The 57,671-nt window shown below is 50.2% G+C and carries 42 protein-coding genes, 1 tRNA gene and 2 CRISPR repeat arrays (2 of these 45 cut by a window edge); of the genes, 17 read left to right on the top strand and 26 right to left on the bottom strand.

Annotation, left to right across the window (positions count from 1 at the left end; genetic code table 11):
* Positions 1-689 carry the 3' portion of a pyruvate formate lyase 1-activating protein gene (gene pflA, locus D9734_RS03060; protein ID WP_000067979.1) on the top strand. Its footprint begins 109 nt before the window's first position, so 689 of the gene's 798 nt are visible here — the last part of the coding sequence; the start codon falls outside the window, past its left edge; its stop codon occupies positions 687-689.
* A 78-nt stretch (positions 690-767) separates the two neighbouring features.
* Here the strand turns inward: pflA and D9734_RS03055 are convergent, their stop codons facing one another.
* Together D9734_RS03055 and D9734_RS03050 are read right to left on the bottom strand one after the other, a co-directional pair.
* Positions 768-2,198, bottom strand: coding sequence for an amino acid permease (locus tag D9734_RS03055; protein WP_130205295.1), 1,431 nt, complete (start codon positions 2,196-2,198; stop codon positions 768-770).
* Positions 2,199-2,408: 210 nt separating this feature from the next.
* The gene (locus D9734_RS03050; protein ID WP_130205293.1) at positions 2,409-3,557 is read right to left on the bottom strand and encodes an MFS transporter; all 1,149 of its coding nucleotides are present in this window, start codon (positions 3,555-3,557) and stop codon (positions 2,409-2,411) included.
* 314 nt (positions 3,558-3,871) lie between these two features.
* Between D9734_RS03050 and ycaC the strand changes: the two genes are divergently transcribed.
* Positions 3,872-4,498: an isochorismate family cysteine hydrolase YcaC gene (ycaC, locus tag D9734_RS03045; protein ID WP_012133028.1), complete on the top strand. Its 627-nt coding sequence runs from the start codon at positions 3,872-3,874 to the stop codon at positions 4,496-4,498.
* Positions 4,499-4,533: 35 nt separating this feature from the next.
* Here ycaC and dmsC read toward each other — a convergent pair whose 3' ends face one another.
* The 8 genes from dmsC to lrp form a co-directional block, all read right to left on the bottom strand.
* Positions 4,534-5,397: a dimethyl sulfoxide reductase anchor subunit DmsC gene (dmsC, locus tag D9734_RS03040; protein WP_130205291.1), complete on the bottom strand. Its 864-nt coding sequence runs from the start codon at positions 5,395-5,397 to the stop codon at positions 4,534-4,536.
* 1 nt (position 5,398) lies between these two features.
* The gene (dmsB, locus tag D9734_RS03035; RefSeq protein ID WP_000213094.1) at positions 5,399-6,016 is read right to left on the bottom strand and encodes a dimethylsulfoxide reductase iron-sulfur subunit DmsB; all 618 of its coding nucleotides are present in this window, start codon (positions 6,014-6,016) and stop codon (positions 5,399-5,401) included.
* Between the two features lie 10 nt (positions 6,017-6,026).
* The gene (gene dmsA, locus D9734_RS03030; RefSeq protein ID WP_130205289.1) at positions 6,027-8,471 is read right to left on the bottom strand and encodes a dimethylsulfoxide reductase subunit A; all 2,445 of its coding nucleotides are present in this window, start codon (positions 8,469-8,471) and stop codon (positions 6,027-6,029) included.
* A gap of 238 nt (positions 8,472-8,709) precedes the next feature.
* Positions 8,710-10,002 (bottom strand): serine--tRNA ligase, encoded by a 1,293-nt coding sequence (serS, locus tag D9734_RS03025; protein WP_000886683.1) that lies wholly within the window; start codon positions 10,000-10,002, stop codon positions 8,710-8,712.
* 90 nt (positions 10,003-10,092) lie between these two features.
* Positions 10,093-11,436, bottom strand: coding sequence for a replication-associated recombination protein RarA (rarA, locus tag D9734_RS03020; RefSeq protein WP_130205287.1), 1,344 nt, complete (start codon positions 11,434-11,436; stop codon positions 10,093-10,095).
* 10 nt (positions 11,437-11,446) lie between these two features.
* Positions 11,447-12,058, bottom strand: coding sequence for an outer membrane lipoprotein chaperone LolA (lolA, locus tag D9734_RS03015; RefSeq protein WP_089623815.1), 612 nt, complete (start codon positions 12,056-12,058; stop codon positions 11,447-11,449).
* 158 nt (positions 12,059-12,216) lie between these two features.
* Entirely contained in the window at positions 12,217-16,281 is a 4,065-nt protein-coding gene (ftsK, locus tag D9734_RS03010; RefSeq protein WP_130205285.1) for a DNA translocase FtsK, read from the bottom strand.
* Between the two features lie 134 nt (positions 16,282-16,415).
* On the bottom strand, positions 16,416-16,910 hold the full coding sequence (gene lrp / locus D9734_RS03005; protein ID WP_000228473.1) for a leucine-responsive transcriptional regulator Lrp: 495 nt from the start codon (positions 16,908-16,910) through the stop codon (positions 16,416-16,418).
* Between the two features lie 555 nt (positions 16,911-17,465).
* Between lrp and trxB the strand changes: the two genes are divergently transcribed.
* From trxB to D9734_RS02975, 6 genes are all read left to right on the top strand, one after another.
* Positions 17,466-18,431 carry a thioredoxin-disulfide reductase gene (trxB, locus tag D9734_RS03000; protein WP_130205283.1) on the top strand — a complete coding sequence of 322 codons (966 nt, stop codon included), beginning with the start codon at positions 17,466-17,468 and terminating at the stop codon, positions 18,429-18,431.
* A 122-nt stretch (positions 18,432-18,553) separates the two neighbouring features.
* On the top strand, positions 18,554-20,320 hold the full coding sequence (gene cydD / locus D9734_RS02995) for a cysteine/glutathione ABC transporter permease/ATP-binding protein CydD (RefSeq protein ID WP_130205281.1): 1,767 nt from the start codon (positions 18,554-18,556) through the stop codon (positions 20,318-20,320).
* Positions 20,321-22,042, top strand: a complete 1,722-nt coding sequence (cydC, locus tag D9734_RS02990; RefSeq protein ID WP_130205279.1) for a cysteine/glutathione ABC transporter ATP-binding protein/permease CydC — start codon at positions 20,321-20,323, stop codon at positions 22,040-22,042.
* Positions 22,043-22,086: 44 nt separating this feature from the next.
* Positions 22,087-22,791: a leucyl/phenylalanyl-tRNA--protein transferase gene (aat, locus tag D9734_RS02985; protein ID WP_130205277.1), complete on the top strand. Its 705-nt coding sequence runs from the start codon at positions 22,087-22,089 to the stop codon at positions 22,789-22,791.
* Positions 22,792-23,075: 284 nt separating this feature from the next.
* On the top strand, positions 23,076-23,294 hold the full coding sequence (infA, locus tag D9734_RS02980; protein WP_001040187.1) for a translation initiation factor IF-1: 219 nt from the start codon (positions 23,076-23,078) through the stop codon (positions 23,292-23,294).
* A gap of 111 nt (positions 23,295-23,405) precedes the next feature.
* Positions 23,406-24,093: a CRISPR direct-repeat array (repeat unit 28 nt; unit sequence TTTCTAAGCTGCCTGTACGGCAGTGAAC).
* Positions 24,094-24,436: 343 nt separating this feature from the next.
* Positions 24,437-24,524: transfer RNA gene (locus tag D9734_RS02975), tRNA-Ser, on the top strand.
* A gap of 302 nt (positions 24,525-24,826) precedes the next feature.
* Here the strand turns inward: D9734_RS02975 and D9734_RS02970 are convergent.
* From D9734_RS02970 to D9734_RS23465, 13 genes are all read right to left on the bottom strand, one after another.
* The gene (locus tag D9734_RS02970; RefSeq protein ID WP_130205275.1) at positions 24,827-25,840 is read right to left on the bottom strand and encodes a fimbrial protein; all 1,014 of its coding nucleotides are present in this window, start codon (positions 25,838-25,840) and stop codon (positions 24,827-24,829) included.
* Between the two features lie 11 nt (positions 25,841-25,851).
* Positions 25,852-28,338 carry a fimbrial biogenesis outer membrane usher protein gene (locus D9734_RS02965; protein ID WP_130205273.1) on the bottom strand — a complete coding sequence of 829 codons (2,487 nt, stop codon included), beginning with the start codon at positions 28,336-28,338 and terminating at the stop codon, positions 25,852-25,854.
* Between the two features lie 14 nt (positions 28,339-28,352).
* Positions 28,353-29,033 (bottom strand): fimbrial assembly chaperone, encoded by a 681-nt coding sequence (locus D9734_RS02960; protein ID WP_130205271.1) that lies wholly within the window; start codon positions 29,031-29,033, stop codon positions 28,353-28,355.
* A 55-nt stretch (positions 29,034-29,088) separates the two neighbouring features.
* Entirely contained in the window at positions 29,089-29,631 is a 543-nt protein-coding gene (gene yehD / locus D9734_RS02955) for a fimbrial protein YehD (protein WP_130205269.1), read from the bottom strand.
* Between the two features lie 380 nt (positions 29,632-30,011).
* Positions 30,012-30,566 (bottom strand): type I-F CRISPR-associated endoribonuclease Cas6/Csy4, encoded by a 555-nt coding sequence (cas6f, locus tag D9734_RS02950; protein ID WP_130205267.1) that lies wholly within the window; start codon positions 30,564-30,566, stop codon positions 30,012-30,014.
* A 10-nt stretch (positions 30,567-30,576) separates the two neighbouring features.
* Complete coding sequence (gene csy3 / locus D9734_RS02945) at positions 30,577-31,578, bottom strand: type I-F CRISPR-associated protein Csy3 (protein ID WP_130205265.1); 1,002 nt, start codon at positions 31,576-31,578, stop codon at positions 30,577-30,579.
* Positions 31,579-31,588: 10 nt separating this feature from the next.
* Positions 31,589-32,512, bottom strand: coding sequence for a type I-F CRISPR-associated protein Csy2 (gene csy2 / locus D9734_RS02940; protein ID WP_130205263.1), 924 nt, complete (start codon positions 32,510-32,512; stop codon positions 31,589-31,591).
* On the bottom strand, positions 32,509-33,816 hold the full coding sequence (gene csy1, locus D9734_RS02935) for a type I-F CRISPR-associated protein Csy1 (protein ID WP_130205261.1): 1,308 nt from the start codon (positions 33,814-33,816) through the stop codon (positions 32,509-32,511). Before csy1 ends, csy2 begins: the two co-directional genes overlap by 4 nt.
* A gap of 329 nt (positions 33,817-34,145) precedes the next feature.
* A complete protein-coding gene (cas3f, locus tag D9734_RS02925; RefSeq protein ID WP_130205259.1) occupies positions 34,146-37,379 on the bottom strand; it encodes a type I-F CRISPR-associated helicase Cas3f in 3,234 nt (1,077 codons plus the stop codon).
* Positions 37,376-38,359: a type I-F CRISPR-associated endonuclease Cas1f gene (gene cas1f / locus D9734_RS02920; protein ID WP_130205257.1), complete on the bottom strand. Its 984-nt coding sequence runs from the start codon at positions 38,357-38,359 to the stop codon at positions 37,376-37,378. The genes cas3f and cas1f overlap by 4 nt, the downstream gene beginning before the upstream one ends.
* A gap of 171 nt (positions 38,360-38,530) precedes the next feature.
* Positions 38,531-39,939: a CRISPR direct-repeat array (repeat unit 28 nt; unit sequence TTTCTAAGCTGCCTGTACGGCAGTGAAC).
* Between the two features lie 213 nt (positions 39,940-40,152).
* Entirely contained in the window at positions 40,153-42,429 is a 2,277-nt protein-coding gene (gene clpA / locus D9734_RS02915; protein ID WP_130205255.1) for an ATP-dependent Clp protease ATP-binding subunit ClpA, read from the bottom strand.
* Between the two features lie 30 nt (positions 42,430-42,459).
* Positions 42,460-42,780: an ATP-dependent Clp protease adapter ClpS gene (clpS, locus tag D9734_RS02910; protein WP_000520781.1), complete on the bottom strand. Its 321-nt coding sequence runs from the start codon at positions 42,778-42,780 to the stop codon at positions 42,460-42,462.
* A 98-nt stretch (positions 42,781-42,878) separates the two neighbouring features.
* Positions 42,879-42,953, bottom strand: a complete 75-nt coding sequence (locus D9734_RS23465; protein ID WP_214251107.1) for a hypothetical protein — start codon at positions 42,951-42,953, stop codon at positions 42,879-42,881.
* A gap of 149 nt (positions 42,954-43,102) precedes the next feature.
* Between D9734_RS23465 and cspD the strand changes: the two genes are divergently transcribed.
* On the top strand, positions 43,103-43,327 hold the full coding sequence (cspD, locus tag D9734_RS02905; RefSeq protein ID WP_064530179.1) for a cold shock-like protein CspD: 225 nt from the start codon (positions 43,103-43,105) through the stop codon (positions 43,325-43,327).
* A 72-nt stretch (positions 43,328-43,399) separates the two neighbouring features.
* On the opposite strand, the gene macB is transcribed toward cspD, so the two are convergent.
* Both macB and macA read right to left on the bottom strand, forming a co-directional pair.
* Positions 43,400-45,346, bottom strand: a complete 1,947-nt coding sequence (macB, locus tag D9734_RS02900) for a macrolide ABC transporter ATP-binding protein/permease MacB (protein WP_130205253.1) — start codon at positions 45,344-45,346, stop codon at positions 43,400-43,402.
* On the bottom strand, positions 45,343-46,458 hold the full coding sequence (gene macA / locus D9734_RS02895; protein ID WP_130205251.1) for a macrolide transporter subunit MacA: 1,116 nt from the start codon (positions 46,456-46,458) through the stop codon (positions 45,343-45,345). Before macA ends, macB begins: the two co-directional genes overlap by 4 nt.
* A 151-nt stretch (positions 46,459-46,609) precedes the next feature.
* Here macA and D9734_RS02890 point away from each other — a divergent pair, with 151 nt between their 5' ends.
* A complete protein-coding gene (locus tag D9734_RS02890) occupies positions 46,610-47,566 on the top strand; it encodes a VirK/YbjX family protein (RefSeq protein WP_130205721.1) in 957 nt (318 codons plus the stop codon).
* On the opposite strand, the gene D9734_RS02885 is transcribed toward D9734_RS02890, so the two are convergent.
* Positions 47,563-49,221: an ATP-dependent endonuclease gene (locus D9734_RS02885; protein ID WP_130205249.1), complete on the bottom strand. Its 1,659-nt coding sequence runs from the start codon at positions 49,219-49,221 to the stop codon at positions 47,563-47,565. The two genes, D9734_RS02890 and D9734_RS02885, sit on opposite strands and share 4 nt — an antisense overlap.
* Positions 49,222-49,646: 425 nt before the next feature.
* On the opposite strand from D9734_RS02885, the gene aqpZ reads away from it, so the two are divergent.
* From aqpZ to D9734_RS02845, 7 genes are all read left to right on the top strand, one after another.
* The gene (aqpZ, locus tag D9734_RS02880) at positions 49,647-50,342 is read left to right on the top strand and encodes an aquaporin Z (protein WP_130205247.1); all 696 of its coding nucleotides are present in this window, start codon (positions 49,647-49,649) and stop codon (positions 50,340-50,342) included.
* Between the two features lie 457 nt (positions 50,343-50,799).
* Positions 50,800-51,699 carry an L-lysine exporter LysO gene (gene lysO, locus D9734_RS02870; protein ID WP_130205245.1) on the top strand — a complete coding sequence of 300 codons (900 nt, stop codon included), beginning with the start codon at positions 50,800-50,802 and terminating at the stop codon, positions 51,697-51,699.
* 143 nt (positions 51,700-51,842) lie between these two features.
* Positions 51,843-53,495: a hydroxylamine reductase gene (gene hcp / locus D9734_RS02865; RefSeq protein ID WP_130205243.1), complete on the top strand. Its 1,653-nt coding sequence runs from the start codon at positions 51,843-51,845 to the stop codon at positions 53,493-53,495.
* Positions 53,496-53,506: 11 nt separating this feature from the next.
* Positions 53,507-54,475, top strand: a complete 969-nt coding sequence (hcr, locus tag D9734_RS02860; protein WP_130205241.1) for an NADH oxidoreductase — start codon at positions 53,507-53,509, stop codon at positions 54,473-54,475.
* Between the two features lie 132 nt (positions 54,476-54,607).
* Entirely contained in the window at positions 54,608-56,326 is a 1,719-nt protein-coding gene (gene poxB, locus D9734_RS02855) for a ubiquinone-dependent pyruvate dehydrogenase (protein WP_130205239.1), read from the top strand.
* A gap of 36 nt (positions 56,327-56,362) precedes the next feature.
* On the top strand, positions 56,363-57,364 hold the full coding sequence (ltaE, locus tag D9734_RS02850; protein ID WP_130205237.1) for a low-specificity L-threonine aldolase: 1,002 nt from the start codon (positions 56,363-56,365) through the stop codon (positions 57,362-57,364).
* A 10-nt stretch (positions 57,365-57,374) separates the two neighbouring features.
* Positions 57,375-57,671 carry the start of an SDR family oxidoreductase gene (locus D9734_RS02845; protein WP_130205235.1) on the top strand. It continues 1,134 nt past the right edge of the window, so the window shows 297 of its 1,431 coding nt (coding positions 1-297); the start codon lies at positions 57,375-57,377; its stop codon lies beyond the right edge, outside the window.

Below are 57,671 nucleotides of genomic sequence, written 5' to 3'. Positions count from 1 at the left end.
GCCCGGGTATTCGCTTTATCACCTTTTTCCAGGGCTGCCTGATGCGCTGCCTGTATTGCCATAACCGCGACACCTGGGACACGCATGGCGGCAAAGAAGTTACCGTTGAAGATTTAATGAAAGAGGTGGTGACCTATCGCCACTTTATGAATGCTTCAGGCGGTGGCGTTACCGCATCCGGCGGTGAAGCAATCCTGCAAGCTGAATTTGTTCGTGACTGGTTCCGCGCCTGCAAAAAAGAAGGCATTCATACCTGTCTGGATACCAACGGCTTTGTTCGTCGTTACGATCCAGTGATTGATGAACTGCTGGAAGTGACCGATCTGGTAATGCTCGATCTCAAACAGATGAACGACGAGATCCACCAGAATCTGGTCGGCGTTTCCAATCATCGTACGCTGGAGTTCGCCAAATATCTGGCGAACAAAAATGTGAAGGTCTGGATCCGCTACGTTGTTGTCCCAGGCTGGTCTGACGATGACGATTCAGCGCATCGCCTCGGTGAATTTACCCGTGATATGGGCAACGTTGAGAAAATCGAGCTTCTCCCCTACCACGAGCTGGGCAAACACAAATGGGTGGCGATGGGTGAAGAATACAAACTTGATGGTGTTAAACCACCGAAGAAAGAGACCATGGAACGCGTGAAAGGTATTCTTGAGCAATATGGTCATAAAGTAATGTTCTAATTTCCCCGTAAAGCGGCAACTTTATTGAGTTGCCGCTTTGTTATTCCGCGCTTCATTCTGCAGAACTAACCACAATGATTAGTTCTTATTCGCTTTACGAGTCAATAGCGGGAATATCAACCCCATCCCCACCAGCACAAATGGTGTAGCGATATTCAGCGCTAGCTGGAAGGTCCACTCTGCAGTGAAGGCTTCCATTTTCGGGAAGATCCCCGTCAAACAGGCAAAAGCAGTAAAGGCAAAACACCAAATCCCGACAGTCATCGCCAGAGACTTATTACGAATAAAGACATATTCCGGCTTATATTTCTGCGCCAGGCGAACTACTGCAATAAACGCCACGAACACCCACAAATAACGCAGTGGCATCACGACTGAGTTCAAATTGAGCAGCCATTTGTAGAGATTATTCATGTCACCAATACCCAGTGTTGGCAGCATAATCAGAATCGCCACCAGCACCAGGGTCAGTAGATAACCATTAACCGGTGTACCTGAATCATTGGTCCGGCACAATCTGGCAGGAATATATTTACTATCCGCATCACCTAATAACACTTTCAGAGGAGCATCGATGGAGAACACCAGAGCAGCGACTTGTCCCAGGGTATTTGCAATGGCGTAAATCACCATTAGGGTATTCCCCATGTTGTAATACTCGCCCAGCTTCTGAAAAGCGTAATACTGACCGTTAGTCATTAAGTCATCAGGAATATTACGCGAGTCAAACATCATCCCCATTGCGAGAGAGCCCAGAATGGCACAAACTGCAACCATCATCGCCAGGCATAGCATCCCTTTTGGAAATTCTTTTCCTGGGTTGCGCGTCTGATTAACGTAGGGAGAAATTTTCTCTGCACCACCAACCGCGAAAACCAGCATTGAAATAGTGGTAATGTAGGTAAAATCGATATGGGGAATGAACGTTTCCCAGGTAATGTTCGTGGTCGCAATATGCACTTCAGTAATCGCAGGCGCGGTTACTGCCATCGCCACATACAGGAGCGACATGATAAACATCGCAATCCCTGCCACAGAACCGACGATTTTCAGCGATTTCATACCACGTGAAGCGATCCACATAAAGAAGACAAACAGCACCAGCGTTAACCCCTGTAACGCTACGACTGAATATTCTTTGATTAACGAACCGTCACCTTTCATCGCCCAGCCGAGCGCAATCAGAATGGCCTGTGGTTTTTGTGCCAGATAGGGTATATGCACCACCCAATAGGTCCACGCGGCAAGATAAGCCAATCCGGGGCCCATTGTGTGTTTAATCCAGGTACTGACTCCGCCTTTCCCATCTTTAAAAGTCGACCCCAACTGACCGACAATCAATGCATATGGTGTAAAATAGAGCGCAAATATAAACAGCCATGAAAACACAACGACCAACCCCTGGTTGGCATAATTATTAACAACATTGCCAAATCCCCAAACCGTAATAAAAGACATCAGTGCAATGTTGTACCAGCGCAACTGTTTTTCCTGAACGTTCCCAGCCATAGTTCGATCCTTCGCTATTTTTTTAATAGATATCTGTAAAACGAGGGATTATGCGCGGCTAATAAGAAGTACGAAAATAGCGGAATGAAAAATTATAACCTGCTGCACAATTTATTTTTCCATAAATGAAATTTGGTAAAAGCAAGTTGTATAGAGGAAACAAAAAAAACAGAGTGCGATACAGTATGTTCACACTCTGCACTAATTCATTTACACATGAGCGACAGGTTTTGGTGTATGTCCGGCGTTACGCAGCAGCATCAACAAGTAGATAAATGACACACTGGCAATCATAATAAATAACAGTTTATCGGAAAAATTCTGCATCAGTATGGCGGTAAAAGACGGACCAAGCAGACTACCGACTGTATAACTCAACAGTAAAGCCTGATTCATCGCCACCAGTTGATGATGTTCAACCTTCTCACAAGCCCAAGCCATCGCTACTGGATACAGCGTGAACCCCGCAGCACCGAGAATAAACAATGAAGGCGCCATCGCAGCCTGGCTTAACATTGCAATACTACCAAGAATGACAACAAAAACCTGAACGCGCAGTACCAGTAGACGACCAAATTTATCCGCCAGACGCCCAATAGGCCACTGCCCAAGGATTCCTGCGCTGACCAGTACAGCCATCCAGAAACCGATGCTAGCGTTATTGATCCCCTGATGGTTAAGATATAATGGCATCAGACCATACAGAGAGCCCAGGACAATCCCGGAGATAATGCAGCCATTGACCCCAAGCCGTGCCTGGCGGAGTTTAAGCATTGATGTAATCGGCGTAGCCGGATGTTTTTCCGTTTGCTGATTCAGAATACGAGTAAACAACAACGGTAAGATGCCTGCCAGTATCAAACCCGTTGCCCACGGTAACACGGCCATCAGCTCAGTCGACACTTTGCTGACCAGCAACTGGCCCAGAAACGTCCCCACGTAATAGACCATCATATAAGCGGCAAGTAGTCGTCCACGATTACGTGAGGTCCCGCTGCACATCAGCGCACTTTCGACCACAACCCAAATCATGGCGCAACCAACGCCTGCGACAAAACGCCAGGTTAACCAGCTCCAGAAACCAATCATCAGGCCAAGCCCGGCACAGCCCGCCGCAAAAATAAACGAGGCCATGTAATAGCTACGATTAAATCCAAAACGTTTAATGACATACCCTGTCAGTAAAGTCCCCACCAGATTGCCGGTAAAATAGGACGAACTGACGACGCCGACCTGCCATGTGGGCAAGTGCTCCTGGGCGAGCCATAGCGGCACGAGTGTATTTAACACTGCGATCGCTAAGGTCAACAAAAGCAGGCCAGACAGCAAAAGCATGACAGGCCGGGTATACGTGGACATGGATAAAAACCGTGAGGAAGTTCAAATTTTATGCGCATCATGCCACCGCTAAAAACATTGTCAATGGGGTAAAATACCCCCATAACGCAGCGGCTGTATTATCGATTGATATTACTCATTCATAACACTAATAATAAAAAGACAATTAATCTCATCTACTTGTTTTTATTGATCTAACACAAACATCATGCGCTTCGTTCAGTCGAAAAATTTCATGGTCACAGCAAACTAAGATTTCCCGTCTATGCTTTCAAGGCAACGCATCGCGCCTGAACGCTTTCAGGCGTATCACTGACTCTCGAAAGGAGAAGAGAATGACCAAACCGTATGTTCGTCTCGATAAAAATGATGCTGCTGTTTTGTTAGTTGATCACCAGGCTGGTTTGCTTTCCCTTGTGCGGGATATTGACCCCGACAAATTCAAAAATAACGTGCTGGCGCTGGGTGACTTAGCAAAATATTTCAATCTCCCCACCATTCTCACCACCAGTTTTGAAACCGGCCCAAACGGCCCATTAGTCCCCGAGCTGAAAGCACAGTTTCCGGATGCGCCTTATATTGCGCGTCCTGGAAATATTAACGCCTGGGATAACGAAGATTTTGTCAAAGCAGTTAAAGCGACAGGTAAAAAACAACTGATTATTGCAGGGGTGGTAACCGAGGTTTGCGTAGCATTCCCGGCGCTTTCGGCTATTGAAGAAGGGTTTGATGTCTTTGTGGTAACCGACGCTTCTGGAACCTTTAACGAGATTACCCGGCATTCAGCGTGGGATCGTATGTCACAAGCTGGCGCTCAATTGATGACATGGTTCGGCGTGGCTTGTGAGCTGCACCGCGACTGGCGTAACGATATTGAGGGGCTGGCGACGTTGTTCTCTAACCACATTCCTGATTATCGTAATTTGATGACCAGTTATGACACGTTAACGAAACAGAAATAAGAGATAACCGGGGCCGAAACCCCGGTTATTACACCTTAACTGGCAACGGCCATGCCAACGGTCATATGCAAACCGTAGAATACCCCGCGGCCGATTAATTCCCCTGCAAGAAGCAGGATGAATGATACGGAAAGCAGAGGCACCGCAGGCTGAAAGCCTTTCACCTGCGGTGCAATCCACAAGCACAGTGCCACGGCCAAAAGCACAATCCGCCAGGACATCAGCGCACCGTAGTCAGGCACCAGTGCGGCAGCCTGTTGCACTGAACTATGAATGGTAGCCAGTTCTGCGCCCTGCATTACTGACATCACACCACTCACCACCAGTGCCAACACGGAAATTGCAGGCAACAGACGCATCGCCCATCCATCGACGCCTGCCAGGCTCAGCAACAGGTAACCCAGCAACGGTCCGCCCATAAACATGGTCAGGAAGAAGCCCATCGGCGTCCAGATGCTGTACCAGGTCGGTACGGTATCGATGCTGTTATAGACACGCACCATCATCCAGACAAAGACCACGCCGAGAACCATCGTCACCACCAGCCAAAGCGTGCGTAATGCCGGTGACAATTTTTTCAGCATCGCCAACAACCAGCCGATTCCGCCTACGGCAAAAAAGATCGAACCGCTGGCGATTTCGTTACTCAGAGCTGAAGCCCCTACCCGGTTAAGCGAGTTAAAGGCGCGCATTGGTGAGCCAAGATGGAGCATAGAGGCGATAAACCCAATGCCCATCAGAACCCATAAGCCAAACATGCAGGCGATAACACGCTGCTGGGCTTCTGCTCGCAGGTCACCTTTGAGCAGTGCCAAAGCCAGAACGATAAAACCGCCCGCCACACATTGCCCGAAGACCGTGAAGATCATCAGCGGCCATTCATGCCATCCACTTCCCATCTCACACCTCCTTCGGGTTTGCCAGATAGCCAGTGGTATCCCCGGTTGGGCGGCTATTGGCGTTAGGTTTAATCACAATATTCGGTTTGGTGAAGTGCGCACGCGGCAACGGCGCAACAGCCGCCAGATCGCCGTGTTTTTTACGCAGCTCGTCGATAGGTCCGAAATCCAGCGCCCGTAGCGGGCAAGATTCGACGCAGATCGGTTTTTTACCTTCTGCGACGCGGTCATAGCAACCATCACATTTGGTCATATGACCTTTGGTTGCGTTGTACTGCGGTGCACCATACGGGCAGGCCATATGGCAGTAACGACAGCCAATACACACATCTTCATCGACAACGACAAAACCATCTTCACGTTTATGCATCGCACCGCTTGGGCAGACTTTGGTACAAGCCGGATCTTCGCAGTGGTTGCATGAAATCGACAAATAGTAGGCAAATACGTTTTGATGCCAGACGCCGTTATCTTCCTGCCAGTCTCCACCAGCGTATTCATAAATGCGGCGGAAACTAACTTCCGGCGTCAGATCTTTGTAGTCTTTACAGGCCAGCTCGCAGGTTTTGCAACCGGTGCAACGGCTGGAATCAATAAAAAATCCATACTGGGTTGTCATCGGTTACTCCTTACACCTTTTCAACCTGAACAAGGTTCGTATGTGATGGATTCCCCTTGGCAAGAGGAGACGGACGTTGAGTGGTCAGTACGTTAATACAACCGCCCTTATCGACACGTTTCGCATCCGGGTCATACCAGGCACCTTCGCCCAATGCGACCACGCCCGGCATCATTCGTGGCGTCACTTTCGCCTCAATATGGACTTCACCACGATCGTTAAAGATCCGCACCTTATCGCCGTTGCTGATACCACGTTTTTGCGCATCAAGTGGGTTGATCCACATTTCCTGACGGCAAGCTGCTTTCAGCACGTCTACGTTACCGTAAGTCGAGTGAACACGAGATTTGTAATGGAACCCCGTAAGCTGCAGCGGATACTGTTTGTTGAGCGGATCCTGATAACTTTCAAAGCCCGGTGTATAGATCGGCAGCGGATCGATCACATCGCCTTCCGGCAATTCCCAGGTGGCGGCAATGTCAGCCAGCGCCTGTGAATAGATCTCAATTTTGCCCGATGGCGTGGTCAGTGGATTTGCCTGCGGATCTTCACGGAAGGCTTTGTAAGCGACGTGATGCCCTTGCGGATCGCGCTTTTTAAAGATCCCTTGTTTGCGGAACTCTTCAAAGGTTGGCAGTTCCGGAATCGCTTCGCGCGACTGGGCATACAGGTGACGCATCCACTCTTCCTGGGTACGACCTTCAGTAAACTGCTGCTCGACGCCAAGACGTTTTGCCAGTTCGCTGGTCATCTCGTAGATAGTCTTACATTCAAAGCGCGGTTTAATCACCTGATCGTTAAAAATCACGTAAGACATATTCCCGCAGGATGCATCCAGCGCAAAGTCCATCTGTTCGGAGGCAGTGCAGTCCGGCAGCAGGATGTCAGCATATTTCGCCGATGAGGTCATGTGGCAGTCGATAACCACAATCAGCTCACACTTCTTATCATCCTGGAGGATTTCATGGGTACGGTTGATTTCCGAATGCTGGTTAATCAGGCAGTTACCGGCATAGTTCCAGATCATCTTGATCGGAACATCCAGCTTATCTTTCCCGCGCACACCGTCACGCAGTGCCGTCATTTCCGGGCCACGTTCAATGGCATCGGTCCACATAAACATGGAAATGCTGGTCTGAATCGGGTTTTCCAGGGTAGGCATCCGCACAAACGGTAAGCTGTATGAACCTTCTCGCGCACCGCTGTTACCACCGTTAATACCGACGTTCCCGGTGAGGATTGCCAGCATCGAAATGGCACGCGTGGCGATTTCACCGTTGGCATGGCGCTGCGGCCCCCACCCCTGGCTGATAAATGCCGGTTTGGTGCTACCGATTTCACGAGCAAGTTTGATGATTTTATCTGCCGGGATACCGGTAATTTGCGAGGCCCATTCCGGTGTTTTGGCAACACCGTCTGGCCCATCACCCAGAATATACGCTTTGTAGTGACCATTTTTCGGCGCGCTGGCAGGCAACGTTTTTTCGTCGTAGCCGACACAATATTTGTCGAGGAATTCCTGATCAACCAGGTTTTCGGTGATCATGACATACGCCAGACCGTTAACCAGTGCCGCATCTGTTCCCGGACGAATCGGGATCCATTCATCTTCGCGTCCGGCGCCCGTATCGGTATAGCGCGGATCGATAATGATCATACGTGCATTTGATTTTTGCCGCGCCTGCTCCAGGTAATAAGTCACCCCGCCGCCGCTCATACGCGTCTCGCCAGGGTTGTTACCAAACAGCACCACCAGTTTACTGTTTTCGATATCTGACGGACTGTTGCCATCGGCCCAGCCGCCATAGGTATAGTTCAAACCTTCGGCTATTTGCGCCGAGGAGTAGTCACCATAATGGTTCAGATAACCGCCGCAGCAGTTCATCAAACGCGCTACCAGAGTATTTCCCGGCGGCCAGGAACGGGTCATGGTGCCGCCCAGCGTACCGGTACCATAGTTCAGATAGATGGATTCGTTACCGTACTCTTTTATCAGGCGCTGCATATTCATGGCGATGATATCGTAGGCTTCTTCCCAACTAATACGCTCAAACTTACCTTCGCCACGAGCACCTACTCGTTTCATCGGATATTTCAGGCGGTCGGGATTGTAAACGCGGCGACGCATAGAACGCCCACGCAGGCACGCGCGCACCTGGTGCAGTCCTTCGTAATTGTCATCCCCGGTATTATCCGTTTCGACATATTTGATTTCGCCGTCCACTACATGCATACGCAGTGGACAGCGGCTGCCACAGTTAACAGTACAGGCGCTCCATATCACCTTTTCGTCTGAATTTGCCGGAGCGACACTATTAGCAGCGTGCGCAATCCGGCTAAAGGGTAATGTTAACGCGCTGCTGGCCATCGCCAGGCCGCCGATCGCTGTCGTTTTTACCAAACCACGGCGACTCACCTCAGCAGCCAATACCGCATCAGGAATTTTCGTTTTCATAATGGCTCACTCAAGCTTGCTTACGATTGATTCCAGTAACAAACCGTCTTGTGTAATTATTTTCATAGCGGCGCGCTATATAGGTTTGTATACATCGAATAATTTGAAAATCAACGGGATAGGTAGATTTTCACTCGAAAGTAGTATTGCGCTTAAGTCAGCTATAATTATTGTTTGGTATCAAAGGGAGATAAAAAAAGCGCCCGCAGGCGCTTTTTAGATTCAGAATAGTTGGATATTAGCCGATATATTCCAGTCCGTTCATATACGGGCGCAGAACTTCTGGTACTTCAATACGACCATCAGCCTGCTGATAGTTTTCCATTACCGCAACCAGCGTACGACCAACAGCCAGACCAGAACCGTTCAGGGTATGAACCAGACGGGTTTTCTTGTCAGACTTACTGCGGCAACGTGCCTGCATACGACGCGCCTGGAAATCCCAGACGTTGGAGCAGGAAGAGATCTCGCGGTAGGTATTCTGCGCCGGGATCCATACTTCCAGGTCGTAAGTTTTGCAAGCGCCAAAGCCCATGTCGCCAGTGCAAAGGATGATTTTGCGGTACGGCAGGCCCAGCAGTTGCAGGACTTTTTCCGCATGACCAGTCATCTCTTCAAGTGCCGCCATTGAATCTTCCGGACGCACGATCTGAACCATTTCAACTTTGTCGAACTGGTGCATACGAATCAGACCACGGGTATCACGACCATAAGAACCGGCTTCAGAACGGAAGCATGGGGTATGAGCGGTCATTTTGATCGGCAGATCATCTTCATCGATGATTTCACCGCGAACCAGGTTGGTCAGCGGAACTTCTGCAGTTGGGATCAGCGCGTAGTTACTGGTATCAGCTTCTTCTTCCAGCGGACGAGTATGGAACAGATCGCCAGCAAACTTCGGCAACTGACCCGTACCGTACAGCGTATCCTGGTTAACCAGGTACGGGACATAGTTTTCGCTATAGCCATGCTGCTCGGTGTGCAGGTCCAGCATAAACTGCGACAGTGCGCGGTGCATGCGAGCGATCTGCCCTTTCATCACCACAAAGCGCGAACCTGTCAGCTTAACCGCTGCCGCAAAGTCGAGGCCGGAGTGCATTTCACCCAGCGTCACGTGGTCACGAACTTCGAAGTCAAATTCACGCGGGGTACCCCAGCGGCTGACTTCAACGTTGTCATTTTCATCTTTACCAACCGGCACTTCATCTGCAGGCAGGTTAGGGATTGTCAGCGCGATATCGCGAATTTCAGCCTGTAAAGCATCCAGCTCGGCTTTTGCTGCATCCAGCTCTTCGCCCAGTTTGTTCACTTCCAGACGTAAAGGCTCGATATCTTCCCCGCGCGCTTTCGCCTGGCCGATGGATTTCGATCGAGAGTTACGCTCTGCTTGCAGGTTTTCCGTTTTGACCTGCAATACTTTACGACGCTCTTCAAGAGCGCCCAGCTTATCTACATCCAGCTTAAAGCCCCGGCGTGCCAGTTTTTCAGCGACTGCGTCTGGCTCATTACGCAGCAGATTGGGATCGAGCATGCTTATCCTGTGCTTATCGAATTAAATGGGAGATGTGGCCACAGCCTGCGACCACAGGGATACAGTAACAACATTACCGCAACGATAACATTAACGGTAGCGTTTTATGGGGCTATTTTGATCCTGTTCAGCCAGCCAGGCGAGCTTTTCGCCAATCTTGCCTTCAAGGCCTCTGTTTGTCGGGAAATAATAGCGCGTTTGTGCTATTTCCGGCGGGAAGTAAACCTCACCGGCAGCATAAGCGTTTGCTTCATCGTGGGCGTAACGATATTCCTGCCCGTAGCCCATTTCCTTCATCAGTTTGGTTGGCGCATTACGCAGGTGTACCGGCACGTCATAATCCGGACGTTCACGGGCATCAGCTAACGCGGCTTTAAACGCGGTGTAGACAGCGTTACTTTTTGGCGCACACGCGAGATAAACAATCGCCTGGGCAATGGCGCGTTCACCTTCTGCCGGACCTACGCGGGTAAAGCAATCCCAGGCAGCAATCGCCACCTGCATTGCCCGCGGATCGGCATTACCGATATCTTCTGAAGCAATCGCCAGGCAGCGACGTGCGACATATAACGGATCACCGCCCGCAGTAATAATCCGCGCATACCAGTACAGCGCCGCATCAGGTGCGCTACCGCGTACCGATTTATGCAGCGCGGAAATCAGATCGTAAAAGCGATCACCTTTGTTATCAAAACGAGCGCTACGCTCACCAGCAATTTCGGTGAGTAACTCAGGCTTCAGGACACGTTTGCCGCTGTCATCGACTTCGGCCATATCCGCCATCATTTCCAGCGTATTTAACGCCCGGCGCGCGTCGCCATTCACCAGTTCAGCAATCGCGCGGCGTGTTTCATCTGGCAGAACAATATCCTGCCCACCGTAGCCGCGGGTTTTGTCTTCCATCGCCTGAGTCAGTACTTGCTCTATATCCTCGGTGGTCAGGGATTTGAGCAAATAGACACGAGCACGGGAAAGCAGCGCCGAATTAAGCTCAAACGACGGGTTTTCAGTGGTTGCACCAATAAACGTGATGGTGCCATCTTCAATGTGTGGCAGAAACGCATCCTGTTGGCTTTTATTAAAGCGATGCACTTCATCGACAAACAAAATGGTACGGCGACCGGCATTGCGGTTTTGCCGCGCGCGCTCTATCGCTTCGCGAATTTCTTTCACGCCAGAAGTGACAGCAGAAATACGTTCCACATCAGCATTTGCATAGCGGGCGATCACTTCGGCAAGGGTAGTTTTACCGGTACCTGGCGGCCCCCAGAGGATCATGGAATGCAGATGTCCGGCTTCGATAGCGCGCGGCAACGGCTTCCCCGCAGCCAGCAAATGTTGCTGGCCAATATACTGTGCTAAATTTTCTGGCCGCATACGTGCGGCCAGAGGTTGAAAAGTATTATCCGAAAAATCGAGCGACAGATTGCTCACTCAGGTGCCTCTACTTACGTTGATCATCTACCGTTACGCCTTGCGGCGGGGTAAAGGTAAATTTCGCTGCATCCACAGCACCGTTTTGCTGGGATTTCAGCTGATAACTGCTGCGTTGATTGTCCTGTTCCACCGCGCTGAATTGATGGATGGTGCCATCACGGCCCACGTTAATAGTGAACTGCTTCAGATTGCCATTGCTGGCTTTCGGCGTCAGGACAAAATCATCGCCGTTCTGTTTGATGTTGTACTGCTGCCAGTCGCTGGACTGGTTACGTGCGATCAGCATAAATGGCGTATTCCCGGTGGCATCTTTCAGCCAGGTTGCCGTAGCTTGCTCAACGAACGGGTTATAGAACCACAGTGTTTTACCATCAGAAACCAGAATGCTTTCATCAGGTTGCGTCATATGCCAGTTGAATAAGTTTGGACGTTTCACCCACAGATCGCCCTGACCTTCCTGCACCGCTGCGCCGCTACCGTCAGTCACTTTTTGTGTGAAGCTGGCGTGGAAGCTGCTGACTTTATCCAGACGGCTTTTCAGATCGCTTGCGGCATCAGCCCAAACACTGGACGCCACTAAACTTGAGAGTAATGCACAGGTGATGGCAATTTTTTTCATCATTGTTCCTCAAATTACGTCACTCCCGATCGGGAGTTCCCTCTACTCTCTATTCCAGGCTAATAATCAGCTTGAGGAAAGAAGAAAATACTGAATTTTCAGTTGATAGAGTGCCGGATGCGACGCTATCGCGTCTTATCCGGCCTACGATGCACTAATTAGTCAAACGGTGGCGGAGCCAGTACTTCACGATTACCGTTGTGACCCTGTTCGCTGACGATCCCTTGCGCTTCCATCTGTTCAACAATGCGTGCAGCACGGTTGTAACCAATGCGGAACTGACGCTGAACACCAGAAATAGACGCTTTGCGTTTTTCAGTGACAAACGCCACCGCCTGATCGAACAGCGGATCCAGTTCTTCAGCACCGTCGAAACCACCAGCTCCGCCTTCGCTTTCGCTGTCGGAGGTGATGCCATCTACATACTGCGGACGACCACGCGCTTTCCAGTCCTGCACCACGGCATGAACTTCCTGATCGCGAACAAAAGCACCATGGACACGTACCGGCATGGTTGAGTTCGGCCCGGAGTAAAGCATATCCCCCATACCAAGCAGTGATTCCGCGCCAGCCTGATCAAGAATGGTACGTGAGTCGATCTTGCTGGATACGGTAAAGGCGATACGGGTTGGAATGTTCGCTTTAATCAGCCCCGTAATAACATCCACCGAAGGGCGCTGCGTTGCCAGCACGAGGTGAATACCTGCGGCACGGGCTTTTTGCGCCAGACGCGCAATCAACTCTTCCACTTTTTTACCTACCGTCATCATCAGGTCGGCAAATTCATCCACCAGCACTACAATGTACGGCTCTTTTTTCAGCACTGGATGCTGGGCATCCATACTGTCACCTGGCTTCCAGTACGGGTCTGGAATCGGACGCATCATTCGGTCCGCTTCAGCAATTTTTTCGTTATACCCCGCAAGATTACGCACTCCCAGTGCCGACATCAGCTTATAACGGCGTTCCATTTCATTTACGCACCAGCGCAGAGCGTTGGCAGCATCTTTCATGTCTGTTACGACTTCCGTTAACAGATGCGGGATGCCTTCATAAACCGAAAGCTCCAGCATTTTCGGGTCGATCATAATGAAACGAACATCTTCCGGCTGCGCTTTATAGAGCATGCTCAGGATCATGGCGTTTACACCCACCGACTTACCGGAACCAGTGGTCCCCGCAACCAGCAAGTGAGGCATTTTAGCCAGATCGGCTACGACCGGATCGCCTGCGATATCTTTACCTAAAACAATCGTCAGCGGCGATGGGTTATCACGGAACTTCGCGTTATCCAGCACTTCGCGCAGATAAACGGTTTGTCGTTTTTTGTTCGGCAACTCCAGACCTACGTAAGGTTTACCAGGAATGACTTCAACCACACGCACCGCCACGGTCGACAATGAACGGGCAAGGTCGCGTGACAGGTTAGAAATACGTGCGGCTTTTACGCCCGGCGCCAGGTTCAACTCAAAACGGGTGATTACAGGTCCTGGTGAATAATTGACCACATCAGCTTTAATGCGGAAATCGGCCAGCCGTGCTTCTACCAGACGCGCCATTTGCTCAAGCGCAAAGGTATCTACTGGCTCAACTTCGCTTGGCGGTGGTGTCAGCAAATCCAGCGAGGGTAGTGGCGTCGTTGGTTTATGCAACGGACGGCTATCACCGTTGCGCATTAACAACGGATGAAGCAGGGTATCCTGCGGCTGTGGTGCTACCGGTTGCTGCGGCTGCTGATATTGCGGCTGTGGCGCTACCGGTTGCTGCGGCTGCTGATATTGCGGCTGCGGCGCTACCGGTTGCTGCGGCTGCTGATATTGCGGCTGCGGCGCTACTGGCTGCTGCGGCTGTTGATACTGCGGCTGCGGTGCCACCGGTCGTTGCGGCTGCTGATACTGCTGCTGCGGCGCTACCGGTTGCTGTGGCTGCTGATACTGCTGCTGCGGCGCTACCGGTTGCTGTGGTTCAACAATGGGCGTAAACAGTGGCTCGTGTGGGCCATCATCCACCAACGCTTTCATCGGTGAAAATTCAAAATCATTCAGCGAGAATGGATTTGCTCCCGCAGGTTGTTCACCGGAATAACGTTGCTGCTGAGTCTGGGCAAACTGACGAGCCAGTTCAGCCTCCGCCGCTGCATCTTCATCTTCAGGGTTAACTGGCGCATCATGCTGATACTGTTCACCATAGCGTTGCTGCTGTGCCTGGGCAAACTGACGTGCCAACTCATCTTGCTGCATCGCATCGATTTCATCATCGTTATACTGATCGCCAGAATCGTATTGATTGCGCTGCGCTTCGCGAGCTTTCTCTTCGGCGGCTCGTTGTGAAGGTAGTTTAATGCCATACGATGCCAGTTCACGACGAGTCGGAACACGAATACGCTTTGGTCGTGGCAACTGCGGGCCTATCCCCTCTTTCACTTGTGGTCGAGGTCCACCGCTATTTGCCAGGCTAAAAACAGGTGCAGCAACCGTTGCTGCGGCCCCCGTCGCCAGAGTCGCTTTCTTCACGCCCGATGCCAGCGGCGAAACACCAGCCACGGCTTCTACCGGAGGGACTGCGGCAGCAGTCGGCGATGACTGAACAGATTTAGCTGACTGAACAGGTCTAACAGGCTCAGGTTCTTTAACTGGTTCAGGAATAGGCTGATACCAAGCGGCGAGCTGCTCACGTTCGCGCGCACGCTTCTCTTCAACTTCTTCAAAGTAGTAAAGCGGCGGACGCGCAGGTTTTGTTTCTTCAACAACCGGTTCAGGTTCTACAACAGGCGGCTGTTCAACCGGTTGCGGCTGTTGACGCAACGTCTCCTGAACGGCTGGCTGCTGGTAGGTTTGCTCAGGCTGGTATGTAGACTGCGCCGCAAAAGTGGATTGTGTCCCCTCGGCTTGCCACGCGTTATCAGCCACTGGTTGTTCAGGCACTGGTGCATAATATGGTTGTTGAACAGGTTGATCCGCAACAGGCGCATAATACGGCTGCTGAACCGGCTGTTCAGGCACTGGTGCGTAATATGGTTGTTGAACAGGTTGTTCCGCAGCAGGCGCATAATATGGCTGCTGTGACTGCACAGGTTGTTGCGGATAACCTTCCGGCGCTGGGGCAATGACCGAATCGCCCGTTTGCGGCCTTGGCGCAGGCTGCCAGGCAACAGCAGGTTGAGCAGGTGGAACATCAACCGACGCAACAGGCGGCGTCTGAGTAACAGGTTTAACCGGAGCTGTCCAGCTTTGCGTCGCCGTGGTAGCAGCAGCTGCCGCAGCAACAGGTTCGGTAATTGGTGCACCGTTTAATAATGGATCGTATTCGTCATATTCTGGCTGCGTTGCACGGTTGCCCGAAAAGAGGACATCATCAGGATCAGCGGCTACGCCGCGCGCAGTGTAGGTAATGTCGTCTTCATCATCCATCCGCTTACCGGAGAACAATGCAGCGTCTGTTTGCCGCCCCATCGGATTGATGAATTTTTCCGCCAGACGTTTACGACGCGCTAACGCGCCACGAAGAATACGAGCACGGCGCGATTCATGCTGTTTGCCGTTTTTTTCGTCTTCATACTCTTCGTCGTCTTCATACTCTTCTTCATCAACCCAGGTATCATCACGACGAGTGCGGTTACTGGCGAAAGTGAGGATGTTTAAAATCCAGCCCCCCAGTTTTTCGGCAATGGTCACCCAGGACCAGCCGGTAAACAGCGTCAGGCCAGCCGCCCAAACACAGAGCAGCGCAATGGTCCCACCACTGCTGTGCAACAGCGGCTGCAGCGTAGTGCTTAATAAACTACCGATTACACCACCGGAGGCAAAATACCAGATGTCGTCCGCGTTGATTGCCGCAAGGCCACAGGACGTAAGGATAAGCGCCAGCACGCCAATAATTCTTAGCGAAACGGCGAAATAGTCAACGTACTCATCGCTGGACTGATGACGCCAGGCAAACCAACAGCCGCCAACAATAATGACCGGGATGGTGTAAGCCATCACGCCAAAAATGAAGAACAGCGTATCTGCCAGCCACGCGCCAGGCGTCCCGCCTAAATTATGGATAGGCTCATGCCAGGCCGTTTGCGACCAGCTGGGGTCCGAAGGGTTAAAGCTTAATAAGGCTGCCATCAACCAGACGGCAAACAGGACAATAAGAATCAGCAACGCCTCCAGAAGTCGGCGCCCGCTGCTTAACTTTGTCAATGTGACTTCTTTGTCTTCAGTGTATTCCTGGCTCAAGAAAGGCTCTCCAGGTTACAGGCTTTTCCTGCCCGATGCTAAAACGGACAACAGCACCAGGTTACCCCAGTACTGTTGCTGTATGGATTAACAGGAGTGTAATCAAAATACGCCTATTTTGCACCTGTTCCGTGTTAGCGCGTCTTAATAACCAGACGATTACTCTGCTTGACTTCTTCCATAACAACGTATGTCCGTGTGTCATTGACGCCAGGCAGACGCAGCAGGGTTTCCCCTAGCAGCTTACGATAAGCTGACATATCCGGCACGCGTGTTTTCAACAGGTAGTCGAAATCACCGGATACTAAATGACACTCCTGAATTTCTTCAAGTTTTTGCACAGCAGTATTGAATTGTTCAAACACATCCGGAGCGCCACGATTCAGAGTAATCTCAACGAATACCAGAAGTGATGCATCCAGATAATGCGGGTTCAACAGCGCCGTATAGCCCTGAATAAACCCTTGTCTTTCCAGCCGACGCACACGCTCAAGGCACGGCGTTGGGGAAAGTCCCACACGTTTAGAAAGCTCGACGTTAGAAATACGCCCATCCTTTTGCAACTCATTAAGAATGTTACGATCGATACGGTCGAGATCTTTGCCAGGGCGCTTCTTGCTATCTACCATTATTATTGTCTCTCTGTATTCCTTCCCTACTCCTGTCTGACCCTGAAGACATCACTGTTCAGAGTCGCTACCTGTCACGATAGACCGAAATCATTAAGATTCACGGCTCGCAATGCCTGGGTCTACGGTGAGAAGACCGTTGCCTTGAGGCAGCTATCGACATCACGAATGGCGTCTGTCCACGCCATGCGTAGATTTCACTAGCACGGTAAACATGGTATTTACATGCATGATTATGCGCACATAACAATACTGTTTTTTTCTTCCTCGAATGTTTTCGCAAAACACCAGGTGATTGTCAAAGCAAAACATCGTTTTTTAGTACAACATGCCAGTTATTCATTAACAGTGACGTTTAATCATCATTTAATCGGCTTATAAACCGGAAAAATTAAGTAGCAGACGTGATAATGACGGGAGAATGACAGGAGAATTTGACACGATTATCGCTTTTGACGATTGCACATATCGTTAACAAAATCGTCATACTCTTTTTTTACGTCTGTAAATTCCCTACAATCCTGCCCATTGTCTGCCAACAACTATGGGGATCTCATGGGCACGACCAAACACAGTAAACTGCTTATCCTGGGCTCAGGCCCGGCGGGATATACCGCTGCTGTCTACGCGGCACGCGCCAACCTGCAACCGGTGCTGATTACCGGCATGGAAAAAGGCGGCCAGCTGACGACGACCACTGAAGTAGAAAACTGGCCAGGAGATCCAAATGATCTGACCGGCCCGTTGCTCATGGAACGCATGCATGAACATGCTACCAAGTTTGAAACTGAAATTATTTTTGACCACATCAATAAAGTGGATTTGCAGAATCGTCCGTTCCGCCTGACTGGCGATAACGGCGAATATACCTGCGATGCGCTGATTATTGCCACCGGGGCTTCTGCACGCTATCTCGGCCTGCCCTCTGAAGAGGCTTTTAAAGGCCGTGGGGTTTCTGCCTGTGCAACCTGCGATGGATTTTTCTATCGCAATCAGAAAGTGGCGGTCATCGGCGGTGGCAATACCGCAGTTGAAGAGGCGCTGTATCTGTCTAACATCGCTTCCGAAGTACATTTGATCCACCGCCGCGATGGTTTCCGTGCGGAAAAAATCCTCATTAAGCGTCTCATGGACAAAGTGGAGAACGGCAACATCATTCTGCACACCAACCGTACGCTGGAAGAAGTGATCGGCGATCAGATGGGCGTCACTGGCGTTCGTCTGCGCGATACGCAAAACAGCGATAATATCGAGTCTCTCGACGTTGCTGGTCTGTTTGTTGCTATCGGTCACAGTCCGAACACGGCTATTTTTGAAGGACAACTGGAACTGGAAAACGGCTACATCAAAGTGCAGTCGGGTATTCATGGTAATGCCACCCAGACCAGCATTCCGGGCGTCTTTGCCGCAGGTGACGTGATGGATCATATTTATCGCCAGGCCATTACTTCTGCCGGTACAGGCTGCATGGCAGCACTTGATGCGGAACGCTACCTCGACGGTTTAGCTGACGCAAAATAATTTTACAAATCAGTAACAAAAGTAAAGAAGGCGACACCATGCGACTATGGGTCGCCTTTATTTTTTCCCCGTTGTAACATTGCTCTGCAAATAATTCTGATAACTCACCTGCTAAGCGTGCAATGAATAAATCCCGTCAAAAAGAGTTAACCCGCTGGTTAAAACAGCAAAGCGTCATCTCCCAACGTTGGCTGAATATTTCTCGTCTGCTGGGTTTTGTGAGCGGCATATTAATAATTGCCCAGGCCTGGTTTATGGCGCGAATTCTGCAACATATGATTATGGAGAACATCCCCCGAGAAGCCTTGCTGCTTCCCTTTACCTTGCTGGTGATGACCTTTGTGCTGCGTGCATGGGTGGTCTGGTTACGCGAACGGGTGGGCTATCACGCCGGGCAACATATTCGTTTTGCCATCCGCCGCCAGGTTCTTGACCGTTTGCAGCAGGCGGGGCCGGCTTGGATTCAGGGCAAACCGGCGGGGAGCTGGGCGACGCTGGTGCTTGAGCAAATTGACGATATGCATGATTACTACGCTCGCTACCTACCGCAAATGGCGCTGGCAGTCTCAGTGCCACTACTGATTGTCGTCGCAATTTTCCCTTCTAACTGGGCCGCGGCACTTATTTTACTTGGCACTGCACCGTTAATTCCGTTATTTATGGCTTTAGTTGGGATGGGGGCTGCCGATGCTAACCGACGCAACTTTCTCGCGCTTGCTCGCTTAAGTGGGCATTTTCTCGATCGTCTGCGCGGCATGGAAACCCTGCGTATTTTTGGTCGTGGCGAGGCTGAAATTGAAAGTATCCGTTCGGCTTCGGAAGATTTTCGCCAACGGACCATGGAAGTATTACGCCTGGCGTTTTTATCCTCCGGTATTCTTGAATTCTTTACCTCGCTGTCGATTGCCCTGGTCGCGGTGTACTTTGGTTTCTCTTATCTTGGTGAGCTGGATTTCGGCCACTACAGCACGGGCGTGACGTTGGCTGCGGGCTTCCTTGCGTTGATCCTCGCCCCCGAGTTTTTCCAGCCGTTACGTGATCTCGGCACGTTTTATCATGCCAAAGCCCAGGCTGTTGGCGCGGCTGACAGCCTGAAAACATTTATGGAAACACCGCTCGCCCATCCACAGCGTGGTGACGTTGAGTTAACGTCTACCGAACCAGTGACCATTGAAGCCAAAGATCTGTTCATCACATCGCCTGAAGGTAAAACACTGGCTGGCCCGCTGAACTTTACACTACCTGCAGGCAAACGTGCGGTACTGGTGGGACGAAGCGGATCCGGGAAAAGTTCACTATTAAATGCGCTTTCCGGTTTTCTCTCTTATCAAGGCTCGCTGCAAATCAACGGCATTGAATTGCGGGATTTATCTCCGGAATCATGGCGAAAACATCTCTCATGGGTTGGCCAGAATCCGCAATTACCCGCGGCAACAGTACGAGACAATGTGCTGCTGGCACGACCGGATGCCAGCGAGCAAGAGTTACAAACGGCCCTGGATAACGCCTGGGTCAGTGAGTTTCTGCCGCTCCTGCCGCAAGGTATCGATACTCCCGTGGGCGATCAGGCAGCTCGCCTTTCCGTAGGTCAGGCACAACGTGTGGCCGTAGCGCGTGCATTACTTCATCCCTGCTCACTGTTATTACTGGATGAACCTGCAGCCAGCCTCGATGCACACAGCGAGCAGCGTGTGATGCAGGCGCTAAACGCAGCCTCGCAGCGCCAGACAACGCTGATGGTCACCCACCAATTAGAAGATCTCGCTGACTGGGACGTCATTTGGGTGATGCAGGATGGCCAAATTATCGAGCAAGGTTGTTACGCTGATTTAAGCGTGGCTAACGGTCCATTCGCCACGTTGCTGGCCCACCGTCAGGAGGAGATTTAAATGCACGCGTTACTTCCTTATCTGGCTCTATATAAGCGTCATAAGTGGATGTTAAGTCTTGGTATTGTGCTGGCAATTGTCACACTGCTCGCCAGTATCGGCTTGTTGACGCTTTCTGGTTGGTTCCTCTCCGCTTCGGCAGTGGCGGGAGTTGCAGGACTGTACAGCTTTAACTACATGCTACCTGCCGCAGGTGTACGTGGCGCGGCAATCACCCGCACCGCCGGGCGCTATTTTGAACGTCTGGTGAGTCACGATGCGACTTTCCGCGTGTTGCAGCATTTGCGCATTTACACCTTCAGCAAGCTGTTGCCTCTCTCCCCTGCCGGGCTGGCCCGCTATCGCCAGGGCGAATTGCTCAACCGCGTCGTCGCCGATGTTGATACTCTCGATCATCTTTACTTGCGCGTTATCTCACCGCTGGTAGGGGCTTTTGTGGTAATTATGGTGGTGACTGTCGGGTTAAGTTTTCTTGATTTCACCCTCGCCTTCACGCTGGGCGGCATTATGTTGCTGACGCTTTTCCTGATGCCGCCGCTGTTTTATCGAGCGGGGAAAAGCACCGGGCAAAATCTTACCCATCTTCGCGGTCAGTATCGCCAACAGTTAACCGCCTGGCTGCAAGGGCAAGCTGAACTGACCATTTTTGGTGCCAGCGATCGTTATCGTACGCAGTTAGAGAACACCGAAATTCAGTGGCTGGAAGCGCAGCGTCGTCAGTCCGAACTGACTGCGCTCTCGCAGGCAATTATGCTGTTGATTGGCGCGCTGGCGGTGATTCTGATGCTATGGATGGCCTCCGGCGGCGTTGGCGGTAATAGCCAGCCGGGGGCGTTAATTGCGCTGTTTGTCTTCTGTGCATTGGCTGCATTCGAAGCCCTGGCTCCGGTGACAGGTGCATTTCAGCATCTGGGGCAAGTTATTGCTTCTGCCGTGCGTATCACTGACTTAACTGACCAAAAACCAGAAGTGACCTTCCCGGATACTCAGTCCGCCGTTCCTGAGCAGGTTTCCCTGACATTACGGGATGTTGTGTTCACTTATCCGGAACAATCCCAACAAGCGCTCAAAGGGGTTTCTCTTCAGGCAAACGCCGGAGAACATATTGCGATTCTCGGGCGAACCGGATGCGGAAAATCAACGTTGTTACAACTTCTAACCCGTGCATGGGACCCGCAACAGGGTGGGATTTTGCTCAACGGCAGCCCGATCTCTGACCTGAATGAATCGACATTGCGCCAGACCATCAGCGTTGTGCCGCAGCGAGTGCATCTGTTTAGCGCCACACTGCGCGATAATCTGTTACTCGCCGCACCTGGCGCTACTGATGAGACTCTTGCTGAAATTCTCCGTCGCGTCGGTCTGGAGAAACTACTCGAAGACACAGGGCTCAACAGTTGGTTGGGAGAAGGCGGACGTCAGCTTTCCGGCGGCGAACTGCGTCGTCTGGCTATCGCCCGTGCGCTATTGCACGATGCGCCGTTAGTATTACTGGATGAACCAACCGAAGGCTTAGATGCCACGACTGAAAGTCAGATCCTCGAATTACTGACTGAAATGATGCGTGAGAAAACGCTATTGATGGTTACACATCGGCTGCGTGGACTTTCACATTTTCAGCAAATAATAGTGATGGACAACGGGCAAATTATTGAACAAGGTACCCATGCAGAACTGCTTGCCAGACAGGGGCGTTATTACCAGTTTAAGCAGGGTTTGTAAGCTATTATTGAACGATCCGACTTGCGTAGTGGAGTTTTGCAGTCATGCGCCTGGTTCAGCTTTCTCGCCATTCAATAGCCTTCCCTTCCCCGGAAGGCGCATTACGTGAGCCTAACGGTCTGCTGGCACTGGGAGGCGATCTTAGCCCTGCGCGGCTGCTCATGGCTTATCAGCGTGGTATTTTCCCGTGGTTTTCTCCGGGCGATCCTATTCTCTGGTGGTCGCCTGATCCACGTGCGGTTTTATGGCCAGAATCACTGCATATCAGCCGCAGCATGAAACGTTTTCATAAGCGCTCTCCCTATCGCGTCACGCTGAATTACGCGTTTGGTCAGGTCATTGAAGGCTGCGCCAGCGATCGCGAAGAAGGGACCTGGATTACGCGTGACGTCGTCGAAGCCTACCATCGTCTTCATGAGTTGGGCCATGCCCATTCCATAGAAGTGTGGCGTGAAGGCGAAATTGTCGGCGGCATGTACGGCGTAGCGCAGGGAACACTGTTTTGTGGCGAGTCGATGTTCAGCCGCATGGAGAATGCCTCGAAAACAGCGCTCCTGGTTTTTTGTGACGAATTTATCCGCCACGGCGGCAAGCTTATCGACTGCCAGGTATTAAATGACCATACGGCCTCGCTTGGTGCCTGCGAAATTCCTCGCCGGGATTACCTCAATTATCTCAATCAACTGCGCCCCGAACGGTTACCAAATAATTTCTGGGTACCACGGCGATTGTTTTCACCACAAGAATGAATGTTTTCGGCACATTTCTCCCCAGAGTGTTATAATTGCGGTCGCAGAGTTGGTTATGCTCATTACTCCGCTGCCGATAAGGAATTTTTCGCGTCAGGTAACGCCCACCGTTTATCTCACCGCTCCCTTATACGTTGCGCTTATAGTGCGGCTTAGCCGTGTGTTTTCGGAGTTATGTGCCAAACCTGTTTGTTGCGAATTAGCGCACAAATCTTTACTTATTTACAGAACTTCGGCATTATCTTGCCGGTTCAAATTACGGTAGTGATACCCCAGAGGATTAGATGGCCAAAGAAGACAATATTGAAATGCAAGGTACCGTTCTTGAAACGTTGCCTAATACCATGTTCCGCGTAGAGTTAGAAAACGGTCACGTGGTTACTGCACACATCTCCGGTAAAATGCGCAAAAACTACATCCGCATCCTGACGGGCGACAAAGTGACTGTTGAACTGACCCCGTACGACCTGAGCAAAGGCCGCATTGTCTTCCGTAGTCGCTGATTGTTTTACCGCCTGATGGGCGAAGAGAAAGAACGAGTAAAAGGTCGGTTTAACCGGCCTTTTTTGCGTTTGGAGTTACGGGGAATAAATATTGGAGGATGGAGTGTTGTGTTTGAAAACTGCCTGTACGGCAGTGAACGAATCCTCCGAGGCCAATGTAGGTTATGTATCTTTCTAAGCTGCCTGTACGGCAGTGAACTGTTCAGCTATCAAGGGCGTATTTGCATAGCTTTTCTAAGCTGCCCGTACGGCATTGAACAAGTGGCCCAACTTTACTACGACACAATAAAGTTTCTAAGCTGCCTGTACGGCAGTGAACGTTGGTCCTGGCCTCACGCGTAGGCGCTTCCGTTTCTAAGCTGCCTGTACGGCAGTGAACGATGTGATTTTCGTAATAATGGTTTCATATGATTTCTAAGCTGCCTGTACGGCAGTGAACTTTCCACTCAGGTTTCCAGTGGAAACTTTTTTTTTCTAAGCTGCCTGTACGGCAGTGAACGTCGATCGGTGCATCCTTAGAGTCCATAATCCTTTCTAAGCTGCCTGTACGGCAGTGAACCGTCAGGAAATAATTGATGCTTGCCGGGTATGTTTCTAAGCTGCCTGTACGGCAGTGAACCAGAGAACGCGGGGGAAAGGTCGGCCGCGCAATTTCTAAGCTGCCTGTACGGCAGTGAACATATGTCGGCCTTTTTCGCTATCAGCGTGCCGTTTCTAAGCTGCCTGTACGGCAGTGAACACGTTGCATTTTCCGGAAAAATGGACTAGATTTTTCTAAGCTGCCTGTACGGCAGTGAACTGGAATAATAGCAGACTATCCGATTGATTTACTGTTAAAACTTACACAGTCGTAGATTCAAACCCTTTTTCCAGACTTCAAAATAGAAATAAACAAAATCAATGAGTTACATTTCAACCTAAAAAAAGGGTCGATTTGGTACTTCTTCAATCTCATATTTTATACATAGCTTTTGATAAACTATCGAACAGAACACATACGATCATAATCTCCGTCACGCAAACTGCGTGTTCATTGCGTAACCAAACGAATCAATCTCTATAAATTCTTCTTGACCGTTTTACTCCAACTCCCTATAGTAGCGCCCCGTTGCCACCCATGAGGTCAGGCAGCAAAACAATTTGGTGAGGTGTCCGAGTGGCTGAAGGAGCACGCCTGGAAAGTGTGTATACGGCAACGTATCCGGGGTTCGAATCCCCGCCTCACCGCCATATTCTGAGAAGAGCTCGTACGAAAGTACGGGCTTTTTTTTCGCATGTGACCCGTCCTGGCGGGGTGAGAAGCCCGGACCCGGGTTCGACAACTGGCGGCAGCCAGTTGGACAGACCGCGAACGCAGTGAGTGGGCTGCCCGCAGGGCGAGCGAAGCGAGTCAATCCCCGCCTCACCGCCATATTTTAAGAAGAGCTCGTACGAAAGTACGGGCTTTTTTTTCGCATTAATGCGCCTTAAATAAAAAACACGTACTTCCTCTTCGAAAGTACGTGAAAATCAGTGGCTGATTACTATACCCACTAGTCGTAGGATACGGCAAATATGGCTTTGCTTTGGACTTCTCCAGGCTGTAGTGCTTCCTCCTTCACGCGGACATATTTCGCGGTAATCGGGAAGGTGTACTGATTCTCAATGGCCGCCATTTTAGTTAGTTTATTCATCAGAGTATCGCCCATCTTTAACGGTGTCGTTGCGTTGCCATTATAAATCTGGAACCCAACCCCTTTAGCACCATTAAGCGATGTGTTTTTCAGAATGGTTCCACTATCATCCCATTCACCGCGCGCAACTTTAAAAGTCACTGGATTAGTCGTGACGTTATAAACACTGTCACAATTTAAAACCAGATCTATAGAACCTGATTTTGTGTTATTGGCAGATTGCATCTCACTTATCGTTGTTTCTGGCATTCTTATTTCGTAAGTCGGTTGCGAGAAACTACAGGTTGTAGGTTTGTGTTTGATGCTAAATTCTATATTCTGAGTATAAGAAACATCACTATTTAGTCGCCCAGAAAACCAACAATAAAGCCATGATATGATATTATTATTGCAAGAGTTATCTGTTAGTATGCTAATAGCGGGGCGCGGGATGGTTATCTTGTCGATATTGGTGGTTATTGTATGGTCTACTTTACTCGTTGGTGCAACATATTCTGCCTTAAGAGTGAATGGCTTGGTATTTATAACATCCTGAGTGTTATATTCTTTTGGAGAAGCACCCAAGGAATCAGTTCCAGTAGAAACAGGAAAACCACTACTCTCAAGGTTAAATTTCATAAAAATTGATTTACCCGAATCCGACTCTCTAAGTTCAACGATATAATCTTTTAACGGTGTTGCATAATACATTTTATCGCTTGTTGCATTACATGTGAACGTATCCACTAAGTTTGTATTAATCACAGCCGTTACCGTATCTTGTGCCATATCTAGTTCTATCGTTTGGCTTGCTGTTGTATTAGGCCCCAAGGTACATTTAGCCTGTCCCAAAAATGGCAAAGCCAGTAAAAACAAAAACCAATATTTCTTCATAAACAAATCCTTTAACGACAAATATAAACTTTATTCTCATCAATAACGTTATCAAAGGTAATAGTGCAGAATTGTTCCTGCTGTTTATTAACCGAGACACGAATCGACGCGGGAACATCATTGGTGCGAATAAATATCCGACTTCCCTGTCCTACTAAACCCACATTGTTGCCGCTTTCATCTTCAACCTCATAACCAAACGGCAACGGAGAGCCATCAGGACGTTCGGAGATGAAATACCAGGGCTTGCGTTTATCAGTCTCAAACTGCGTCATCACTACCGCACCACGATAAGGAACGGTGTTTTTACGGTTACCCAGTAGCGCCACATCGCTTTTACTGTCGGCAATATCCAACATCAACGTATTTTCACGATACGGCGTCAGGTTGTCATAAATAGCGTAGCCTCTGCTATCCGTGGTCAGGTAACGATATCCCTGCACCGCAGCCCCCTCCAGTCCCGGCGCTTTGACAATGGCAAACGTATCGGAAAGTCTGGGAGCCAATGCCACTCCGTCTGACCACGCGACTAAACCGCCTTGAATATTACCGCTAATCTGCTGATATCTTTTCGACTCGCTATAGCTACCACCAATAGTCGCCAATGGCGCACGCCAGGTCAGATTTCCACCTGCTGTTGTTTCGCTGCCCTGGTGTTGATGGCTTAAGTTAGCCCCGTAGCTGAACTGATCGCGGCTCCCCGCTACACCGCTGAGGCTGGTGTTATTCGACCGATAGCCGTCTTTATCAAAAGTGGTCGAGTTAGAAACAAATAAATCTCGTCGTTTTTCAGTGATTCCATCACCCCATGAGAAAGGAATTGAGAAATATAAGTTAATGCGTCTATCTTCGTGGTTATCTTCATCGTAGGTCTGGCTAACAGACAAGGTATAACTAAGGCGTTCCCAGGAGTTCGAATAGCTGAGTTGATAATCTTTCCCTGTCCCGCTACGTTCCCAATAATCCCGCCATTGACCGCTGACTGATAAATACCCCCACTTTTCCGGTAATGACTGGTTTATATTTACAGAAAAGCTGTTCTTACGACCAAAATCGTACTGATAATAGTCGGCGATATCATAAATTGAGTCATCTTCTCGATTATAGTTTTTCCTGTTATTTGCCCATACGTGATCGTTAAAAGTACGATAATCCCGAGAAGAATAACGCCAGGCCGCCAGCGAAAATTGCGTTCCACTCTGTGAGAGATATTTATTCCAGGCAATCTGATAACTTTGACCATTAAATACATCACCGTTATCTTGCTCACTATGTGAATGGGTAAAATCAACCGATACAGCACCAATCGGTGTATTCCATCCCGTGCCGAGAACAAACGATGAGTAATTATCAGACAGCTGCGTGCCAGCATAGAGAGTCAGCAAATTATTAAGGCCATACTGATAGCTTCCCTGAATAAAATCTGACTGATCGCTGGCGCCCTCAATACGGCTACGTCCGGCAGCAAATTCATATTTCGAAACGCCCGGTTGCAACATATTTGGTACAGATGAATAAGGTACACGATAACGCGACACCGAACCGTCAGCTTCTTTTACGGTAACTTCCAGATCTGCACCACCACCAGCAAGTTGCAAATCATCAATGGCGAATGGACCTGGCGGAACCTCTTTCTGGTAAACCACAAAGCCATTTTGTTCGATAGTGACAAGCGCGTTACTTTGGGCAACACCTCGTACCACAGGAGTAAAATTCTGTTTAGAGTTCGGCAACATCTGCATATCGCGCCAAAGGCGTACACCGCGAAAACGCACGGAGTCAAAAACATCGGAGCCAGTATACATTTCACCAGCACGCAATGTGCCAAGAATTTGTGGAATTCCGCGCTCCAGATATAACGTGTTACTCTTCCATATACCGCTGCTCTCGTCACTTTTCGTATAATTGGCATTTGAATGCAACTGCCAGCCCAGAAGATTCAAACCACTATTCAGATTTAAATAGCTACTTTTATTATCTCCTCCGTGCTTATAATTACTGTAATACTGACTGGCATAATAAGACGTATATAATGCGTTAATCCCGCGATCCCATGCCTCAGGCGGGACATATCCGCGTTCATACTCAACGACATAGGCTTGGGGTACACTTAACTTCAGGTTAAAATGCCCAATATCATAGTCAACGCTGCCGCCCTGTACCGCTTCCCGAAGTGGTACACATTCTACGCTTTTATCGATATTAATTCCTTCAGTGAGGATACCTATTTGCTTTAACTGCTCCCTGGATAAACATGTTGCATCCGGATCATCTTTAATATCGACATTATAATGTCCGCGCCACTGATTATTCAGGTATACATCCATATCATAGATACCGGGCATCGGCTTATCACTATCGATATGATAGTCAGAAATTTTTTCCCCATTTAATCCGCCAATCATAAAATGGGTGTCAAATGTTTCATCTTCCGCCCATGCAGACGAAGTTGCCAACACAGACAGGATAGCCAGCGTAATAGAATTAAGTTTAGACATAATCAATCCCTGATCTATTTGACGGTTTTTACTTTTTCACTCAAATAGTTTCCATTATCATCAATAAGTGTAATTGTATATTGATTGATGGCTGAGGCTGTGGTTATAGTCTTATCTGACCAGGGGGCTAGTAACAACGTTTCCTTGTTTATTTTTGCATTCCCGGTCAACTCAGGAATAGTTATCCAGTTTGCGGAGTTGTTTTTGATATTAATACCGCCATTGGCATTTTTAATGCTCAGACGACGAAAACTTTTCTTATCCACGCCAGTAAGCCCCTCTGGACGGTAGATAAATTTAATACGGTTTTGCATGGCGAATTTTATGCCATTCTTATCTTCTAATTCGGGGCAATTAGGTGGGATGTCTAGCACATTAAGGAAGAACAGGCTTTCGCGATCTTTTGGTAGTGTATTCGCCAATTTTTTGATTTTGAGTTGTTGCCCTTCCCCCCCTTTTACGTGAGCGACCGGTGGCGTCAACACAAACGGAACATGAATTTTTTCTGGGGGTAGGCTGGTATCGCCATCATCAATCCATGACTGAACCAGGGCGCTACGATTACCTTCATTCATTAACTGAACGGTAATCTCTTTTTTCTGTTCTGGATAAATAACACGAGTGCCGTAGATATAGACACCCCCCCACGCAGGCGTGACCATGCCGGCCAGCAAGAAGGCTATAAATTTTTTCATGATAACAATCCTTGTTATTGAAAATCGGCGACCGAAGCCGCCGATAAACACGGTATTAATCTGTCACGACAGTCATTGTCAGGGCAGATTTAACATCACCCGGGGTCACTGTTTCACCAGACTTTGCATATTTTGCACTAAAGTTAAGCGTATACAAACCATCCACACCTTGTCCATTTAATTCAATAACACCATCCTTTGTGATTTTCTCTTCGTTACCATTATTAACATAATAGACAGCAAACCCTGCGCCATTATCCGAAGCAGTATTAACCGTAATATTGTTATTAGAGTCAATGAATTGAGAACTGGAAAACGTAATTCTTGGCGTTTTATCTCCAACACATTGAACTTTTAGAGGCACGGTAGTTGTATTTGAATAAGTATCAACGGTATTGCCAACAGCTACATTTTCAAATTGATCAGCACCAATTTCGTTCATAGCAATGGTTGCAGTACTACCGTCGATAAATTGACAAGTAGTTCCTGCAACTTTACCGGTAATAATCAACTCGCCCTGTTGATTCCCTTCTGCAAAAGCCCCTGCACTCATAAAAAGAGAAGATAATACTGCAACTGCAATAATTGAACGTTTCATAGTCTATTCCTTAACTAATTTATTCCAGGTGATTAAGAGTCTTTGTCCTCTCGGAAATGAATTTCGCAAATTACATTTGCTATCGCAATGTAAACAAGTTGTTTTCGTGATTTAAATCAAATTATAAAAAATACATAACCAGCAAAAAATACCCATAAAAATATTTTCATTATTTACTATTCGTCATTATTTGATGTCATTACAAGGTAGATTAATACGTATTATTAATTGAGGATTGCTTGTTTTAAATAAATATCCATATACTTATGAAAGTGTAGGGCATTGAATTCCTTATTCTATTTCCAGCCAGAAATCGGCTTTTCAATAGACAAAAAGACCTGACGGTAAGGCCAGGTCTTTTATACATTCCAACTAACCAATCAAAACCAGGGAATAGTAGCGGTTGCGCTTAATCCATAACTACTGAATACCCCTTTAACCGGTTCTGTACGCAAATCCCCATGTCGGATAAACAATTTGAACTGTTGCTGACTCGATAAACTCTTCATATTAAGAAAAGGTAAGTCGGTCCGCTGTTCAGCTTGCGTCGCCAGTCGCTCAATCGCCTGTTCTTCAGTAAGCCAACCTTTTTTCACTGAACGCCTTAACAGACGCTGGGGGTTACTTTTAACCTGCACACGGCTTACTACTCGCCAGCCCTTTATTTCTGGAACGGGAGTGACAGGTGAACATTGGCAATAGTCCGTTAGTCCTTTACGCCACGCTGAGGCTTCAAGCGCCTGTAATGTCTGGGCGCTACCATGCAAGCGTAAACGCGCTCCTGGCATAACATTTACGTCCGGGAAACTTACGCCGATATCGCCTTGCCCTCTTGCACCTAATGCCCGATGCAGTTTGGCAAATAACGCCGCCATCAACATTTCGCTCGAAAATTCAGGATCTGGCAGAACGCGGATCTCAAGGTAGTGATCCATTGGCAGCTCCTTATTCCGATTTCTCACCAAAGACACCGCCGCGGATCAGCACAGCCATCACGTAGTGCTGCTGCTCAACGTCTGGTTTCATCCCTTTAGTCACCCAATTGTCCAGTAAGGTATAAAAGTCGAGTTTTTCTTTCGGTTGACGGCAGGCCACACCGCGACTGGTTACAGAACCGTAAGGTTCCACGGCGATAGCACCTAATTCATCCACTTTTGGATGCCAGGTATCGATGGTACGTAAAGCATTGCCAATCTTCTGAGAGTGGATACCGGCAATACCAGCTACCTGGTATAACACGCGACTTTTGCTACTGTTGCTGTCGAGTACCAGCTCCTGCGACGGGAAAACTTCTTGCCCGGCGCCAAGACGGACCTGCGCTTCAACGGTAAGCATCACCCACTCTTTTCCGCTCAATCCTTGTTCAATCGTTGCCGCCAGTTTCGTGACGCTACTCTGGCCCTGATCAAATTGACGTAACGAGAAGTCATGGCTGTTAAAAGTCCATGATTTGTCGTTAGCGGTGACTTTCACCTGAATTTGCTCGGCACCGATACGGTTACGCCACAGAAAACGGCCATTTGCCAGATTCAGGGCATAGCGAAGCGCCAGTTCTTTAAAGCCATGTTCGCTGATATAACCTTCAATAACGTCAGAAAGCACCTCCTGATAGGCCATATCATTACATACTGAAGGTGAGGATAAATTACCCAGCACGCGCAGCGTAAACATCACTTTTAGCGTATCCGCATTAACCGGAAGCGCTGCCACATCTACCCGCTGCAAGTTGGCTTTTTGGATTTCTGCATTCAGCTTTAACGCATTACTGGAAATTGCATCTTTCAGGCGATTGGAGATGGTTCCGCGAACGGCTTTCTCCTGAATCTCAATAGGTTGCCATTCATTTCCTTGCCAGTTACCTGCGTACATCACCGCGTCAGAGGTTGCCAGTTTGCGCTCAAATGCCAGTACTGACGCCGTTTTTACTGCTACAGGGGCCTTTGCCATAATTATGTCCTTATTCTGTATCGTCATCTTCATTAATCGTAGGGTCATCAACGACTGGTATTGCCGAGCAATAGTAGCCAGTGTCCGTTGTACGGTAACGCCACATCAGCGGTTGCAAGCCAGTAATACGATGTAATCCGCGCCATTCGCCAATGCCATAAACTGCTTCGGCAAAGGCAAATGGTGTTGAGGTATCGCGCGCATTTTCAACTTCACCGGGTGCGTAAACAGGAGAAATGCGTTGGTAGCCACACATTAACGGTACCAGGAAACCAGGCATTGGCTTCGGCTGGTATACCCATTGTGCGCTGTTGTCTTCTGCCGGAGATTCGGCCTGATATTTAATCGCAGCAAAATCAAGCCAGGCATCAAGCAACGATATGTCGGGATGTTGTTGGTGATGTTCAGCCAGCCATTCACTGCGATCGTAAAGCGCATAGCCAGGCATTAAACGCCAGATGATTTTACGCAGTTGCTTTTCATCTTCAGGCGCATGAAAAAGCTGTGGTTCGCGCATGTCAACAATGCTGCCGCCCGCCAGTTTGTGGCTCTGGCAGAGCATTTTCAGATGGTCGCAAAGAGCTTTTCTGCCATATTCACCATTGGTAATTTCGCCATTACATTCAATCAGCAGAGAAACCGTCAGGTGCATACGGCCCTCTTCATTGAACGAGGCGGTTTTACCTTCTCTGGTTAATGGGTTACGGGTGAGAGCGAATTGAAAATCGCGCCCGGAGCTGTACGCCTGAATATGCTGTTCATGGCTTACTACCGCACAACCGTCAAAACTTACGCCAAATTCATCCACGACTTTTCGAGAAAGCGCATGGACATAACCGAGAAAATGGGTCATCGACGGGAATCCCCAGGTCAACCCGGAGACGGCGTTAGCGTTTTCGATGCGTACATGGGGTAACAAGAGCAGATAACTCATTTCAGCGCCTCCTGCAAAACGGCTTCCATTTCACGCATCCGTTGAGTAAACAGGGACTGACTGCGCCACTCCCTTTGCTCGACAGCACCGACATCGAAACGGGCTTTTTTCAGGCGATAGTTCAGCCAGCGCGCGAAATCATCGGCTACCGTCTCTTGCCAGTCGTTTTTCTCACGCTCCTGTTTGAAAGTCTCATCTGAGAGGCTTCGCCACGGGTCCAGCCAAAGTTGTTGGTGGCGAGGTAAGTCTGGTGATTGCGCGGACCATCCCTGCCATTTTTCTTGCTGAAATGAAGACGCCTGCATGAACAGCAGATCAATCAACTCATCAATATATTTCGCCCGCGCAGTTCGGATATGAACATTGTTTATGTCAACCTTCAGCAGGTAAGTCATCCGGGCTACGATGCCTGAAGCCGCCCGATTGAAATCGCCGCGTAGGGAAAAAATACTGCGCATGTTTTGTGGTGCGCGATCCAGAGTCTCCCAGGTAGGTGGCATTGACGGCAACAGCCAGACTCGGCCACCACGCACACTATTGAGCAACGAAATATTCTGCGGTTTTGTGCCTCCAAAATGCATTTCGGCAAGATTAGGAAACCAGATATCTGGCTGGGAGTGCCATTTTCCTGCTTTGCGGGCATCGCGAATGGCTTTCGATTCCTCACTAAAGCGCACGGCGGTTAGCTTTTCATACATCGCCTGCGCCAGTGAACTGGAAAACAGTGGGCAGAGCAGATGATAGCCATCATCGACAGGGAAATAGATTTGCTTCGAAAGTTTATGCGCTTTAATCCACTCCGAAGCATATGCTTCACTAAAGCATTCAACCCATTGTTTTAATTGTTCAACATCCAACGCAAAAGCATTTAATGATTGATAATCGCCACGTTTTAAACTGGCGAGTAATGAATCACCGTTGACTTTCGTTAGCAGTAGCTTTGCAACATCAAAAACGGCTGCGTTACCTTCTGCATCCTCTTTAATAATTGCCAGTGATGCTGTATTTAAATATCCTTCGCTGACGAATTTCTCCAAATAACGTCCATATGCTTTGGAGTCACCATTACTATATTTTGTCCCGTGGGAGATTATCCTTATAGTACGAACACGCTTTGCCGCATCCGTTAACCAGTTACGTGGCAGGTAGCGTGCTTCGAGTTCCTGTCGCTCCAGAGCGATAACGCTGGCGTCCTCGCCCTGCTCCAGTCGCTTTGCTGCTTCTTTTTCAAAGGCTTCGATTTTGGGTTGCCTTCGCGAAGCGATGTAGTCAGTAATAAATTGTATTAGCGCCGTTTTTTCCATCTCGGCTCCTATCGTTAATCCATCAAATTAAAGTTGCTCCCTGATTTCACTGAAAAATCTCCGTAGCTCAACATGGCTTCAGTACAACTGATGCATACAGCAAAAGGGACAACCCCCGTGGTGATAATCATGGATAGTTCACCTAGATATATCTGCGATTTAATCTAGCCAAACCCAATGCAACAAACCAAAGTGATATTACCATGCATAAATTATTTGCCACACAATAGTTATACAGTTAACATTTGCGCACTGCCGTTGGCAGCTTAGAAATAGATGTATCTCCGAATACGGACTTGTAAACTGCCGCACAGGCAGCTCGCCCCCTATCACAGGTTGCGAAACACCCCTAACCAGGGGTGATAACGCCAGCCATCGACCGCATCTTCTTCACTGACCGGTACTCTCACTTCAGCAAACATTTCTCCAACACGCTGTATTTCACAACTTTGCTTATCAGCTAAATTCAACAAAACGAGCTGGTAATCCATCACGCCCCAGCAAGCGACGCCGCTGGCACATCTCACCTCTTCTCGCCTGAAATTCCCTTGCGCTTTACGCTCGTTGTCGCCCGTGCGGGAATAGAAACGCACTTCGCTTTCTTCATCATCCATATGCAAAAAAAACACCGCCTCCGGCAAAGGGGAATATCGAAATGGCGTCTGGCGCTGCATCCAGCCGTTCCAGCTTAGCGGTGCACGCCACCATTGCGCCGCCACCACATGTTTGCTTTTACTGCTCATCAATTCGGCGGATAAACGACTATGTTCAAGCTCCGCCAGTTTGTTGTCATTATTGGCAGACAGGATCCGCGGCAAGGCGTTAATCGTCCGGTAGTCCGCAATCGGAATCAGTTCGCAAATATCGTGGCTATTCAGCAAGTGTTCTTTTGTTTCGAAACCTGGTTTACAAAATGCGGGGGCTTTTTTCTGCAATGCCTTAATATTGCTACGTAAAATAACCAGATTCTCACTGGTCGGCACATTTCTACGGTGGCGCTGAATACGTCCGGCAAATTGAATAATCGAACGCATGGAGCTTGGTTCAATAATTCCCCAGTCCGCATCCCAGTCACGCCCCACTTCTATAACCGATGTCCCCAACACCACAAAAAGATGGTGCGATTCCGGACTGTTATGTAAAGCATCTGCGATATCTTCGTTGCTCCAGAAATCGAGTTCGTTATGACGAGTAAAAGCGCGATCCAGCCGCTTCTCAATATCTGAACGCACCGCCAGCGGGTGTCGGGAGTGGTAAACACAGTAATGAATGCAGACATCTTCTGGTGAAGGAATGGCAATCAGGGCTTTGGTCACCGCAACCAGTGGGTTGATATTCGCGAAACGCACCAGGCCCAGCGAAACGGTTTTACCGCTTTCGTGTCGCTGGCGATGCGCCTGATGCAACTTCAGCATTTGCGTATGCACCGTCTGGGCCACACTTTCGGTAACGTCTTGTATCGCGCTTGATGCAAATGAAATTGAAGCAACACGCCCGAAATGCAGTCGCTCTTTTTCAGCCAGCATCACCGCTCGCCGTGCAACAAATTTGGCATGTGCATCACGAAACCCAGGCCCGTCGAAAATTTGCGTTGCATCAGCATCTTTTTCATCAAACCAGGCACAGCAGATATTGACGGGCCTGCCGTTGGTACCACAAGACGTCTGCCACATTTTACGCCCGGCGAGATAAGCCGCGAACAACGCCTGAATCAGCCCTGGAGGTAGCGTCGCCGAGGAAAGTAATACCCGCGTTCCTAGCATCCCGGCCCAGTTCATCAAACGACATACCGCATGAAGATCGGCAATATCAAAGTCATCAGGTTCGTCGAGCACTAAATCGCTGGTTAACAGGCGCAACATCGCCGGAAGCTGTTTCCCGCCACGCACACCCTCGGTCGCAGAAATAAGATGATCAATCGTCGCGACCAGAATCGGTGCGCTAACTAACTCCTTAAGTTTGCTGTCATCCTTCAACCATTTTTCCAGCGCCCCGGTATGCAGGCTGCCTTCGTACTTAACGAACTGTAGCTCCTCTATTGGCGACTCTTGCGAAGCACTTCCGTAATCATTGTCTATTTTTTCCTGCTGCCACAGTTGCTTAACTGCCGCCGAACCAATCAGTACCGCCAGCTCATCCTCACCTAGTCCAAGCCGACTGCGCAGAGCATCGCCGGTTTGCAAAGTCAGCGTGCGCAATCCCAGCGCAACGGTAAATCGGCACCCTTCTCGCTCGTCGGCAAGTGCATACATAATGCGGGCGTTCGCAAAGGTTTTACCACAACCCGTCGAGGCCATATTGACGCCGAAAAATCCCTCTTCACGACTTCGTTCACGTAGCGCTCGCGCCACATCCCAGGCTCTATCTTGCCAGCGATATTTCACATCTGTGACCCGCTGGCTAAAACCTTTATGTCGGGCAATTGCCGGAAGCGATGCCCGTGTGTGCATCAGTTGCCGCCCAAGCAGATACGCATGATGCGCGACGCCCACAAGATGTTCGTCTACCCGCTGTTTGAGCGTGCCGCTTTGGCGATCGCTATTTGCCCAGACGATATATTCCGGGTCCTGCCATTTTTGCTGCGCGTCATTAGATGAATAGTAGTGATCGGCAAGCATCAGGCAAAAACGCGCCATATGTAAGGGGAACAACTGTTCCATCTGCCCGTATGTCTTTAAACCGAGCGCGTTGCTTGCCCGGCGAGAAATCTGACGCGCTTTTTCCCGCCAGCTCGCGCTTTGAAGCGGCGTTCCTGATGGAAACTGCCAGACTTGCTCAAAATCCTGTTGCGTCCAGTCATTTTTGCGGTGGTTAACGGCATTCCAGTCAGCATTCAGTTGCTTCTCCAGCCAACTTTCACACCCTTTGCATGATTGTTCCGGCTGTGAAGAAAGATTCTCCGGCATTCGATGATGGGAAAGGATCAGCCAACCTACCGTCCTGGCTAGCGGTTGCAGCGAACTGAATGGACTATTTGAAAAATGAGGTGTGTCTTTTTGTAGACGTTCAAGAATCGCAACTTCATCATCTGCCGTTAATTCCCCGAGTTTCTCCAGCCACACATCGTCTGGCTGTTCACCAACAAACGCCTGGAAAAGCCGCAGTGAGATCCATTCATGCCGATAAGGTTGATAACTGCGTGCGCTCTTATGGGTCAGGCTTTGCTGAAAGCTGCGTCCTGCTTTACCAAAATCATGAAACAACCCGGCGATAGCCGCCAGCAGCGCAATGCTCTCCGCGCATTGCCAGCGATTTTCTTCTTTGTTCACCAGGCTGGTTTGGGTTGTTCGATTCGTGGGAACGCGTCCCTGTGCATTAAAACGACGAATATTACCCACAATCCACATCAACTCCATTTGCCCGTTCTTCTTCAGCCAGTGACATGCCACTGCGGTATTTCGCCTGGCTGTTTTGCGCAGTAAACGGCGGAGTGTATTAACGCCTTCCAGAGTAATCACCGTTTGCCATGCGGCATCACCTGTACGTTCAGCAAACTGATCAATAATACGGCAGCTTTCCACGCGGGCATTTTTTGTACAGCGCGAGATAATCAGAACATTCATTGATCAGCCTTAGCCAGTGCCTGGGCCGTATCTTGCAAAGAGGTGATCATGACATCCAGCGCATCCGCTTGTTGAAAGATATTGATGCAGCGTTGACGAAACTCCTGAGCATCTTCTCCCGCCATTGCGGCAATAAATGCTTGTGGCATAACCAGGGCATCTTTAATCAGATCGGCAAGGTCAAAAACGAGGCCGCCGCGACGTGTTTTACCGTGCATTACTGCTAAACCGTGCGGGATCCCGGTTACCCACGCCGCCACTGCCGCCAGCCCATAAGCCAGATAATTACCCTGATCGAGGAAGCGGTTAGCCATATCAATCCCACCGCCCCGTTTTGCGCGAGTAAAGTCGCCATAGCCCACGGTTTGGCTCACCATTTTGTAGAGTGCTTTGGTCAATTTGGCCTCTACGAGCATAAGCTGCGTATGGTTTTCTGCCGCGTCTATTTCTTCACGAGTACGATTTAGTAGGGTCTGCAGTGCATTAGCATCAGGCTGAAAGGCGTGTTCACGCTGCATTTTCGCGCTGGTCCAGTGCTTATCGATATGTGTCAGGCGGATTAACTGAAAACGTTTCGCTGCGGCAAGTCGTTTATCTTCAGCAAACCAAAAAGAAACCCACTGCTGAAGATATTCTGTAGGGCGATATTCACTTTGCGGACTGAGCCAGAAGACATCAACATCAACTTCATTTGCCGAATACAGCGGCGTGCCATCCGTACCGCAAAAGCCCACCATCACCCCGGCATGGGCAAATTCACGCATCGCCGCCTGAGTAACGGATGTTCCCATCCCCAACATCAATGCCGTGGTATTCGCAATGGGGATATTCCAGTAGTACGACTCCTTACCTTCACTGGTAACATATTCCACTCGCCCACCATTCACCTGCACCCGGCATTTTTCCAGATAATAAATATTGGCGCGTTTAGAGTGGAGAATGGTTTTGAGGTCAGATGGAGTAAGGTAATTGGAAGACATAAACACATCCTGTGATTATTTTTATTTGAAGGAGTTAGGATTAGTACAGCATTGATTTCTGTGCGAGAAATTGATTTCTATCGCAATTATTACGATTGTTATTGTGTGTTGCAGCTAATAGTTCGGAGTTGAGAACGCCATAACGCAGCTAAATTTCTGCCATCATCGTATTTGTGAAACTGCCTGTACGGCAGTGAACGTGACAGATGTTGGCTTGCCGCCTTTAATTTTGTTTCTAAGCTGCCTGTACGGCAGTGAACTCACCAGTGCGGGCGCGTTTTCCCGCTCAGAATTTCTAAGCTGCCTGTACGGCAGTGAACGAGTAACACTGTGCCAACGGAGCGATACCGATTTTCTAAGCTGCCTGTACGGCAGTGAACCTTCTGCAACAGCAAGTACAGCGCCTGCGACATTTCTAAGCTGCCTGTACGGCAGTGAACGCTATTGCTGGTAATAGTCTTCGCATCAAGCATTTCTAAGCTGCCTGTACGGCAGTGAACGGTTTTCAGCGAACCAGCCCAGGCGAACATCATTTCTAAGCTGCCTGTACGGCAGTGAACGGTGGCGCGGTGCCGCAATTTGTTTCCGAACTTTTCTAAGCTGCCTGTACGGCAGTGAACATAAATTCATGGCAGCACCACCCTGACTTTGCTTTCTAAGCTGCCTGTACGGCAGTGAACGGAAACCCCGCTTACCCTCACCCTCAAATTTATTTCTAAGCTGCCTGTACGGCAGTGAACTCAGGAACACAAACAGGAAAGTATTTGCGTTCTTTCTAAGCTGCCTGTACGGCAGTGAACCTGCGCCGCCTGTTGTTTATCCATGAGCTCCTTTTCTAAGCTGCCTGTACGGCAGTGAACGTCGCAGAAAAGGAGGGTAGCTCTGCGCGTAATTTCTAAGCTGCCTGTACGGCAGTGAACATAAAAACTTTCTGGAATAGTGATCCGTATTATTTCTAAGCTGCCTGTACGGCAGTGAACATCGTCAAACGCTAAATCGTGGGGGCCCCTTTTTTCTAAGCTGCCTGTACGGCAGTGAACGATGCGGCTGATTTAGCAGCCTTAGCGGAAGATTTCTAAGCTGCCTGTACGGCAGTGAACGTTCCAGTCATAACTGTTCAGCGGCACCACCATTTCTAAGCTGCCTGTACGGCAGTGAACAGTTGCTAAGAACTACACGCTCAATTATTACTTTTCTAAGCTGCCTGTACGGCAGTGAACTACCGCCATCTCCGCCGTGCCCGGTTTGTGGCTTTCTAAGCTGCCTGTACGGCAGTGAACGTAAGGGGATTGGCCCCAACCGCTGTCCACGATTTCTAAGCTGCCTGTACGGCAGTGAACATTTATTCCCATAAGGGTTTGACAAATCCAACTTTCTAAGCTGCCTGTACGGCAGTGAACAAAGCGAGGGACTACAAAGACGCGACCGATCTTTTCTAAGCTGCCTGTACGGCAGTGAACTATCTGAACGCCGCGCGCTCGATAACGCTGCTTTTCTAAGCTGCCTGTACGGCAGTGAACTCCCGCCCCGCTTTGAACCCTCAAAACTAACGTTTCTAAGCTGCCTGTACGGCAGTGAACTCAAATACTACACGTTTAGCCCGTTGTTAATAAAGCAAAACCATCTCATTTTCCTGCTGCAACCCTTTTTTATTCTTACCTTTCAACAGCATTAATTATCAACAACTTACCATCATCATCAAAAAAAGGGTCTGAACTTCCTCCACCCTATAAACAAAAAGTCCGTAACCCCTGACGAGATTACGGACTTCACCAACCTACTTAACAGTCTGATTAATGCGCGGCTTCCGGTTTATGCTTTTGTGCACTCTGGAACCCGTAGGTCAGCTCATTTTTCTCTTTATCCAGCGCGACTGTCACCTGGCCACCATCCACCAGCGAGCCAAACAGCAGTTCGTTAGCGAGCGGTTTTTTCAGGTTATCCTGAATCACACGAGCCATCGGACGTGCGCCCATCGCCCGGTCGTAACCTTTCTCAGCCAGCCAGTTACGCGCTTCCTGGCTTACTTCCAGAGAAACACCTTTCTGATCCAACTGAACCTGCAACTCGACGATAAACTTATCAACCACCTGGTGGATCACGTCTGTAGAGAGATGATCGAACCAGATAATGTTGTCGAGACGGTTACGGAACTCCGGCGTAAAGATCTTCTTGATCTCTTCCATCGCATCGGTGCTGTTATCCTGCTGGATAAGACCAATGGATTTACGCTCGGTTTCACGCACCCCGGCGTTGGTGGTCATCACCAGTACCACGTTACGGAAATCGGCCTTGCGCCCGTTGTTATCGGTCAGCGTGCCGTTGTCCATCACCTGCAACAGAATGTTGAATACGTCCGGATGCGCTTTCTCGATTTCGTCCAGCAGCAGCACCGCGTGCGGATGCTTGATGACCGCATCGGTCAACAGACCGCCCTGATCAAAACCAACGTATCCTGGAGGCGCACCAATCAGGCGGCTGACAGTATGACGTTCCATATATTCGGACATATCAAAGCGCAGAAGCTCAATACCCAGTGCTTTGGAAAGCTGTACCGTCACCTCGGTTTTCCCGACCCCGGTTGGACCAGCAAACAGGAATGAACCAACAGGTTTATGTTCGTGACCTAAACCCGCACGCGCCATCTTGATGGCCTCGGTAAGCGCTTCAATGGCTTTATCCTGACCGAAGACCAGCATTTTCAGGCGATCGCCAAGATTTTTCAGCGTATCGCGGTCACTCTGAGAAACGCTCTTCTCAGGGATACGTGCAATACGGGCTACCACGGACTCGATATCCGCCACATTCACCGTTTTCTTGCGCTTGCTTACCGGCATCAAACGTGCGCGAGCGCCCGCTTCGTCGATAACGTCAATCGCTTTGTCCGGCAGATGACGATCGTTAATGTATTTCACCGCCAGCTCCACCGCCGCACGCACCGCTTTCGCGGTATAACGCACATCGTGGTGCGCTTCGTACTTCGGTTTCAGGCCATTGATGATTTGCACAGTTTCTTCGATCGACGGTTCAGTAATATCGATTTTCTGGAAGCGACGCGCCAGAGCACGGTCTTTCTCGAAAATGTTGCTGAACTCCTGATAGGTCGTCGATCCAATCACGCGAATTTTACCGCTGGAGAGCAACGGTTTGATCAGGTTGGCTGCATCTACCTGCCCGCCAGACGCTGCGCCCGCTCCAATGATGGTATGGATCTCATCGATAAACAGGATGCTGTTAGTATCCTGTTCCAGCTGCTTGAGCAACGCTTTAAAACGTTTTTCAAAATCGCCGCGATATTTGGTGCCTGCTAACAGGGAGCCGATATCGAGAGAGTAAATCGTACAGTCAGCCATGATTTCCGGCACATCGCCCTGAACAATTCGCCAGGCAAGACCTTCAGCAATCGCAGTTTTACCGACGCCAGACTCCCCAACCAGCAGCGGGTTGTTTTTACGGCGGCGGCAGAGAACCTGAATGGCGCGCTCCAGTTCCTTCTCACGACCAATCAGCGGGTCAATTCCGCCCACGCGTGCAAGCTGGTTCAGATTAGTCGTGAAATTCTCCATACGGTCCTCCCCACCAGCTTGTTCTTCACTGCTCGGCTGGTTTCCTGGTTCAGAAGACTGAGATGGCTCGTCTTTACGCGTGCCATGAGAAATAAAGTTCACCACATCAAGACGGCTGACTTCATGTTTGCGCAACAGATACGCCGCCTGCGACTCCTGTTCGCTAAAGATAGCGACCAGAACATTCGCACCGGTAACCTCACTGCGACCGGAGGACTGAACATGGAAGACCGCACGCTGCAATACACGCTGAAAACTCAAGGTCGGCTGCGTGTCGCGCTCCTCTTCACTAGCGGGCAGAACAGGTGTGGTTTGTTCAATAAAGGCTTCCAGTTCCTGACGGAGCGCAACCAAGTCCACGGAACACGCTTCCAGCGCCTCCCGGGCCGATGGGTTACTGAGCAATGCCAGTAACAAGTGCTCGACGGTCATAAACTCATGACGGTGCTCGCGCGCTCTGGCGAAAGCCATATTTAAACTGAGTTCCAGTTCTTGATTGAGCATAGGCACCTCCCCCAATTTTTATACCTGCATTCAGGCTTTTTCCAGCGTACACAGCAATGGATGCTCGTTCTCCCTTGCGTACTTGTTCACCATCGCCACTTTGGTTTCTGCAACCTCAGCGGTAAAGACTCCGCAAATGGCCTTCCCCTGGTAGTGAACAGCAAGCATCAATTGCGTTGCACGTTCTACATCATAAGAAAAGAATTTTTGTAACACGTCAATAACAAACTCCATTGGAGTGTAATCATCATTGACTAATATCACTTTATACATAGATGGCGGTTTTAGCGCGTCGCGAACTTTTTCTTCCGCCAGTTGATCAAAGTCCAGCCAGTCGTTCGTTTTACCCATTGTCAGTTATCATCTTCGGTTACGGTTACCGGCAGAACGCTCTGCCGCTGACAAGAGCGTATTTGCCTGACCAATCTACTCCACATGATAGATAATTATCATCTATCGTTGGTATAAGCGACATCAGTGACATTACTGTCAATAGCGTTAACTGCTTCAAATTTTTGATGCATACCTACCCCCTGGCCCCTGTCAAACGCTTGACGACTCGCCCCATTTCTCTAAATTGTATTTCAAGAGTTGGCGAGGTTTTGAACTGCCCCCTCTCTGACCCCGGTTTATTCCATCTTACTTATATAAGATTTGCGAAGGATGTCGAAGCATGGAAAAGGGTACTGTTAAGTGGTTCAACAACGCCAAAGGGTTCGGTTTCATCTGCCCTGAAGGCGGTGGCGAAGATATTTTCGCTCATTATTCCACCATCCAGATGGATGGTTACAGAACGCTAAAAGCTGGACAACCCGTTCAGTTTGATGTCCACCAAGGGCCAAAAGGCAATCACGCCAGTGTTATTGTGCCCGTCGAAGTAGAAGTAGCAGTCGCATAGCTCTTCTGTCTCATTGTGTACATCCTAAAGGCAAAATGCCAGCCCGATCGGCTGGCATTTTTATCTCAAAAATCACTCTCGCGCCAAAGCATCCACTGGATCCAGCCGTGCCGCATTTCGTGCAGGTAGCCAGCCAAATAAAATGCCCGTAACGGTTGAGCATAAAAACGCCAGCAGCAACGCCAGTGAAGAAAAGCCTATCTCCCAGCCGGGTAAAAAAAGCTGTAGGGTGAAGGCAATTAACAGCGACAGCATTATCCCCATCGCGCCGCCCACCAGGCAAACCAGCACGGCTTCAATCAGAAATTGTTGCAGAACATCGCTGGCACGCGCGCCAACAGCCATGCGAATACCAATTTCCCGCGTCCGCTCCGTTACTGACACCAGCATAATATTCATAACGCCAATGCCGCCTACCACCAGCGAAATCACCGCCACCAGCGTCAGAAACAGTTGTAAAGTACGTGTGGTTTTTTCGACTGTTTTCAAGACGCCGTCCATGTTCCAGGTAAAGAAGTCTTTTTTGCCATGGCGCAGCGACAACAAACGGGTGAGTTGTTGTTCCGCTTCGGTGCTGTCATAGCCTTCTTTTACTCTTACAGTGATGGAGTTCAGCCACGACTGGCCCATAACCCGCCCGGACATTGTGCTGTAAGGTAACCAGACGCGCAGCACTTTACTGCTACCAAACATCGACTGTTTTTCTTCCGCCACGCCGATGACTCTCGCAGGCATATTACCAACCAGAATGACCTCACCAATCACATCGGCCTTATGCGGGAAAAGCTGGCGACGGGTGTTACTGTCGAGAACCACCACCTGTGCGCGGCCGTTCAGTTGCTCCTGATTAAAGGTATTCCCTTCGCTGAAGGTCATGCCATAGACATTGAAATAATCGCCGCTCACACCGTTGGCGCTGGCGGCAACATCAACATTGTTATAACGCAGGCGCAGGTTTTGCGAGACAGCGGGCGTGGCAGAGGCGACCCACGGTTGTTTTTGGATGGCGATTAAGTCGTCGTACTTTAGCGCCTGCTGATATTGCGGATCGTCATCGCCAAAATCTTTCCCGGGATAGACATCAATAGTATTCGTACCAATAGAACGAATATCCGCCAGCACCATTTGTTTGGCGGCGTCGCCCACCACGACGATAGAAACCACCGACGCAATACCAATAATAATCCCCAGCATGGTCAGTAAGGTGCGCATTTTATTCGCTGCCAGCGCCCGCCACGCCATCGTCAGCGCCTCATTAAAACCACTGACGAATTGCCGCCAGCCAGACGCCGTTTTGACTATCGATTCCGTCCCCGTGGCGGCATTCACCTTTTCAATGGCGGGAGGATTACGCACAATTTCGCCGTCACGAATTTCGATTACCCGCTCCGCCTGAGCCGCAACCTGTGGATCGTGGGTAACGATAATCACCGTGTGCCCGCGATCGCGCAGCTGATGCAATATCGCCATCACCTCTTCGCCAGAATGGCTGTCCAGTGCGCCGGTAGGTTCATCGGCGAGGATCACCTGCCCACCGTTCATTAACGCACGAGCAATACTGACACGCTGCTGCTGGCCACCGGAAAGCTGGGCTGGATAATACTCTGTACGGTCTTCCAGCCCCAGTCGTTGCAGCAACTCCTGAGCGCGCAGCAATCGCTGTTTACGCTCAAGTCCGGCATAAACGGCGGGTACTTCAACGTTCTGCTCGGCGGTTAAGTGCGAAAGCAAATGGTAACGCTGGAAAATAAAGCCGAAATGCTCGCGACGAAGCTGCGCCAGCGCATCGGCGTCCAGCGTGGCAACATCCTGACCGGCAACGCGATAGGTTCCACTGGTCGCTTTATCCAGGCAGCCGAGAATATTCATCAGGGTCGATTTACCGGAGCCCGAAGCACCGACAATTGCCACCATCTCACCTGCATAAATATCCAGGCTGATGCCCTTTAGCACCTCAACCTGCTCGTCTCCAGCAGGATAGCTACGGCGAATATCCTTTAGTTCGAGCAAGGGCGTCATTGTTCAGCTCCTGGTTTGGCCTCACCAATCACCACTTCATCGCCCGCTTCCAGTCCTTTGACAATCTCAACATCGGTGTCATTGCGCGCGCCAATCGTCACTTCGCGCTCGCGTATTTCGCCATTACGCAGCAGTTTGATTTTATAACGGTTATCACCAACCGAATCCCCCAGTGCCGACAACGGAATGGTGAGTACGTTTTTCACATCAGTGAGTTGAATGTGGACTTGCGCAGTCATATCCAGGCGCAGTAAACCATTGGGGTTTGGCACTTCAAAACGGGCGTAGTAGAAAATGGCGTCGTTGACCTTTTCTGGCGTCGGCAGCACATCTTTAATCTGCCCCTCGTAGCGCGTCAGCGGATCGCCAAGCACGGTGAACCAGGCTTTTTGACCGGGTTTCAGGTGAATGACATCTGCTTCCGACACCTGCGCTTTTACCAGCATGGTACTCATATCTGCCAGCGTCAGAATGTTTGGCGCTTGTTGTGCGGCAATTACCGTCTGCCCTTGCAGAGTGGTGATTTGCGTAACTTCACCTGCCATCGGGGCAACGATGCGGGTGTAATCGAGATTCGTTTTCGCCGTGTCGAGTGACGCCTGATTCCGTTTGATTTGCGCGTCGATAGTGCCTATTTGCGCCTGTTTAACTGCCATCTCCGTCGCTGCGGTGTCGAGATCCTGTTGCGAAACCGCCTGCGTTTGCGCCAGTCGTTGCTGGCGTGAGTATGTCACCCGTGCCAGTTTCAGTTCTGCTTCTGCCTGTTGCCTTTGCGCACGCAGCTCCATCAGTGTCGCTTCCACTTCCTTGATCTGGTTTTCAGCCTGTTCAGGATCAATAACCCCTAAAAGCTGGTCTTTTTTTACTTTATCGCCAATCGCCACCGACAGCGTTTTCAACTGACCGCTGACCTGCGCGCCCACGTCAACCTTACGCAGCGCGTCCAGCTTTCCGGTCGCCAGCACGCTTTGCTGCAAATCACCGGGGCGGACAATCAATGTCTGATAAGTCGGCACGGGCGCGTTGAGTGTTCTCCACAACGCAATCAGCGCAGCGATGACTATCACCAGCGCAATAGCGTAACGCTTCTTAAGGTTTTTTCGCTTTTTCATAAATACTCTGAATGCTCCATATGCGCGCACGGGGCTGCCAACTTCAACGAAACATCAACAAAAATCTAAAATTTACGTTAGTAATTATACGATTGATGTTTGGTTAAGATGCCCGATGGTGAAATCGGTGTTACGTATAATCATTGATTTTATGAATATGTCTCAGATCACTGAACGAGCATTTACACCATCTGAATCTCTTAGCAGCATGTCTCTTTTCCTTAATCTGGCAGGGGGGCAGTGGCGGCCGGGTAAATTCTGGCATCGCCGTCGGTTTCGCCAGAAATTTTTGCTGCGCTCTTTGATTATGCCGCGTTTAAGCGTTGAGTGGATGAACGAACTCTCCCACTGGCCTAATCTCAGAACGCTGTTAACGCGTCAGCCGCGCCTGCCGGTTCGCCTGCATCGCCCTTACCTTGCCGTGAATATGACCCGTAAGCAATTGCTGGAGGCGTTACGTTACCATTATGCGTTGCTGCGCGCGTGCATGTCGGCGGAAGAGTTCAGCTTATATTTGAACACCCCGGGACTGCAACTTGCGAAGCTGGAAGGAAAAAATGGCGAGCAGTTCACGCTTGAACTGACCATGATGATCTCAATGGATAAGGAAGGTGACAGCACAATTCTGTTCCGCAACAGCGAAGGTATTCCTCTGGCGGAGATCACATTTACACTGTGTGAGTATCAGGGGAAAAGGACGTTATTTATAGGCGGGCTGCAAGGTGCGAAATGGGAAATTCCACACCAACAGATCCAGAATGCGACGAAAGCCTGCCACGGGCTATTTCCCAAACGACTCGTGATGGAAGCGGTCTGCCTCTTCGCCCAACGCTTACAGGTCGAACAAATTATTGCTGTCAGCAATGAAACACATATTTACCGCAGCCTGCGTTATCGCGATAAGGAAGGAAAAATACATGCTGACTATAACGCGTTCTGGGAATCGGTCGGTGGCGAATGCGACGCTGAACGCCATTACCGCCTTCCAGGTCAGATAGCACGAAAAGAGATTGCGGATATCGCCAGTAAAAAACGGGCTGAATACCGTCGACGCTACGAGATGCTTGACGCTATTCAGCCGCAGATGGCAAGGATGTTTTGCGGTTAATCAGCCCGACCGCGCGCCAGCCACAGCACGCGTGAGAACATTTTTTTCAGCAGCGTCGGGACGGAGTCCACACCACGACGTCCGGCCTCCATTGCCACTTCAATGGCAAGGTCGGGCTTGGAAGAGCGATGGATCGCTTTTGAAATAATTTTGCGCAAATTCATCGGCACGTTTTCCGGGATCTGCGCCACGCGATGGAACACGTCGGAAAACCCCTGGCGATACATAAAATGTTCCATATCCAGCGCCGGTAACGTTGTCAAATGTTCACGTTCAGCTTCGCGATCGTTATTCAGCAGGCTGCGCACCGTTGCGGCATATTTCTTCCCGGCTTCATCGCCATCGACCAGCACATGCCACTCAATCCCCATCCGCCGGGCAAATTTCACCAGTGGTTTTAGCCCGGACTGAGCAAACTCAATGACCTTAATCCCTTCGGCATCGAAATGGTGTCCACACTGGCGCGCCAGTTCGTTGATAACCCAGGTTTCTGTTTCCCCTTCCACCAGCAACCAGCAGCGAGCAAACAGCGATGACGGACGATTAAAACGAATGTGAAAAGAGATGCGGCGGCTGTCTTCGGTGCTCAAGCCACTTGGCCCCAGACGCCAGGCGGCAACACGAGAAGATTCACGCACCAGGCGGCAAACATGTTCCACTGGAGTTAACGAAAGCAGCTCGCCAGAGTTGGTGGTAGCAATACGTTGTAAAGGCAAAAGATTCAACAGATGCCAGGCAACGGAAAGCATAATCGGATGCAGGCGGGTTTCTGGATCTTCAATTAGCAATAACGGACGCGCGTCTTTATCCAGTCGCAATGACCCTTTTGCCTGCAATAAAGTGGCAAACAGACCGAGTAAAATGACCCGATACGAACGCCCCCCTGGTCTGTCAATCATCCGGTTGATGATATCGAGGTAACGCCAGCTCCGTTGCTCATTGCTGGCTCGCCGACGCATTAAGCGATATCTCGCCTGCCCGGCCCCTTGCTCCGAGAAATAATGCTCAAGCAGTTGCACCATTGCCGAAAGCCCCTGGCGAATCTGCCCATCGGAGAGATTTTGCGGGTGTGAGGATAACTCGCGGGCGAGAAAATCCAACTGGCGCGCGGTGACTTCCACATTGGGTACATTTGGTACAGTTCCATTGCGAATGCGGCGCATAAAACGGGCGTCGCGCAAACGCAGAACCGGCATTAAACGCACCACATGACGCGCCTGATCGTTAATATCTTCGACATCAATCGGATGACCGTCTTTATCAAGAAAGCTGCGTAACGTCATCACGCTACCGTCTTCCGCACTTTCCCCTTCCAGGCGATAAAAAATGCGGTGATAACCATCGGTGCATGGCGTCCAGCACGCTTCCAGCGGACGATAACGGCGCACCCGATGCCGTCCTGGCTGCAACTCACGAAAGGTCAGAATGATATGCAAATGATGTTCTCGCCCGTTGATATCCCCCGGCGGAAACCAGAAATCATCGCGCTCAAAATGGTAGAGATCTGACTCTGGCGATAACAGCAGGGTTAAGGCGTCCAGTAAACTGGATTTACCCCACGCGTTCTCCCCAATCAGGACGTTGTTTTGTTCCAGCATCAATGACAATCGATTAATGCCGCGAAAGCCCACAATTTCAACGCGCTCAAGAATCATATCCCCTCCAGAAATATGTAACTTATCCTTTACCCCAGCAGTATAACGAGAAAGGCTGTAGCAATACGTGATGACATCACAATTAAGCATGGCAAATGTCTGAAAAATGAGCGAATAATTGTGTCAGATGCCTTCTCGCTGATTTCTCCCGAAAAAACAATGAAATCAAATAATTAACCTTGTGGATTATTTTTATTACCCCCAAAGGTTTAATTTCGTGGTTTGCACTACACTGTCAATCAGGCAAATGACTATATGAGGGAACTGACTATTGCCCTAAATCAAAATTACTGGATTTATTTATCTGGCGAATAGCTCGTCTTCGTTTTTAAAATACCCACGCATTATTTCTGTCGTCACTTTTTTACGACGACCCGATAAAACGACCATATTTTTCACAGGGTCAATTTTTAATTGAGGTGGATATGTTCAGAAAATTAGCAGCAGAATGTTTTGGCACTTTCTGGCTTGTATTTGGTGGCTGCGGTAGCGCAGTGCTTGCAGCAGCATTCCCGGAATTAGGTATTGGCTTTGCCGGTGTTGCACTGGCGTTTGGTCTGACCGTGCTGACCATGGCCTTCGCTGTCGGTCATATTTCTGGTGGTCATTTTAACCCGGCGGTCACTATTGGTTTATGGGCTGGTGGCCGTTTCCCGGCAAAAGAAGTCGTTGGTTACGTGGTAGCCCAGGTTATCGGCGGTATTGTTGCGGCGGCACTGCTGTATTTAATCGCCAGCGGTAAAGCTGGGTTTGACGCAGCGGCCAGCGGCTTTGCTTCTAACGGTTATGGTGAGCATTCACCGGGCGGCTATTCCATGCTTTCTGCACTGGTGGTTGAACTGGTATTGAGTGCCGGTTTCTTGCTGGTGATCCACGGTGCAACCGACAAATACGCGCCGGCAGGCTTTGCGCCGATCGCGATTGGTCTGGCGTTAACCTTGATTCACTTAATCAGTATTCCGGTGACTAACACTTCCGTTAACCCGGCGCGCAGCACCGCAGTTGCCATCTTCCAGGGCGGCTGGGCGTTAGAACAGCTGTGGTTCTTCTGGGTAGTGCCAATTGTCGGCGGTATTATCGGTGGTCTGATTTACCGGACCCTGCTGGAAAAACGCGATTAATTAGCATTGGCATTTTATCTGCCCTGATTGTTTTATCATCGACGTTACAAACCGCACGGGTGTTGGTGGCGTCAAAATCGCTGAAGCGTTCCCCGAAGGCCGGGGCAGCCCACATGGATGTGGGCTGAGGGCGCGTCTTACAGGGACGTTACCTCGCGCCCGACCCGGTAGCCGAAGGGGATAAGCTGAAGGTACCGCGCAGCGGCGATTTTGTTCGCCAGAGCCCGGGGGTGCAGGGGGCGGCGGCGATTGGCCGCCCCCTGCGTGCTCCCTGCGCCAGTGGCTTTATATGGCATTGCACATGAAAGGAGCGCAACAATGCTAAACACTCATAGAGAATTAAAAATCCCCCTCTGATGCATAACATTTCCTTTTAATTGCAACTTTACTCGTCCTTCCGCTTTCAGTAGTGTGTCATCGCGCATTTCGACTTCTTCTTTGCAAGGACTGGGTTTTCATGTTTTCTGGGCTGTTAATCATTCTGGTTCCCCTGATTGTGGGTTACCTCATTCCACTTCGCCAAAAAGCTGCGTTAAAACGCATTAATCAGCTATTAAGCTGGATGGTTTATCTCATTCTCTTTTTTATGGGTATCAGTCTGGCGTTTCTCGATAATCTCGCCAGTAACCTGTTGGCGATTCTGCATTATTCCGCTGTCAGTATTACCATTATTTTACTGTGCAATATTGTCGCCTTGCTGTGGCTGGAACGCGGTTTGCCGTGGCGCAATAGCCACCAGCAAGAGAAATTGCCGTCGCGTATTGCGATGGCACTGGAATCGCTGAAACTGTGTGGCGTCGTGGTGATTGGTTTTGCTATTGGCCTTAGCGGATTAGGTTTTTTACAGCACGCTACCGAAGCCAGCGAATACACGTTAATTCTGTTACTTTTCCTCGTCGGTATTCAGCTGCGTAACAATGGCATGACCTTAAAGCAGATTGTCCTTAATCGCCGGGGAATGATTGTCGCCGTGGTGGTGGTTGCCAGTTCTTTAATTGGCGGTTTAATTAACGCCTTTATTCTTGATCTCCCCATCAATACCGCGCTGGCAATGGCCTCCGGTTTCGGCTGGTATTCTCTTTCCGGTATTTTGTTGACCGAATCTTTTGGTCCGGTAATCGGGAGCGCGGCGTTCTTCAATGATTTAGCGCGTGAGTTGATCGCCATTATGTTGATCCCTGGCCTGATTCGCCGTAGCCGCTCTACTGCACTGGGCTTATGCGGTGCCACATCAATGGATTTCACCCTGCCCGTTCTTCAGCGTACAGGTGGGCTGGATATGGTCCCGGCAGCGATTGTTCACGGTTTTATTCTCAGCCTGTTAGTGCCGATCCTCATCGCCTTTTTCTCCGCATAATACCTCTCTGGCGGTAGATCCCTGCCGCCAAAATTGCGCTAAATCAATCTCCCTTAAAGTTGCATGAAAAATCCCTTTTATCCCCGCGTTAAGCGACTTAACCTTAAACATGTATATTAAATATAACTTTAAAAGGTGTGATCATGTTTTGTGTGCAATGTGAACAAACTATCCGTACTCCGGCAGGAAACGGCTGCTCATACGCGCAGGGGATGTGTGGTAAAACGGCGGAAACCTCTGACCTTCAGGATTTACTCATCGCGGCGCTGCAGGGGCTTTCTGCCTGGGCTTTAAAAGCGCGTGAATACGGCATTATCAACCACGATGTAGACAGCTTCGCGCCGCGCGCATTTTTCTCAACCCTGACCAACGTTAACTTCGATTCTCCGCGTATTGTCGGCTACGCTCGTGAAGCGATTGCCCTGCGCGAGGCGCTGAAAGCACAATGCCTGGCTGTAGATGCCAACGCCTGCGTCGATAACCCGATGGCTGACCTGCAACTGGTGAGCGATGATCTCGGCGAACTGCAACGTCAGGCAGCTGAATTTACGCCAAATAAAGATAAAGCCGCGATTGGCGAAAACATTCTCGGCCTGCGTCTGCTGTGTCTGTATGGCCTGAAAGGTGCGGCGGCCTATATGGAACACGCCCACGTTCTCGGTCAATACGACAACGATATTTACGCCCAGTACCATAAAATCATGGCGTGGCTGGGGACCTGGCCTGCCGATATGAACGCGCTTCTTGAGTGTTCAATGGAAATCGGCCAGATGAACTTCAAAGTGATGAGCATTCTGGATGCAGGCGAAACCGGTAAATACGGTCACCCGACGCCAACCCAGGTCAACGTCAAAGCGACGGCGGGCAAATGTATCCTGATTTCCGGTCACGATCTCAAAGATCTCTACAACCTGCTGGAACAGACCGAAGGTACGGGCGTTAATGTCTACACCCACGGCGAAATGCTGCCTGCTCACGGCTACCCAGAGCTGCGTAAATTTAAACATCTGGTCGGTAACTACGGCAGCGGCTGGCAGAATCAGCAAGTGGAGTTCGCTCGCTTCCCTGGCCCTATCGTGATGACTTCGAACTGCATCATCGATCCAACCGTAGGGGCTTATGACGATCGTATCTGGACCCGCAGCATCGTTGGCTGGCCGGGCGTGCGTCATCTGGATGGCGAAGATTTCTCTGCGGTCATTGCCCAGGCGCAACAAATGGCGGGCTTCCCGTACAGCGAAATTCCGCACCTGATCACCGTGGGCTTTGGTCGTCAAACGCTGCTTGGCGCTGCGGATACGCTGATTGATCTGGTAAGCCGTGAAAAACTGCGTCATATCTTCCTGCTTGGTGGCTGTGACGGCGCACGCGGCGAACGTCACTACTTCACCGATTTCGCCACCAGCGTGCCGGATGACTGCCTGATCCTGACCCTCGCCTGCGGTAAATATCGCTTTAACAAACTCGAGTTTGGCGATATCGAAGGTCTGCCGCGTCTGGTGGATGCTGGTCAGTGTAACGATGCTTACTCAGCGATTATTCTGGCTGTCACTCTGGCAGAAAAACTGGGCTGTGGGGTGAACGATCTGCCGCTGTCGCTGGTGCTCTCCTGGTTTGAACAGAAAGCGATTGTCATTCTGCTGACACTGCTTTCTCTGGGCGTGAAAAATATCGTCACCGGCCCGACTGCACCTGGTTTCCTGACACCAGATCTGCTGGCGGTGCTGAACGAGAAATTCGGCCTGCGTTCTATCACCACTGTTGAAGAAGACATGAAGCAACTGTTGAGCGCGTAAGGAGTTTGTCGATGACGATGCCAACGAATCAATGCCCGTGGCGGATGCAGGTTCATCACATTACGCAAGAAACGCCGGATGTGTGGACGATTTCCCTGATTTGCCACGATTACTACCCATATCGCGCCGGGCAATATGCGCTGGTCAGCGTGCGAAACTCAGCGGAAACGCTGCGTGCTTACACCATTTCCTCCACGCCAGGCGTGAGTGAATACATCACCCTGACCGTGCGGCGGATTGATGACGGTGTTGGCTCCCAGTGGCTGACCCGCGATGTGAAACGCGGTGACTATCTCTGGCTTTCGGACGCGATGGGGGAATTTACCTGCGACGATAAAGCAGAAGATAAATTCCTGTTACTGGCGGCAGGCTGCGGCGTTACGCCAATTATGTCGATGCGTCGCTGGCTGGCGAAGAACCGTCCGCAGGCCGATGTGCAGGTGATCTACAACGTGCGTACGCCGCAGGATGTAATTTTCGCCGATGAGTGGCGTCATTATCCGGTAACACTGGTGGCGGAAAATAACGTTACCGAGGGGTTCGTTGCCGGACGCCTGACTCGTGAACTGCTGGCAAGCGTTCCTGATTTAGCCTCACGTACCGTGATGACTTGTGGTCCGGCACCGTATATGGATTGGGTGGAACAGGAAGTGAAGGCGCTCGGCGTGACGCGTTTCTTTAAAGAGAAATTCTTTACGCCAGTGGCGGAAGCGGCGACCAGCGGTCTGAAATTCACCAAACTGCAACCGGCGCAAGAATTTTACGCTCCGGTTGGCACCACGCTGCTGGAAGCGCTGGAAAGCAATAAAGTTCCGGTTGTCGCCGCCTGTCGTGCGGGTGTTTGCGGCTGCTGTAAGACGAAAGTAGTTTCCGGTGAATATACGGTGAGCAGCACAATGACGCTGACCGACGCCGAAATCGCTGAAGGTTACGTACTGGCCTGCTCCTGCCATCCGCAGGGAGATATGGTGCTCGCGTAATCGCCTTATGCCCGATGATATTCCTGTCATCGGGCTGTTTAACCGTTAGTGCCTCCTTTTTCTCCCATCCCTTCCCCCTCCGTCAGATGAACTAAACTTGTTACCGTTATCACATTCAGGAGACGGAAAACCATGAAACAAACGGTTGCAGCTTATATCGCCAAAACACTCGAATCAGCAGGCGTAAAACGCATCTGGGGAGTCACGGGCGACTCTCTGAACGGTCTTAGTGACAGTCTTAATCGCATGGGCACCATCGAGTGGATGCCTACCCGCCATGAAGAAGTGGCTGCCTTTGCCGCTGGCGCTGAAGCACAACTTTCAGGAGAACTGGCGGTCTGTGCCGGATCGTGCGGCCCCGGTAACCTGCACTTAATCAACGGCCTGTTCGATTGCCACCGTAATCACGTTCCGGTACTGGCGATTGCCGCCCATATCCCTTCCAGCGAAATTGGCAGCGGCTATTTCCAGGAAACCCACCCGCAAGAGTTATTCCGCGAATGTAGTCACTATTGCGAGCTGGTTTCCAGCCCGGAGCAGATCCCACAAGTGCTGGCGATTGCCATGCGCAAAGCGGTGCTTAACCGTGGCGTTTCCGTTGTCGTGTTACCGGGCGACGTGGCGTTAAAACCTGCACCAGAAGGGGCGACCACGCACTGGTATCATGCGCCACAGCCAGTCATAACACCGGAAGAAGAAGAGTTACGCAAACTGGCGCAACTGCTGCGTTACTCCAGCAATATCGCCCTGATGTGCGGCAGCGGCTGCGCGGGGGCGCATAAAGAGTTAGTTGAGTTTGCCGGGAAAATTAAAGCGCCTATCATTCATGCCCTGCGCGGTAAAGAACATGTCGAATACGATAATCCGTATGATGTCGGAATGACGGGATTAATCGGCTTCTCGTCAGGTTTCCACACTATGATGAATGCCGACACCTTAGTGCTGCTCGGCACACAATTTCCCTACCGCGCCTTCTACCCGACCGATGCCAAAATTATTCAGATTGATATCAACCCAGCCAGCATCGGTGCGCATAGCAAGGTAGATATGGCGTTGGTCGGCGATATCAAATCAACCCTGCGCGCATTGCTGCCACTGGTGGAAGAAAAAACCGATCGCAAGTTTCTGGATAAAGCGCTGGAAGATTACCGCGATGCCCGTAAAGGGCTGGACGATTTAGCTAAACCGAGCGAGAAAGCCATTCACCCGCAATATCTGGCGCAGCAAATTAGTCATTTTGCCGCCGATGACGCCATCTTTACCTGTGACGTTGGCACACCTACGGTATGGGCGGCACGTTATCTGAAAATGAACGGCAAGCGTCGCTTGTTAGGTTCGTTTAACCACGGTTCGATGGCTAACGCCATGCCGCAGGCGCTGGGCGCGCAGGCAAGCGAGCCAGAACGCCAGGTGGTCGCCATGTGCGGCGATGGCGGTTTTAGCATGTTGATGGGCGATTTCCTCTCGGTAGTGCAGATGAAGCTGCCAGTGAAAATTATCGTCTTTAACAACAGCGTACTGGGCTTTGTGGCGATGGAGATGAAAGCTGGTGGTTATTTGACTGACGGCACCGAACTACACGACACCAACTTTGCCCGCATTGCCGAAGCGTGCGGCATTACGGGTATTCGCGTGGAAAAAGCCTCTGAAGTCGATGAAGCCCTGCAACGCGCTTTCTCCATCGACGGTCCGGTGCTGGTGGATGTGGTGGTTGCCAAAGAAGAATTAGCCATTCCACCGCAGATCAAACTCGAACAGGCAAAAGGTTTTAGTCTGTATATGCTGCGCGCAATCATCAGTGGACGCGGCGATGAAGTAATCGAACTGGCGAAAACGAACTGGCTAAGGTAAAAAGGGTGGCATTTCCCGTCATAATAAGGACATGCCATGATTGATTTACGCAGTGATACCGTTACCCGACCGAGCCGCGCCATGCTCGACGCGATGATGGCCGCCCCGGTTGGGGACGACGTTTACGGAGACGACCCTACCGTTAATGCTCTGCAGGACTATGCGGCAGAGCTTTCCGGTAAAGAAGCCGCCATTTTTCTGCCTACCGGCACTCAGGCCAACCTGGTCGCTCTGCTCAGTCACTGCGAACGCGGCGAAGAGTATATTGTCGGTCAGGCCGCACATAACTATCTGTTTGAAGCCGGTGGCGCAGCAGTGCTGGGCAGTATTCAACCGCAACCCATCGATGCTGACGCCAACGGCACGTTACCGCTGGATAAAGTGGCGATGAAAATCAAACCCGACGATATTCACTTCGCCCGCACCAAATTGCTCAGTCTCGAAAACACCCACAACGGCAAAGTGCTGCCGCGTGAATACCTGAAAGAAGCATGGGAATTTACCCGTGAGCGCAATCTGGCGCTGCATGTTGACGGTGCGCGCATCTTTAACGCCATCGTGGCTTATGGCTGCGAACTGAAAGAGATCACGCAATATTGTGATTCGTTCACCATTTGTCTGTCGAAAGGTCTTGGTACGCCAGTCGGTTCGTTACTGGTCGGTAACCGTGACTACATTAAACGTGCCATCCGCTGGCGGAAAATGACTGGCGGCGGGATGCGCCAGTCCGGGATCCTGGCAGCCGCCGGGATGTATGCACTGAAAAATAACGTCGCACGCTTGCAGGAAGACCACGATAACGCCGCCTGGATGGCGGAGCAGCTGCGTGAAGCAGGCGCGGATGTGATGCGTCAGGACACCAATATGCTGTTTGTTCGCGTCGGGGAAGAAAATGCTGCCGCGTTAGGCGAATACATGAAAGCGAGAAACGTGCTGATTAACGCCTCGCCGATTGTCCGCCTGGTAACGCATCTCGACGTCTCGCGTGAACAACTGGCAGAAGTCGCCGCCCATTGGCGCGCATTCCTGGCGCGTTAAGGAGAGAGACGTGCCGCAACGCATTTTAGTTCTCGGTGCCAGTGGCTACATTGGTCAGCATCTGGTGCGTACACTCAGCCAGCAAGGGCATCAGATCCTGGCGGCGGCACGTCATGTCGACAGGCTTGCAAAGCTGCAACTGGCAAACGTCAGTTGCCATAAAGTCGATCTCAGCTGGCCGGATAACCTTCCGGCCCTGTTGCAGGATATCGATACGGTCTATTTTCTGGTGCACAGCATGGGCGAAGGCGGCGATTTTATCGCTCAGGAGCGTCAGGTGGCTCTCAACGTCCGTGATGCGCTGCGC

This window comes from Escherichia sp. E14S1 (genome assembly GCF_004211995.1).
GTDB lineage: Bacteria > Pseudomonadota > Gammaproteobacteria > Enterobacterales > Enterobacteriaceae > Escherichia.
The sequence above is the reverse complement of the archived record's forward strand: the minus strand, read 5'-3'. Positions and strand labels throughout refer to the sequence as shown.

Bases quoted from the DNA above. Each gene is read 5' to 3' on its own strand.
- ycaC (WP_012133028.1), top strand. From the start codon at position 3,872: ATGACCAAACCGTATGTTCGTCTCGATAAAAATGATGCTGCTGTTTTG.
- dmsA (WP_130205289.1), bottom strand. From the start codon at position 8,471: ATGAAAACGAAAATTCCTGATGCGGTATTGGCTGCTGAGGTGAGTCGC.
- cas3f (WP_130205259.1), bottom strand. From the start codon at position 37,379: ATGAATGTTCTGATTATCTCGCGCTGTACAAAAAATGCCCGCGTGGAA.
- dmsC (WP_130205291.1), bottom strand. From the start codon at position 5,397: ATGGGAAGTGGATGGCATGAATGGCCGCTGATGATCTTCACGGTCTTC.
- D9734_RS03050 (WP_130205293.1), bottom strand. From the start codon at position 3,557: ATGTCCACGTATACCCGGCCTGTCATGCTTTTGCTGTCTGGCCTGCTT.
- D9734_RS02960 (WP_130205271.1), bottom strand. From the start codon at position 29,033: ATGAAAAAATTTATAGCCTTCTTGCTGGCCGGCATGGTCACGCCTGCG.
- infA (WP_001040187.1), top strand. From the start codon at position 23,076: ATGGCCAAAGAAGACAATATTGAAATGCAAGGTACCGTTCTTGAAACG.
- hcr (WP_130205241.1), top strand. From the start codon at position 53,507: ATGACGATGCCAACGAATCAATGCCCGTGGCGGATGCAGGTTCATCAC.
- poxB (WP_130205239.1), top strand. From the start codon at position 54,608: ATGAAACAAACGGTTGCAGCTTATATCGCCAAAACACTCGAATCAGCA.
- dmsB (WP_000213094.1), bottom strand. From the start codon at position 6,016: ATGACAACCCAGTATGGATTTTTTATTGATTCCAGCCGTTGCACCGGT.
- clpS (WP_000520781.1), bottom strand. From the start codon at position 42,780: ATGGGTAAAACGAACGACTGGCTGGACTTTGATCAACTGGCGGAAGAA.
- cas6f (WP_130205267.1), bottom strand. From the start codon at position 30,566: ATGGATCACTACCTTGAGATCCGCGTTCTGCCAGATCCTGAATTTTCG.
- macA (WP_130205251.1), bottom strand. From the start codon at position 46,458: ATGAAAAAGCGAAAAAACCTTAAGAAGCGTTACGCTATTGCGCTGGTG.
- csy2 (WP_130205263.1), bottom strand. From the start codon at position 32,512: ATGAGTTATCTGCTCTTGTTACCCCATGTACGCATCGAAAACGCTAAC.
- D9734_RS02890 (WP_130205721.1), top strand. From the start codon at position 46,610: ATGAATATGTCTCAGATCACTGAACGAGCATTTACACCATCTGAATCT.
- cas1f (WP_130205257.1), bottom strand. From the start codon at position 38,359: ATGTCTTCCAATTACCTTACTCCATCTGACCTCAAAACCATTCTCCAC.
- trxB (WP_130205283.1), top strand. From the start codon at position 17,466: ATGGGCACGACCAAACACAGTAAACTGCTTATCCTGGGCTCAGGCCCG.
- D9734_RS02970 (WP_130205275.1), bottom strand. From the start codon at position 25,840: ATGAAGAAATATTGGTTTTTGTTTTTACTGGCTTTGCCATTTTTGGGA.
- lysO (WP_130205245.1), top strand. From the start codon at position 50,800: ATGTTTTCTGGGCTGTTAATCATTCTGGTTCCCCTGATTGTGGGTTAC.
- cspD (WP_064530179.1), top strand. From the start codon at position 43,103: ATGGAAAAGGGTACTGTTAAGTGGTTCAACAACGCCAAAGGGTTCGGT.
- lrp (WP_000228473.1), bottom strand. From the start codon at position 16,910: ATGGTAGATAGCAAGAAGCGCCCTGGCAAAGATCTCGACCGTATCGAT.
- macB (WP_130205253.1), bottom strand. From the start codon at position 45,346: ATGACGCCCTTGCTCGAACTAAAGGATATTCGCCGTAGCTATCCTGCT.
- ltaE (WP_130205237.1), top strand. From the start codon at position 56,363: ATGATTGATTTACGCAGTGATACCGTTACCCGACCGAGCCGCGCCATG.
- hcp (WP_130205243.1), top strand. From the start codon at position 51,843: ATGTTTTGTGTGCAATGTGAACAAACTATCCGTACTCCGGCAGGAAAC.
- cydD (WP_130205281.1), top strand. From the start codon at position 18,554: ATGAATAAATCCCGTCAAAAAGAGTTAACCCGCTGGTTAAAACAGCAA.
- D9734_RS03055 (WP_130205295.1), bottom strand. From the start codon at position 2,198: ATGGCTGGGAACGTTCAGGAAAAACAGTTGCGCTGGTACAACATTGCA.
- csy1 (WP_130205261.1), bottom strand. From the start codon at position 33,816: ATGGAAAAAACGGCGCTAATACAATTTATTACTGACTACATCGCTTCG.
- csy3 (WP_130205265.1), bottom strand. From the start codon at position 31,578: ATGGCAAAGGCCCCTGTAGCAGTAAAAACGGCGTCAGTACTGGCATTT.
- serS (WP_000886683.1), bottom strand. From the start codon at position 10,002: ATGCTCGATCCCAATCTGCTGCGTAATGAGCCAGACGCAGTCGCTGAA.
- aat (WP_130205277.1), top strand. From the start codon at position 22,087: ATGCGCCTGGTTCAGCTTTCTCGCCATTCAATAGCCTTCCCTTCCCCG.
- D9734_RS02965 (WP_130205273.1), bottom strand. From the start codon at position 28,338: ATGTCTAAACTTAATTCTATTACGCTGGCTATCCTGTCTGTGTTGGCA.
- yehD (WP_130205269.1), bottom strand. From the start codon at position 29,631: ATGAAACGTTCAATTATTGCAGTTGCAGTATTATCTTCTCTTTTTATG.
- cydC (WP_130205279.1), top strand. From the start codon at position 20,321: ATGCACGCGTTACTTCCTTATCTGGCTCTATATAAGCGTCATAAGTGG.
- D9734_RS02885 (WP_130205249.1), bottom strand. From the start codon at position 49,221: ATGATTCTTGAGCGCGTTGAAATTGTGGGCTTTCGCGGCATTAATCGA.
- aqpZ (WP_130205247.1), top strand. From the start codon at position 49,647: ATGTTCAGAAAATTAGCAGCAGAATGTTTTGGCACTTTCTGGCTTGTA.
- lolA (WP_089623815.1), bottom strand. From the start codon at position 12,058: ATGAAAAAAATTGCCATCACCTGTGCATTACTCTCAAGTTTAGTGGCG.
- clpA (WP_130205255.1), bottom strand. From the start codon at position 42,429: ATGCTCAATCAAGAACTGGAACTCAGTTTAAATATGGCTTTCGCCAGA.